This is a genomic window from Deltaproteobacteria bacterium (assembly GCA_016875225.1).
GTDB lineage: Bacteria > Myxococcota_A > UBA9160 > SZUA-336 > SZUA-336 > VGRW01.
Genome location: VGRW01000024.1, coordinates 1 through 42,563, shown reverse-complemented (window position 1 = coordinate 42,563; position 42,563 = coordinate 1). Strand labels below are relative to the sequence as shown.

The 42,563-nt window shown below is 71.5% G+C and carries 43 protein-coding genes; 30 read left to right on the top strand and 13 right to left on the bottom strand.

Annotated features, from left to right (window positions below):
- Positions 1-1,533 (bottom strand): SLC13 family permease (locus tag FJ108_08330; protein ID MBM4335905.1); only part of this gene is annotated, 1,533 nt, incomplete at its 3' end.
- Between the two features lie 96 nt (positions 1,534-1,629).
- Here FJ108_08330 and FJ108_08325 point away from each other — a divergent pair.
- The 14 genes from FJ108_08325 (at position 1,630) to FJ108_08260 (ending at position 14,315) form a co-directional block, all read left to right on the top strand.
- Positions 1,630-2,772, top strand: coding sequence for an ABC transporter substrate-binding protein (locus FJ108_08325; protein MBM4335904.1), 1,143 nt, complete (start codon positions 1,630-1,632; stop codon positions 2,770-2,772).
- A 15-nt stretch (positions 2,773-2,787) separates the two neighbouring features.
- Positions 2,788-3,690, top strand: coding sequence for a branched-chain amino acid ABC transporter permease (locus FJ108_08320; GenBank protein MBM4335903.1), 903 nt, complete (start codon positions 2,788-2,790; stop codon positions 3,688-3,690).
- Between the two features lie 2 nt (positions 3,691-3,692).
- A complete protein-coding gene (locus FJ108_08315) occupies positions 3,693-4,694 on the top strand; it encodes a branched-chain amino acid ABC transporter permease (GenBank protein MBM4335902.1) in 1,002 nt (333 codons plus the stop codon).
- On the top strand, positions 4,691-5,464 hold the full coding sequence (locus tag FJ108_08310) for an ABC transporter ATP-binding protein (protein MBM4335901.1): 774 nt from the start codon (positions 4,691-4,693) through the stop codon (positions 5,462-5,464). The genes FJ108_08315 and FJ108_08310 overlap by 4 nt, the downstream gene beginning before the upstream one ends.
- Positions 5,465-5,472: 8 nt before the next feature.
- Positions 5,473-6,195 (top strand): ABC transporter ATP-binding protein, encoded by a 723-nt coding sequence (locus FJ108_08305; GenBank protein MBM4335900.1) that lies wholly within the window; start codon positions 5,473-5,475, stop codon positions 6,193-6,195.
- Positions 6,192-6,812 carry an HAD-IA family hydrolase gene (locus FJ108_08300; protein MBM4335899.1) on the top strand — a complete coding sequence of 207 codons (621 nt, stop codon included), beginning with the start codon at positions 6,192-6,194 and terminating at the stop codon, positions 6,810-6,812. Before FJ108_08305 ends, FJ108_08300 begins: the two co-directional genes overlap by 4 nt.
- 39 nt (positions 6,813-6,851) lie before the next feature.
- On the top strand, positions 6,852-8,051 hold the full coding sequence (locus FJ108_08295) for an acyl-CoA dehydrogenase (GenBank protein ID MBM4335898.1): 1,200 nt from the start codon (positions 6,852-6,854) through the stop codon (positions 8,049-8,051).
- Positions 8,052-8,055: 4 nt separating this feature from the next.
- Positions 8,056-9,132, top strand: coding sequence for an acyl-CoA dehydrogenase (locus tag FJ108_08290; GenBank protein MBM4335897.1), 1,077 nt, complete (start codon positions 8,056-8,058; stop codon positions 9,130-9,132).
- A 10-nt stretch (positions 9,133-9,142) separates the two neighbouring features.
- The gene (locus FJ108_08285) at positions 9,143-9,964 is read left to right on the top strand and encodes a hypothetical protein (protein ID MBM4335896.1); all 822 of its coding nucleotides are present in this window, start codon (positions 9,143-9,145) and stop codon (positions 9,962-9,964) included.
- 17 nt (positions 9,965-9,981) lie between these two features.
- Positions 9,982-10,419, top strand: a complete 438-nt coding sequence (locus FJ108_08280) for an HIT family protein (GenBank protein ID MBM4335895.1) — start codon at positions 9,982-9,984, stop codon at positions 10,417-10,419.
- A 1,313-nt stretch (positions 10,420-11,732) separates the two neighbouring features.
- Entirely contained in the window at positions 11,733-12,038 is a 306-nt protein-coding gene (locus tag FJ108_08275) for a hypothetical protein (GenBank protein MBM4335894.1), read from the top strand.
- 93 nt (positions 12,039-12,131) lie between these two features.
- On the top strand, positions 12,132-13,109 hold the full coding sequence (locus tag FJ108_08270) for a GlxA family transcriptional regulator (protein MBM4335893.1): 978 nt from the start codon (positions 12,132-12,134) through the stop codon (positions 13,107-13,109).
- 37 nt (positions 13,110-13,146) lie between these two features.
- Positions 13,147-13,737, top strand: coding sequence for a DJ-1/PfpI family protein (locus FJ108_08265; GenBank protein ID MBM4335892.1), 591 nt, complete (start codon positions 13,147-13,149; stop codon positions 13,735-13,737).
- Positions 13,737-14,315: a suppressor of fused domain protein gene (locus FJ108_08260; GenBank protein ID MBM4335891.1), complete on the top strand. Its 579-nt coding sequence runs from the start codon at positions 13,737-13,739 to the stop codon at positions 14,313-14,315. The genes FJ108_08265 and FJ108_08260 overlap by 1 nt, the downstream gene beginning before the upstream one ends.
- 22 nt (positions 14,316-14,337) lie before the next feature.
- On the opposite strand, the gene FJ108_08255 is transcribed toward FJ108_08260, so the two are convergent.
- The gene (locus FJ108_08255) at positions 14,338-15,156 is read right to left on the bottom strand and encodes a hypothetical protein (protein ID MBM4335890.1); all 819 of its coding nucleotides are present in this window, start codon (positions 15,154-15,156) and stop codon (positions 14,338-14,340) included.
- Between the two features lie 37 nt (positions 15,157-15,193).
- Between FJ108_08255 and FJ108_08250 the strand changes: the two genes are divergently transcribed.
- The 3 genes from FJ108_08250 (at position 15,194) to FJ108_08240 (ending at position 17,103) form a co-directional block, all read left to right on the top strand.
- Positions 15,194-16,042 carry a class I SAM-dependent methyltransferase gene (locus FJ108_08250; protein MBM4335889.1) on the top strand — a complete coding sequence of 283 codons (849 nt, stop codon included), beginning with the start codon at positions 15,194-15,196 and terminating at the stop codon, positions 16,040-16,042.
- Positions 16,043-16,105: 63 nt separating this feature from the next.
- A complete protein-coding gene (locus tag FJ108_08245; GenBank protein MBM4335888.1) occupies positions 16,106-16,744 on the top strand; it encodes a YceK/YidQ family lipoprotein in 639 nt (212 codons plus the stop codon).
- Entirely contained in the window at positions 16,741-17,103 is a 363-nt protein-coding gene (locus tag FJ108_08240; GenBank protein ID MBM4335887.1) for a hypothetical protein, read from the top strand. Before FJ108_08245 ends, FJ108_08240 begins: the two co-directional genes overlap by 4 nt.
- Here the strand turns inward: FJ108_08240 and FJ108_08235 are convergent.
- The gene (locus tag FJ108_08235) at positions 17,100-18,203 is read right to left on the bottom strand and encodes an LLM class flavin-dependent oxidoreductase (protein ID MBM4335886.1); all 1,104 of its coding nucleotides are present in this window, start codon (positions 18,201-18,203) and stop codon (positions 17,100-17,102) included. The genes FJ108_08240 and FJ108_08235 overlap by 4 nt on opposite strands.
- A 27-nt stretch (positions 18,204-18,230) precedes the next feature.
- Positions 18,231-19,862: an acyl-CoA synthetase gene (locus FJ108_08230; protein ID MBM4335885.1), complete on the bottom strand. Its 1,632-nt coding sequence runs from the start codon at positions 19,860-19,862 to the stop codon at positions 18,231-18,233.
- Between the two features lie 95 nt (positions 19,863-19,957).
- Here FJ108_08230 and FJ108_08225 point away from each other — a divergent pair, with 95 nt between their 5' ends.
- On the top strand, positions 19,958-21,103 hold the full coding sequence (locus FJ108_08225) for an aldo/keto reductase (protein ID MBM4335884.1): 1,146 nt from the start codon (positions 19,958-19,960) through the stop codon (positions 21,101-21,103).
- A 15-nt stretch (positions 21,104-21,118) separates the two neighbouring features.
- Here FJ108_08225 and FJ108_08220 read toward each other — a convergent pair whose 3' ends face one another.
- Positions 21,119-21,796: an SH3 domain-containing protein gene (locus FJ108_08220; protein MBM4335883.1), complete on the bottom strand. Its 678-nt coding sequence runs from the start codon at positions 21,794-21,796 to the stop codon at positions 21,119-21,121.
- Positions 21,797-21,933: 137 nt separating this feature from the next.
- Between FJ108_08220 and FJ108_08215 the strand changes: the two genes are divergently transcribed.
- The gene (locus FJ108_08215) at positions 21,934-22,455 is read left to right on the top strand and encodes a DUF1993 domain-containing protein (GenBank protein ID MBM4335882.1); all 522 of its coding nucleotides are present in this window, start codon (positions 21,934-21,936) and stop codon (positions 22,453-22,455) included.
- Positions 22,456-22,476: 21 nt separating this feature from the next.
- Here the strand turns inward: FJ108_08215 and FJ108_08210 are convergent, their stop codons facing one another.
- Positions 22,477-23,910, bottom strand: coding sequence for a hypothetical protein (locus tag FJ108_08210; GenBank protein ID MBM4335881.1), 1,434 nt, complete (start codon positions 23,908-23,910; stop codon positions 22,477-22,479).
- Here FJ108_08210 and FJ108_08205 point away from each other — a divergent pair.
- The gene (locus FJ108_08205; GenBank protein MBM4335880.1) at positions 23,909-25,054 is read left to right on the top strand and encodes a hypothetical protein; all 1,146 of its coding nucleotides are present in this window, start codon (positions 23,909-23,911) and stop codon (positions 25,052-25,054) included. The genes FJ108_08210 and FJ108_08205 overlap by 2 nt on opposite strands.
- 108 nt (positions 25,055-25,162) lie before the next feature.
- Here FJ108_08205 and FJ108_08200 read toward each other — a convergent pair whose 3' ends face one another.
- Entirely contained in the window at positions 25,163-26,155 is a 993-nt protein-coding gene (locus FJ108_08200; GenBank protein ID MBM4335879.1) for a galactose mutarotase, read from the bottom strand.
- A gap of 33 nt (positions 26,156-26,188) precedes the next feature.
- Here FJ108_08200 and FJ108_08195 point away from each other — a divergent pair, with 33 nt between their 5' ends.
- The gene (locus tag FJ108_08195) at positions 26,189-27,205 is read left to right on the top strand and encodes an SIS domain-containing protein (protein ID MBM4335878.1); all 1,017 of its coding nucleotides are present in this window, start codon (positions 26,189-26,191) and stop codon (positions 27,203-27,205) included.
- Positions 27,206-27,315: 110 nt separating this feature from the next.
- Positions 27,316-29,862, top strand: coding sequence for a hypothetical protein (locus FJ108_08190; GenBank protein ID MBM4335877.1), 2,547 nt, complete (start codon positions 27,316-27,318; stop codon positions 29,860-29,862).
- Here FJ108_08190 and FJ108_08185 read toward each other — a convergent pair.
- Positions 29,859-30,758: an SMP-30/gluconolactonase/LRE family protein gene (locus FJ108_08185; GenBank protein MBM4335876.1), complete on the bottom strand. Its 900-nt coding sequence runs from the start codon at positions 30,756-30,758 to the stop codon at positions 29,859-29,861. The genes FJ108_08190 and FJ108_08185 overlap by 4 nt on opposite strands.
- Positions 30,759-31,059: 301 nt before the next feature.
- Here FJ108_08185 and FJ108_08180 point away from each other — a divergent pair, with 301 nt between their 5' ends.
- From FJ108_08180 to FJ108_08155, 6 genes are all read left to right on the top strand, one after another.
- The gene (locus FJ108_08180) at positions 31,060-31,545 is read left to right on the top strand and encodes a hypothetical protein (protein MBM4335875.1); all 486 of its coding nucleotides are present in this window, start codon (positions 31,060-31,062) and stop codon (positions 31,543-31,545) included.
- Between the two features lie 44 nt (positions 31,546-31,589).
- The gene (locus FJ108_08175; GenBank protein ID MBM4335874.1) at positions 31,590-32,555 is read left to right on the top strand and encodes an alpha/beta hydrolase; all 966 of its coding nucleotides are present in this window, start codon (positions 31,590-31,592) and stop codon (positions 32,553-32,555) included.
- 1 nt (position 32,556) lies between these two features.
- Entirely contained in the window at positions 32,557-32,964 is a 408-nt protein-coding gene (locus tag FJ108_08170; protein ID MBM4335873.1) for a hypothetical protein, read from the top strand.
- Between the two features lie 77 nt (positions 32,965-33,041).
- Positions 33,042-34,148, top strand: coding sequence for a glycosyltransferase family 4 protein (locus FJ108_08165; protein ID MBM4335872.1), 1,107 nt, complete (start codon positions 33,042-33,044; stop codon positions 34,146-34,148).
- 10 nt (positions 34,149-34,158) lie between these two features.
- Positions 34,159-35,019 (top strand): enoyl-CoA hydratase, encoded by an 861-nt coding sequence (locus FJ108_08160; protein ID MBM4335871.1) that lies wholly within the window; start codon positions 34,159-34,161, stop codon positions 35,017-35,019.
- Positions 35,016-36,122, top strand: coding sequence for a hypothetical protein (locus FJ108_08155; GenBank protein MBM4335870.1), 1,107 nt, complete (start codon positions 35,016-35,018; stop codon positions 36,120-36,122). The genes FJ108_08160 and FJ108_08155 overlap by 4 nt, the downstream gene beginning before the upstream one ends.
- A 10-nt stretch (positions 36,123-36,132) precedes the next feature.
- Here FJ108_08155 and FJ108_08150 read toward each other — a convergent pair whose 3' ends face one another.
- Genes FJ108_08150 through FJ108_08140 form a run of 3 tightly spaced genes read right to left on the bottom strand, consistent with a single transcriptional unit; the run spans position 36,133 to position 37,966 of the window.
- The gene (locus tag FJ108_08150) at positions 36,133-36,741 is read right to left on the bottom strand and encodes a glutathione S-transferase family protein (GenBank protein ID MBM4335869.1); all 609 of its coding nucleotides are present in this window, start codon (positions 36,739-36,741) and stop codon (positions 36,133-36,135) included.
- 26 nt (positions 36,742-36,767) lie between these two features.
- On the bottom strand, positions 36,768-37,592 hold the full coding sequence (fdhD, locus tag FJ108_08145; protein MBM4335868.1) for a formate dehydrogenase accessory sulfurtransferase FdhD: 825 nt from the start codon (positions 37,590-37,592) through the stop codon (positions 36,768-36,770).
- Complete coding sequence (locus FJ108_08140) at positions 37,589-37,966, bottom strand: hypothetical protein (protein MBM4335867.1); 378 nt, start codon at positions 37,964-37,966, stop codon at positions 37,589-37,591. The genes fdhD and FJ108_08140 overlap by 4 nt, the downstream gene beginning before the upstream one ends.
- Here FJ108_08140 and FJ108_08135 point away from each other — a divergent pair.
- Positions 37,941-38,648: an SRPBCC family protein gene (locus FJ108_08135; GenBank protein MBM4335866.1), complete on the top strand. Its 708-nt coding sequence runs from the start codon at positions 37,941-37,943 to the stop codon at positions 38,646-38,648. The two genes, FJ108_08140 and FJ108_08135, sit on opposite strands and share 26 nt — an antisense overlap.
- A gap of 181 nt (positions 38,649-38,829) precedes the next feature.
- Here FJ108_08135 and FJ108_08130 read toward each other — a convergent pair whose 3' ends face one another.
- Positions 38,830-41,187: a hypothetical protein gene (locus tag FJ108_08130; GenBank protein ID MBM4335865.1), complete on the bottom strand. Its 2,358-nt coding sequence runs from the start codon at positions 41,185-41,187 to the stop codon at positions 38,830-38,832.
- 126 nt (positions 41,188-41,313) lie between these two features.
- On the opposite strand from FJ108_08130, the gene FJ108_08125 reads away from it, so the two are divergent.
- The gene (locus FJ108_08125; protein MBM4335864.1) at positions 41,314-42,006 is read left to right on the top strand and encodes a class I SAM-dependent methyltransferase; all 693 of its coding nucleotides are present in this window, start codon (positions 41,314-41,316) and stop codon (positions 42,004-42,006) included.
- Here FJ108_08125 and FJ108_08120 read toward each other — a convergent pair.
- A complete protein-coding gene (locus FJ108_08120) occupies positions 42,003-42,524 on the bottom strand; it encodes a hypothetical protein (GenBank protein MBM4335863.1) in 522 nt (173 codons plus the stop codon). The two genes, FJ108_08125 and FJ108_08120, sit on opposite strands and share 4 nt — an antisense overlap.
- Between the last annotated feature and the right edge of the window lie 39 nt (positions 42,525-42,563).

Below are 42,563 nucleotides of genomic sequence, written 5' to 3'. Positions count from 1 at the left end.
CATCAGCGCCGCGGCCGCGTTGTTGCTGATCACCTCGGTCAGCAGCATCGTCCCGAAGTAGACCAGCGCGAGCGCCCCGAGCGGTCCGACGTCGCCGACGATCCCCGCGAGCTGGCTTGCGATCGCGGCCGCTACGCCCGTCTTCTCCATCGCCGAGCCGATGCCCAGCGCCGCTGCGATCGAGATCAGGATCGACCACTCGATGCTGCGGCGCGCCTGCGCAGCGCTGATGCAGCGGGTGGCGACGAGCGCGCCCGCGGCGAGAAACGCCGCGATCGAGATCGGCAGGACCTCCAGCGTGACGGTCGCGATCAGCGCGGCCAGCACGCCGAGCGCGACCCAGGCGCGGTCGTAGCGCGGGTTCTCGGTGCCCGCGATCTCGCTCACCAGGTAGAAGTCGGGGCTGTTGCCGTGGACGCGCGCGAAGCCGGGCGCGGTCTGCAGCAGAAGCGTGTCGCCCGGCCGAAGCACGATGTCGCCGATCTTCCCCGCCACGCGCTCGCCGTTTCGGTGCACCGCGATCACCGCGGCGTCGTAGACGGTGCGGAAGCCCGCGTCGCGGATGCTGCGCCCGACCAGCGGCGAGGAGTGCGAGACCACCGCCTCCGAGAGCCGCCGCCCGGGATCCGACGGGGCGGGGCGCTCGTCGTCGCTCGCCGGCACCAGGCCGCGGATTCGCGACAGGTCGACGATCGTGTCGACCACGCCCGCGAAGACGAGCCGGTCCGATTCGAAGATCACCTCGTCCGAGGCGACCGGCGTGATCACGCGCCCGGCGCGATCGATCTCGACCAGGAACAGGCCGGGCAGGTGCCGCAGCCCCGCGTCCTCGACGCTGCGATTGGCAAGCGGAGAGCGCAGCTCGACGATCATCGCCACCGTGTACTCGCGACGGGCGTCGCCGAGGTCCTCGGTCGGCTCGCGGCGCGCGGGCAGCAGCCTGGGCGCGACCCAGACCAGGTAGGCCAGCCCGGCGACACAGACGGGAATTCCCACCGGCGCGAGCTCGAAGAAGCCCATCGGCTTCATCCCCGACTGCAGCATCATTCCGGCGACCGTGAGATTGGTGCTGGTGCCGATGATCGTGGTGACACCGCCGAGGATCGTCGCGAAGCTCAGCGGGATCAGGAAGCGGCCCGGCGACATGCGGTTCCGGTGCGCCCAGTCGATCACGACCGGGGTCATCATCGCGACGATCGTGGTGTTGTTCAGGAACGCCGAGACGGTCGCGATCGGGAAGACCATCCGCAGCAGTCCCACGCGCTCGCTCCGCGTGCGGCCGAAGATGCGCCCGAAGCTCGCCTCCAGCGCGCCGGTGGCCCGCAGAGCCGCGGCGAGCACGAGCAGCGCTCCGATCGTGAGCATGGATTCGTTCGCGAAGCCGGCGAACGTCTCGGCGGGAGTGAGCACGCCGGCGGCGGCGAGCGTGATCACGCCTGCCATCAGGATGACGTCGGGGCCGGCGAGCTCGCGCGCCATCGCGGCGATCGCCGCGACCAGGACCGCCACCGTGAGCCAGGCCTCGAATTCCATTCGCGCGCGACGATAGCCCTGTGGAGCTTCCCGCTCAAAGCCCGCCTTGCGCGGCGCTGCCGGGACGTGTACCCCAAGCGGATCTCGGGAGGTAGCATGCGGGGGGTTTGGCGGGCCGGTTCCGTCTGCACGGCGCTTCTTCTCTTCGCGCTCGCGTGTGGCAGCGAGCAGCGGGCGGCCGACGCGATCCTGGTCGGCCACGTCGCGTCGATGACCGGCGACACCGCGACCTTCGGGCGCAGCGCCGACCAGGGCATGCGGCTCGCGATCGAGGAGCTCAACGCGGCGGGCGGCGTGCTCGGTCGCCCCCTCGAGCTGATCACCGAAGACGACCGCTCGATCACGGAAGAGGCGCGCACCGCGGCGCAGAAGCTCCTGCAGCGCGACCGGGTCGTGGCGCTGCTCGGTGAGGTCGCGTCGTCCCGCTCGCTCGCCGCGGCGCCCGAGGCGCAGCGCGCGCGCGTGCCGATGATCTCGCCCGGCTCGACCAACCCGAAGGTGACCGAGGTCGGCGACTACGTGTTCCGGGCCTGCTTCATCGATCCGTTCCAGGGCGCGGTGATGGCGCGGTTCGCGGTCGAGGACCTGCGCGGTCGGCGGCTCGCGATCCTGTTCGACTTCAAGCAGGACTACTCGGTGGGTCTGGCCGAGTTCTTCCGCCAGAAGGCGCGCGAGCTCGGCGCGGAGATCGTGGCCGACGAGCGCTACACCAGCGGCGACATCGACTTCCGGCCGCAGCTGACCACGATCCGCGCCGCGAATCCCGACGCGGTCTTCGTGCCGGGCTACTACACCGAAGTCGGTCTGATCGCGCGCCAGGCGCGCGAGAAGGGCCTGAACGTGCCGCTTCTCGGCGGCGACGGCTGGGATTCCGAGAAGACCGTCGAGATCGGCGGCGCTGCCGTCGACGGCTACTACTTCTCGACCCACTACGCCGCGGACTCGGACAACCCGCGCGTGCAGGAATTCGTGCGCAAGTTCGCGGCGAAGAATGGCGCAACGCCCGACGCGATGGCGGCGCTGGGCTACGACGCGGCCGGGATCCTGGCGGACGCGCTCGGCCGCGCGGGCGGGACCGACGGCGCGAAGCTCCGCGACGCGATCGCCTCGACGTCCGGCTTCGACGGCGTGACCGGCAGGATCTCGATGGACGAGAAGCGCAACGCGCGCAAGGACGCCGTGGTGCTCGAGATCGAGGGCGGAAAGTTCCGCTATCACAAGACGGTGTCGGCCGACTGACGGCCGTCGGGTCCCGTGGAGAACCTGCTCGAGCAGCTGCTGAACGGGATCCAATGGGGCTCGATCTACGCCCTGATCGCGCTCGGCTACACGATGGTGTACGGCGTGCTGAAGCTGATCAACTTCGCCCACGGCGAGGTCTACATGGTCGGCGCGATGGTCGGCTACTACGCCGCGGGTTTCCTCGGCGTGGCGGACGCGCCGTCGATCGGGGCGCTGCTGATCGTGCTGCTCGCCTCGATGGTCGCCTGCGGACTGCTCGGCGCGCTGATCGAGCGGATCGCGTACCGGCCGCTGCGCGGCGCCGGGCGGCTGGCGCCGCTGATCACCGCGATCGGCGTGTCGCTGCTGCTGCAGAACGCGGGGCAGCTGGTCTTCGGCGCGGATCCGAAGTTCTTCCCGCCGCTGATCCGCTCGGAAGCCGCGCTGCGGATCGGCGGGATCGCGGTCTCGAACATCCAGATCGTCGTGCTCGTGACGGCGATCCTGCTGATGGGCGGCCTGCAGTACGTGGTGCGGCGAACGCGCTTCGGACGCGCGATGCGCGCGGTCTCGTACGACGCGCCCGCCGCCGCGCTGATGGGCGTGCCGGTGGACCGCGTGATCCTGGGCACGTTCGTGCTCGGCTCGTGTCTGGCGGCGGCCGCGGGAATCCTGGTCGGGCTTTCGAACCCGAAGATCGATCCGCTGATGGGGCTGATGCCCGGACTGAAGGCGTTCGTCGCGGCGGTGCTGGGCGGGATCGGAAGCATTCCCGGGGCGATGCTCGGCGGGATCCTGCTCGGAGTCATCGAGACACTCGTGACCGGCTATCTCTCGAGCACGTACCGCGACGCGATCGCGTTCGTGATCCTGGTCCTGATCCTGCTCTACCGGCCGACCGGCCTGTTCGGCGCGCCGCAGACCGAGAAGGTCTAGGCGTGCGCGTTCGCTCGCTGGCCGGCGCAGTCGCGGCGCTCGGAGCTCTGGTCCTGATCGACCAGATCGCGCCGCGGCTGCTGAACCCGTACTTCGTCACGATCCTCTCGCGGATCGGAATCGCGGTGATCGCCGCGGTCTCGCTGCAGCTCGTGAACGGATTCACCGGCCAGTTCTCGATCGGGCACGCCGGCTTCATGGCGATCGGCGCGTACGCCTCGGCCGCGCTCTCGGTCTTCGCGGGCGCGGAGGGGCTGGAGCTCGCGGCAACTTTCGTTCCGATCTCCGTCGCGCGGGTCGCGTACTTTCCGCTGGCGCTCGTCTTCGGCGGGCTCGCGGCGGCCGTCGTCGGAATCTTCGTCGCGGTGCCCGCGCTCCGGCTTCGCGGCGACTACCTCGCGATCGCGACGCTCGGCGCGGGCGAGATCATCCGCATCGCGATCCTGAACATCGACGCCGTCGGGGGAGCGCGCGGCTTCTCGCTCGCGTCGTCCGCGCATCCGGCCGTCGACCTGCGCTTCGAGGGGCTGGGCGGCGTGTTCGCGGTCGCGGCGCTCACGGTGCTCGCGATCGCGCGGCTGGTCTACTCGGGTGGGGGGCTCGCGTTCCGGGCGGTGCGCGAGGACGAGACGGCGGCCGAGTCGATCGGGATCGCCACCACGCGCGTGAAGGTCGAGGCGTTCCTGGTCGCGAGCTTCTTCGCCGGCGTGGCCGGCGCGCTCTTCGCGCACAGCGAGGGCTACATCCACACCAACAGCTTCGGCTTCGTGCGCTCGTTCGAGCTGGTGGTCTTCGTGGTGCTCGGCGGCCTCGGCTCGATCTCGGGCGCGATCCTGGCTGCGGCGACGCTCACGGCCGCGCCGGAGCTTCTGCGCGGACTGGGCGACTGGCGCATGGTCCTGTACTCGCTGCTTCTGATCGCGATGATGCTCTCGCGCCCGCAGGGCCTGCTCGGGCAGCGCGAGCTCTGGCCGATCTCGCTCCTCACGCGAGGTTCGAGGTGAGTCTGCTCGAGATCCGCGGACTCAGCGTTCGCTTCGGCGGACTCACCGCTGTCTCGCGGCTGGACCTGCACGTCGACGAGGGGTCGCTCGTCGCGCTGATCGGACCCAACGGCGCCGGAAAAACCACGGCGTTCAACGTGATCACGGGTCTGTACGCCCCGAGCGACGGGAGCGTGCGCTTCGAAGGCCGCGAGATCGGCGGGGCCGCGCCGCACCGGATCTCGGCGCTCGGCATCGCGCGCACGTTCCAGAACATCCGCTTGTTCCGCAGCTTGTCGGCGCTCGACAACGTGCGCGCTGCGTTGCAGGGCTCCCGCCGCCGCGGGGTGAGCGACGTGCTGCGCCTCGGGAGCTGGAGCGCGAGCGAGCGGGCGGCCGAGGCCGAGGCGCGCGGACTTCTCGACGAGCTCGCGCTCGGGGCGTTCGCGGACGCGCGCGCCGACTCGCTGCCGTACGGCGAGCAGCGGCGGCTCGAGATCGCTCGCGCGCTCGCGACGCGCCCGAAGCTGCTGCTGCTCGACGAGCCGGCCGCGGGAATGAACCCGGCCGAGAAGCAGGCGCTGCGCGAGCTGGTCCGGCGTCTGGGCGCGAAGCGGGGGCTCACGATCGTGCTGATCGACCACGACGTCTCGTTCGTGATGAATCTCTCCGACCGCGTGGCGGTGCTCGATCACGGCGAGAAGATCGCCGACGGCGCGCCCGAGGCGGTGCGCCGCGACCCGCTGGTGATCGAAGCCTACCTCGGCCGCGACGGGGAGGACGAGGCGTGAGCGCGGCGCTGCTCGCGGTCGAGTCGCTCGACGTGCGCTACGGCGCGATCCACGCGCTGCGCGGCGTCTCGTTCTCGGTCGCGGCCGGCGAGATCGTCACGCTGATCGGCTCGAACGGCGCCGGAAAGTCCACGCTGCTTCGCGCGGTCTCCGGGCTGGTCCGGCCCAGCGCCGGCCGCGTCCTGCTCGAAGGCGTCGACGTGACCGGCCACCGGCCGGAAGCGATCGTTTCGCTCGGCTGCTCGCACGTGCCCGAGGGCCGGCGCATCTTCGCGAACCTGTCGGTGCTCGAAAACCTGCGCATGGGCGCGTGGCCGCGCCGCGGTGGCGAGGCCGAGGGTCTGGAGCGGGTCTTCGCGCTGTTTCCGCGCCTGCGCGAGCGGCTGACACAGGCCGGTGGCACGCTCTCGGGAGGCGAGCAGCAGATGCTCGCGATCGGACGCGCGCTGATGGCGGAGCCGAAGGTGCTGCTGCTCGACGAGCCTTCGCTCGGGCTCGCGCCGCTGCTCGTGAAGCAGATCTTCTCGATCGTGCGCGAGATCAACGCGCAGGGCACGACGGTGGTGCTCGTGGAGCAGAACGCGCACCAGGCGCTCCGCGTGGCGCACCGCGCCTACGTGCTCGAGACCGGAGCGCTCGCACTCGAGGGCAGCGCCCGCGAGCTCGCAAGCGACCCGCGCGTGCGCGCGGCCTACCTGGGGGACGGGGACGGCAGCCCCGGCCCGGCATGATCCGCGCCGTCCTCTGGGATCTCGATGGCGTCCTGATCGACAGCTACGAGGTCTGGTTTCACCTGTTGAACCAGACCTCGGGGGAGTTCGGCGGGATCCCGATCTCGCGCGAGGTCATGCGCGCCGGCTGGGGGCAGGGAATCGCGGCCGACGTCGAGCGGTTCTTCCCGCACAAGACCGTCGCCGAGACCGAGGCGCACTACCACGCGCACTTCATGGAGCACGCTCGGCACCTGCGCGTGGACCCGGACGCCTTCGCCGTCACGGAGGAGCTGCGGCGGCGCGGATTCGGACAGGCGCTGATCACGAACACGCCCTCGCCGCTCGCGATCGAGATCCTGCGCGCGGCCGGGCTCGCGCTCGACGCCGTCGTAGGCGGAACCGACGTTCCGCGCGCCAAGCCCGCGCCCGACATGGTTCACGAGGCGTGCCGCAGGCTGGGCGTTTCGAGCCGCGAGGCCATCGTCGTCGGTGATTCGCGCTACGACCGCGAGGCGGCGCTCGGCGCGGGCGTGCGCTTCGTCGGGCTGCGCATCGACTGCGACACGCGCATCGAGCGCGTTCGCGAGCTGCTCGAGCTGCCGGAGCTCCGCCCCGTTCGCGCCCCGACACCGTGATAGACTGCGCCTCGCAGTCACAGAGCACGAGGTGTCGAGATGGATCTCTCCTACAGCGCGGAGTACGAGGCGTTCCGCGCCGAGGTCGCGGGTTTCCTGGCGGGGAGCTGGCCGCTGAAGGGCGCGGAGGCGGAGCTCCCCTCCGAGCAGAAGGCGGCGCTGTTTCGCGGCCGCGCGATCGAGGCCGGCTACCTCGCGCGTTCGATTCCCAAGCGGTACGGCGGCTCGCAGCAGGCGCCGGACGTCCTGAAGGCGCAGATCATCCGCGAGGAGTTCTTCCGCGCGCGCGCGCCGGGCGATCTGGCGGGAATCGGGCCGAGCATGCTCGTGCCGACGCTGCTGGAGAAGGGCGCCGAGTGGCAGAAGGAGAAGTTCATCGGCCCGACGATGCGCGGCGAGATCGTCTGGTGCCAGGGCTACAGCGAGCCGGGCTCGGGCAGTGATCTCGCGTCGCTGCAGACCCGCGCCGAGATCGTCGGAAACGAGTGGGTGATCAACGGCCAGAAGATCTGGACCAGCGGCGCGCACGTGGCCGACTACATGTTCTGTCTCTGTCGCACCGAGCGCGACGCGCCCAAGCACGCGGGCATCTCCTACTTGCTGCTCGCGATGAAGCAGCCCGGCATCGAAGTGCGGCCGCTGCGCCAGATGACCGGGGCCTCCGACTTCAACGAGGTCTTCTTCAGCGACGCGCGCACGCCGCTGGACTGGATCGTCGGAAAGCGCGGCGAGGGCTGGATCGTCTCGCGCACCACGCTGAAGCACGAGCGCAACATGATCGGCGACGCGGCCACGACCGTGACCATGTTCCAGGGGCTCGTCTCGCTCGCGAAGCGGTCGCTGCGCGACGGCCGGCCCGCGCTCGACGACCCCGGGATCCGCCAGCGCATCGTCCAGCTCGAGGGCTACGTGCGCTCGCACCAGTACTCCGGCTACCGGCAGCTCACCAAGGCGGCGAAGGCGCAGGATCCCGGCCGCGTCGGACTGATGAACAAGCTGATGTCGACGAACCTCGGCCAGGAGATGGCGAAGATCGCGCTCGACCTGATCGGCGACGACGGCCTGCTCGAGCCGACCGAGCGCAGGCTCGGCGCGCCGCGCGAGAACGGCCAGTGGGTCGGCCAGTTCCTCTGGTCGCTCGGCTCCGCCGTCGCGGGCGGGACCGCCAACATCCAGCGCAACGTGATCGGCGAGCGCGGCCTCGGCCTGCCGCGCGACGCGGCGGCGCAGAGGAGCTAGTCCGATGAACTTCGATCTCTCCGAAGAGCAGGAGATGCTCCAGGCGACCGTCGGCCAGTTCGCCGCCGACCAGTGCCCGCCGACGCGGCGGCGCGCGATCTTCGACGGCCCCGACGGACATGACACCGAGCTGTGGCAGGGGCTGCTGGAGCTCGGGCTCGGCGCGATCGCCGTGCCCGAGGAGTACGGCGGCGCGGGGCTCGAGCTGCTCGACCTCGCGCTGGTCGCCGAGGTGCTCGGCGCGGGCGCGGTTCCCGGCCCGTTCCTGGGCCATTCGCTCGCGGGGCTCGCGATCCTGTACGCGGGAAGCGACGCGCAGAAGAAGACCTGGCTGCCGAAGCTCGCCGCTGGCGATCTGCTGGGAACCGTGGCGTTCGCCGAGGGCGACGGACGCTGGCAGCCGGACGAGTGGACGATGAACTCTGGCGCGACGATCGACGGCAGCAAGGCGCACGTGCCGTTCGGCGAGCACGCGGACCTGTTCGTGGTCGGCACGCGCGGCGGCGGCCTCGCGCTCTGCGAGCGCGGTGCGCGCGGGCTCTCGCTCGAGCCGCTGCGCGGAATCGACCGCACGCGCCGGATCTCGAGCTTGCGTCTTTCCGGCACGCCCTGTGACGTGCTGCCGGGCGGCCCCGCGGCGGCCGGGCGCGTTCGCGACGCGGCGCTCGTGATGCTCGCGGCCGATGCCTTCGGCGGCGCCGCCACGCTGCTCGACCTCTCGGTCGAGTACGCCAAGACGCGCCAGCAGTTCGGCGTCACGATCGGAAGCTTCCAGGCGCTGAAGCACCAGCTCGCCTCGATGGCCGTCGAGGTCGAGCCGGCGCGCGCGCTGTACTGGTACGCGGCGCACGCGTTCGACCGGATTCCCGAGGAGTCCGAGCGCAGCGCGGCGCTCGCGAAGGCGCACCTGACACAGGTCTACACGCAGGTCGCGCGCGACGCGGTCGAGGCGCACGGCGGGATCGGCTTCACCTGGGAGTCCGACGTGCAGATCTACTTCAAGCGCGCGCTCTTCGACCGCGCGTTCCTCGGCACGCCGGTCGTGCACCGGGAGCGCGCGGCCGTGCTGGCCGGCTGGTGAGGAGACAGGGATGAGCGGCGAGCGGCATACACGAATCGACGTCGAGAATGGCATCGCGCAGATCACCCTCGACCGGCCCGCGCGCATGAACGCCTGGACCGCGCAGATGGGCGCGGAGCTGAACGAGCACCTGCTCCGCTGCGACGAGGACGACGCGGTGCGGGTGGTAGTCGTGACCGGCGCCGGCCGCGCGTTCTGCGCGGGTGCGGACCTGGAGCGCGGCGGCGACACGTTCGCCGACGGCGGGGAGCGCGGCGGCGCGGCTCCGGCGCGGACGATCCAGCCCTGGGAGGTGCGCAAGCCGATCATCGCGGCGATCAACGGCGCGGCCGTCGGCGTCGGCATCACGCTGCCGCTGCAGTACGACATCCGGATCGCCGCGAGCGACGCGAAGCTCGGCTTCCTCTTCGTGCGCCGCGGCGTGGTGACGGAGCTCTCGAGCACCTGGATCCTGCCGCGGCTGGTCGGCATCGCGCGGGCGGCCGACCTGCTGCTCTCGGGGCGGATCGTGCTCGGCGAGGAGGCCGCTCGGCTCGGGCTCGTGAACGAGGCGGTTCCGGCGGAGCGCGTGCTGCCGCGCGCGCTCGAGATCGCGCGCGAGATCGCCGAGAACACGGCGCCCGTCTCGGTCGCACTCACCAAGCAGATGATCTGGGAGCATCTGGGCGGCCCGCCGCCGGCGCGTGTCGCGCGGCGCGAGGGCAAGGCTCTCTGGGCGCTGGGGCGGATGGCGGACGCGAAGGAGGGCGTGACGAGCTTCCTAGAGAAGCGCAAGCCGCGCTTCACGCTCTCGCCGACGAAGGACGCTCCGCCGCTCGATCCGCTCGATTGAGCCCGGAGCGCGACCGGATGCCGAGGAGCGCGGGCTGCATCTTCTGCAAGATCGTGCGCGGCGAGGCCGGTGCGCACCGCGTCTACGAGGACGCGCACACGATCGTCTTCATGGACATCTTCCCGGTCACCGACGGGCACGCGCTGGTGGTCACGAAGGACCACTTCGAGAACCTCTACGAGGTCGATGAGCCCACGCTCGGTGCGGTCGCGCGGGCGTCCCTTCGCGTCGCCGCGGCGATTCGCGCGGAGCTCGCGCCCGACGGGCTGATGGTCTTCCAGCTGAACGGCGAGGCCGCGGGACAGACGGTCTTCCACTACCACATGCACCTGATGCCGCGGACCCGCGGAGAGCCGCTGCAGCTCCACACGCGCGTGCCGGGCGATCCGGCACGACTCGCCGCGACCGCCGCGCGGCTGTCGGCCGCGCTGGAGCGGCTGGGGCTCGTGGATTGAGCTTGCGCGCGGGCACGCTCGCGCTGCAGCTCCTGCTCGCGATCGCCGCGGCCGCACGCGCCGGCGAGCTGCCGGATGCGTACGCGGGAATGAGTCTCGCCGCCGGCGACAGCCACCAGCACGCGGCAACGCTCTGGATGATCGAGCGACTCCAGCGCGAGCCGCCGGTGCCCGGGTTCCCGGGCGGCCTGCACGAGAACGGCTCGAGCGCCGACGCCTACGACGCGCTGCGCGAGGCCGGCTACGAGTGGGGCAGCCTCTCGCACCACGACACGAACCATCCCGGAGCGATCGCGAACGTCTGCCTGGAGACGGCGAGCGAGAAGTACCGCTGGTGGTCGATGAACGTCACGCCCGCGGGCTTCCCCGACGCGATGGCCGCGGAGGGAGCGGTGCTGGACCCCCGCGCGAACGAGGCGCTCGCGCTCTCGCGGCTCGCGACGTCCAGGACCGTGGAGGGGCCGGGCGGATTCCTCGCGCTCACGGGCCGCGAGTTCACCAACTACGCGTTCACACCGAAGGGTGTCGGACCTCGCGAGGGCGGACACAAGATCGTGATCCTGCCCGCCGAGACGCTCGGGCTCTGCGCGGAGGACGGGCGGCTCCGCGGCGACGAGTACTGCGCCGACGAGTTCCGGCTCTACCGCTGGCTCGCGACCTCGAGCCTGCCGCAGGGCGTACTGATCCAGGCGCACCCCGGCGCGGCCGACGCGATGGACCTGCGGCCTCTGCACCCGCGCAACGCTCCCGGCGGCTTCTCGGACGCGTTCGTGCAGGGCGTCGAGGTCAGCTCCGGCAAGCGCGACCCGGAGTGGGAGCCGAGCTACCAGCGCGCGCTGCGCCTGGGATACCGCGTGTTCCCGGCCTTCGGCTCCGACAGTCACGACGCGAAGGGCCCGCGCAGCGCCGCGTCGCTGCGCAACGGCGCGACGGTCTGCTGGGTGCGGGCGCGAACGCGCGAGGCGCTGATCGACGCGATGCACGCGCGCCGCTGCTACTACTCGGGCTCTGGGAAGCCCGCGCTCCGCTTCGAGATGCGCGCGGGCAAGCGGAGCGCGTGGCTGCCGATGGGAGCCAGGCTCGATGCGCCGGACGGCCGGGTCGACGTCCACCTGCTGGCGCTGAACGATCCGCGCAACGCGAACGGGGATCCGCGCCTGACCCGGCGCTTCGACGTCGTCGAGCTCGTCGACGCGAGCGACCGTGTGCTCGCGTCCGCACCGTGCACGCGCAGTATCGACGGGCGCGACCTGTGCCGGCTCGAGCTCGACGCGCTCGCGATCTCGGACGGCGCGATCTACCCGCGCATCCGCATGAAGGACCCGAACCCGGCGGGCTGCCGCTCGAAGCAGACGGCGCGCTCGGGAAACTGCGAGAAGCTCGTGATCGGAAGCGCCATCTACGTGAACTGGGCCCGGTTCCTCGAGTCGACACCGTACCGTGTCTGCCGATTCGGGGCGCGCGACGTGCCCTGCGGCACTCCGGGCTGCCTGCCTTCGGAGCTCGACCGGGACCAGGACGGCCATCCCGACGGCTGCGACGTCTGCCCCTTCCTCGCCAATCCCGACCAGGCCGATTCCGACAAGGACGGTTTCGGCGACGCCTGCCCCCGGCCCTAGACGCGGCCTCCCGCGCGCACCCTGCCGCACCTGGCAGGAATCGTGGGGTCTTTGTCATTGCGGCCAGAGCGGATCGCGGCCACCCTGCCTGCGATGCGCGTCGTCATGCTCGTCCATCCCGGGGTACAGGTGCTCGACGTCACCGGCCCGCTCGAGGTGTTCGCGAACGCGAACCGCCGGCTCGACGAGCTCGGCGACCGGCGCGCGAAGCGCTACGAGATCGAGATCGCCGCGCGCGAGCCGGGCCGGCTGCTCTCCACGTCCGGAATCGAGCTGATCGCGGGCCGCGGGCTGCGCGAGCTGCGCGCACCGATCGACACGCTGATGGTCGCGGGCGGCAGCGGAACCGCGCAGGCGCTGCGCGACCGAGAGCTGATCGGGTTCCTGCGCCGTCGCGCGCCGGGCGCGCGACGCGTCGCGTCGGTGTGCACGGGGGCGTTCCTGCTCGCCGAGGCGGGGCTTCTCGACGGTCGGCGCGCGACCACGCACTGGGCGAGCTGCGCGCGGCTGGCGTCGCTCTATCCGAAGGTCCGGGTCGAGAGCGATCCGATCTTCGTGCGCGACGGCAAGGTCTGGAGCTCGGCGGGCGTCTGCGCGGGAATGGATCTCGCGCTCGCGCTGGTCGAGCAGGACCACGGCCGCGAGCTCGCGCTCACGGTCGCGCGCTGGCTGGTGCTCTTCCTCAAGCGACCCGGCGGGCAGTCGCAGTTCAGCGCCGAGCTCGAGGCCCAGGCCACCGAGCACGACGCGATCCGCGCGCTGCAGAGCTGGGCACGCGAGCACCTGAGCGGTGGGCTGGGCGTAGGCGAGCTCGCCCGGCGCGCGGCGATGAGCCCGCGAAACTTCGCGCGCGTCTTCGCGCGCGAGGTCGGCGAAACGCCCGCGCGCTGGGTCGAGCGAGCGCGGGTCGAGGCCGCGCGGCGGCTGCTCGAGGAGTCCGACGCGGGCGTGGACGAGGTGGCGCGTCGCTGCGGCTTCGGCAGCGCCGAGAGCCTGCGCCGCTCGTTCCTGCGCCGCGTTCGCGTCTCGCCGGCCGCGTACCGGGCGCGCTTCCGCTCGGCCGCGGCCTGAGCCCGGACCCGATCACGAACCCACCAGGAGAACGACGATGGCCATCACGACCGGAATTCTGATCTTCGACGACGCGGAGGAGCTCGACTTCGTCGGACCGTGGGAGGTGTTCGGGATGGTTCGCCACATCGTGCCGGAGGACCGCGTGGTCACGATCGCGCGCTCTCACGAGCCGATCCGCGCCGCGAAGGGAATGCGGGTCCTCCCGGACCACTCGTTCGCCGACGCGCCCGCGCTCGACGTGCTGCTCGTGCCGGGCGGGATCGGCACGCGCCGCGAGGTCGAGGACGCGGCGCTGATCGACTGGCTGCGCAAGACCGGCGCGCGGTGCCGCTGGGTGACCAGCGTGTGCACGGGCTCGCTGCTCCTGCACGAAGCGGGCTTCGCGAAGGGCCGGCGCGTGACCACGCACTGGGGCTTCGTCGCGACGCTTCGCGAGCGCGGCGCGGAGGTGCTCGAGAACGTGCGCTACGTGCGCGACGGGAATCTCGTCACGGCCGCGGGCGTGTCGGCCGGCATCGACATGGCGCTCTGGCTGGTCGGGCAGATCCACGGCGTCGCGGTCGCGCGGCAGGTGCAGCGCGCGATGGAGTACGATCCCGCGCCTCCCTACACGGCCGAGGTCTGATGAGCGGGCAATCCCTGATCGATGCGGTTCGCGCGCACGCGTCGCGGGTGTTCCCGGGGCGCGCGCTCGAGACGCTTGGCTGGGACGAGGGCGGGGTGGTGCGGAACCTGGCCGATTTCGCGGTGGTGCGCGTCGCGCCGGCCGCGGGCGGGGCGTCGGATCTTTGGATCCATCTCTCGGCGGGGGCATCGGCCGCGCCGATGGAGGACGGCTACGGGCTCGAGTTCGTGCTGCTCACGCGCGCGCCCGAGAAGCTCGCGACGAAGCTGCTTGCGATGGTCGCGAACCTGCACGCCGACGATCGCTACCCGCTCTCGCTCGGGCAGGCGCTCGAGATCGGCCACGGCTGGCTGCCCGGCGCGAGCGCCGACCACCTGCTCGTCGCGCTGCCGACGCTCTTCGATCCCGAGCTCGAGTGGCTCTCCGACGCCTCGCGAAACGTGCGCTTCATCTGGCTCGTGCCGATCACGCGCGCCGAGGCGGAGTTCGCGCGCAAGCACGGGCACGAGGCGCTGCAGGAGAAGCTCGGCGCCGCGCGCGCGGACGTGGCGGCGCTCGTGCGGGAGTCGGTGGTCTAGATCTGGAGCGCGCGGGCCTTCGTCAGGGCCGGTGATGCACCGAGAAGCGCAGCTCGAGGTCGCTCGCGCCGGAGCGGTTGCGCAGCACCTCGAGGCGGCTGGCGATCCCTTCGAAGAGGCCTGCGTCGAAGAGCGCGCGCTCGCGCGTGGTCGAGACGCCGAGCGTCGCGAACGACCCCGCGGCGCGCTGCGTGCCGAGCAGGAGCGCGGTGGCGCGGGATTCGCGAAGCGCGCGCAGGAGCCGCGTCCAGACCGATGCGCCGAGCTGCGCGAGCTCGCGCGGCCGCGCGCCTTCGAGGTCGAGCACCACGAGCGCGAAGCCCGTCTTGACCAGGAGCTCGGCCGCGCGCAGCGCCGCCTGCAGATCGGGGGGCCGCAGCCAGAGCACGTCCTCGAGCCGCACCTTCGCGCGCAAGAGGAAGCGGGGGTCGAGCGCGTTGGGCAGGTCGACCCAGCCGACCAGCTCGCCGCGCGAGGTGGCGCCCGCCGCCATGCGATAGGCGAGCGCGGTCTTGCCAGACGAGCGCGCGCCCGCGAGCTCGATCAGCCGCCCCTCGCTCGCGGGGCCGGACGCGCGCGAATGGGGGCGGAGGAGGGCGTCCGGGGAGAACGCCTCCTCCGCCCCGGGGTTGTCCGGTCTTTCGATCGCCGTGCGGTGGGTTCTCGGAACCGCCGGCGGGGCTTCGGCTGGGGGACACGAAGCGCCCACGCGAACCCGATCGCCGAGGCCTGCCTCGAGCAGAAGCTCGCGGAGCTGGTCGATTCGGGGAGTCGCGGTCTCCGGTTCCGAGCGCACGAGCGGATTTTCGCTCTTTTTTCGTACTTCGGTCAAGTGGGTCAAAACCCACTAGAATCCGGCTCTTACCGGGGAGGAACGCATGCAGCCGACGGGACCGAACGCGGAGCAGATCGAGTACTGGAACCTGCAGGCGGGACCGAAGTGGGTCGCCGAGAGCGCGCGAATGGACGCCATGCTCGCGCCGATCGGCCTGGCCGCGATGGAGCGCGCGCGGCCCGCGAGCGGCGAGCGCGTTCTCGACGTCGGCTGCGGCGCGGGACGCACCACGCTCGAGCTCGCCGCGCGCGTCGGCGCGAAGGGCAGCGTGCTCGGCGTGGACATCTCGGCGCCGATGCTGGGGCTGGCGCGCGAGCGCGCGCGCGCGGAGAAGGTCGCGAACGCGGAATTCGAGAACGCCGACGCGCAGACCTACGCGTTCACACCTGAAAGTGTAGACCTGATCTTCTCGCGCTTCGGCGTGATGTTCTTCGCCGAGCCCGACGCGGCGTTCGCGAACCTGCGGCGCGCGCTCCGGCCCGGCGGCCGGCTCGCGTTCGCCTGCTGGCAGGCGCTGGGGCAGAACCCGTGGATGCGCGAATCGATCGCCGCGATCGCCAAGCACGTGCCGATGCCCCCGCCGGCCGCGCCGGACGCGCCCGGGCCATTCGCCTTCGCCGACGCGGCGCGCGTGCGCGGAATCCTCGAGCGCGCGGGCTTTCGCGGCGTGGCGCACGAGGCGCTGCTCGGCGAGATCTCGCTGGGCCGCACGGTCGACGAGGCGCTCGCGTTCGCGACCGAGATCGGCCCCGCGGGAAGCGCGCTGCGCGGGGCGACCGATGCCCAGCGCGACGCGGCGCTCGCCTCGATGCGCGCGGCGCTCGAAGCCAACGCAAAGGCCGACGGCATCCGGATGGCCTACGCCGCCTGGATCGTCACCGCGGAGCGCTAGCCGGTGGTCTCGCCGCGTCCGCTCGCCGGCCTGCTCGCGCTGCTTCTCGCCGCGCCGGGCTGCATGTCGCTCGACACTCAGCTCGGCCGCGGGTACGAGGGCCCGTACGTGTACAGCGGCGTGCGCAAGGACCTCGGGATCATGGGCCCGGCGTTCCTGCACCTGTCGTTCGGCTGGGTGGTGCTCACGGCGGTCGACCTGCCGTTCTCGCTGGTGGCCGACACGCTGCTCCTGCCCGTCTCGATCCGCCGCGACGGGGAGCGCGCGAAGTCGATCGAGGCGCGGACGCAGGTCGAGACCGACCGCCCGGCGCTGGTTCACGCCAAAGCGGGCGAGTCGCCGTCCGACACCGCACGGCGTCTGTTCGAGCACTGTCGCGACCTGCTGCGCCGCCAGGACGATCAGCTCACCGACTGCTACGGCGTGGACGCGTCGGTCACCCTCGCCGGCGATCGGGGCCTGCGCGGATCGGAGTACAAGCTCGTGGTCCGAGAGGCGATCGCGCGCGAGCAGGTCGAGGGCATCTCGGTCGATTGGCGCGAGCCCGTCTTCGAGACCGAGGGCGAGCGCGTTCGCGTGCGCGCCACGCGGCGGAGCTCGCAGGACGCGGGCTCGAGCGCGATCGAGCTCGTGCTCGGCGCCGGACCGGACGGCGGCTGGCGGATCGTCGAGGAGAAGAGCGCGGGCTGGCCCGAGAAGTGACCCCGCTCGACGAGATCGCGCGCCTGCTCGCCAAATACGGCCACACGCCGCAGGCGCTCGCGGTCCGCTCGCTCGCGGCGCGCGAGGAGATGCGCGTCGAGCTCGAGGCGTTCTGGGCCGACGTCGCGGGCACGGACCTCTTCGGACCGACCGACTCGGTGGCGGCGCTCGCGCTCGGCGGCGAGAGCGCGACGCCCTCGCCCGAGCTCGAGCGCGACCGCGCGCGGCTTCGCCACGCGCTCTGGCTGGTCGCCGACGACCTGTCGCTTCGCGGTGTAGCCTCGCCGGATTCGGAGTCCTGGCGGCTCGCGCTTCGCGCGCAGCTCCAGAAGCCGCAAGGCGCAGACCGCAGCGGCTAGCGGCGCCGGCTCCGCGTTCGCCTCACAGGCTTCCGCAGACCCAGCGGCCCGAGCAGCTTCGCCCAGTCGGCGAGCGCGCTCTCCTGGCCCTCGACGAGCTGGATCGTGAGCTGCGCGTAGCCGGCGTCGCGGAGCTCCTCGACCCGCCCGCGCAGTGCGTCGGGCCGCCCGGTGAACGTGAAGGCCTCGATCAGCTCCCGGGTGAGGAACGGCCGCTCCTCGGGGCGCACGAACATCAGGTGGCCGCGGTGCACCGCGAGCCAGCGCGCGTCGGCGGGCTCGTACTTCTGGTACATCTCGGCGTAGCGACCGACCGCGTCGGAGAGGAACGGCGGCAGCGCGCCCATGACCTCGCCGAGCGTGCTGCGTTCGACCAGGTCGTGGAACAGAACCGCGGCGAGCGGTCCCGCCTGCGCGAGCGCCCGCTTGCTGGTCGGGCGCTCGCCCGGCGCGAGCACGCATCCGAGCGTGAACAGGTTCGCGTAGAGCGATTCGCTTCGGCCCGCGGACTTCCAGCTCGCCTGCATTCCCGCAAGCGCCCCCAGCGCCGGCGCCTGCGCGCCGCTGAAGAACGCCCAGCCCGCGCCGAGCTTCGCGACCAGCGCGCGCGCGTTCGGGCCGAACGCGGAGAGGTGCAGCGGAATTTCCGCGCCCAGGTGGATCAGGCCGAGCTCGGGATTCAAGAAGCGGATCTTCTTCTTCTCGCCCTCGAGCAGCGCTTCGACCGTCTCGCCGCGAAGCAGGCCGCGCACCTCGGCGATGTAGCGCTCCATCTCGGCGAGCTTGATCGCGTCCTGCCCCATCGTGCGCCGGCCGGTGAAGCCGGTGCCCACACCGAAGTCGATCCGCCCTGGCGCGAGCTTCGCAAGCGTCGCCAGGCCGTTCGCCGCCACCGGCGAGATCCGGTTGGACGGGATCAGCACGCCCGTCCCGAGCCGGATGCGCTTCGTCTCGCGCGCCGCGAGCGCCATGCACACGAAGACGTCCGGGTTCAGCAGCTGCGTGTCGTAGAACCAGGCGTACTTGAAGCCGAGCGCCTCGGCGCGCTTCGCCGCGCGCCAGCTCTCGGTCGTCGATGCCAGGGCGATCCCGAAGTCCATCCGATCGACCCTCCTGCAGCCCGGCGGCTAGCCGGTCGCCTGCTGCTTCGCCCAGCGGTAGTCGGCCTTGCCCGACGGCGAGCGCACGATCTCGTCGCGGAAGATGAACGCCTTGGGCAGCTTGTAGCGCGCGAGGTGCTTCGCGCACTCCTCGAGCAGCTCCTTCTCGCTGGCGGGCTTGCCCTCGCGAAGCCGCACGATCGCGACCACCTCGTTGCCCCAGCGCTCGCTCGGCCGCCCGCAGACCACCGCGTCGAAGACCGCGGGGTGCGACTTCAGCGCGTGCTCGACCTCTTCGGCGAAGATCTTCTCGCCGCCGGAGTTGATCGTGACCGAGTCGCGGCCGAGAAGCTCCAGGATTCCGTCGGCGCGAAGCCGCGCGCGATCCCCGGGCACCGAGTAGCGCACGCCCGCGATCGCGGGGAAGGTGCGCTCGGTCTTGGCGCGGTCGCCGAGGTAGCCCAGCGGCACGCGGCCGGTCTGCCCGAACCAGCCCAGCCCCTCGTGGCCCGGCTCGAGGATCCGCGACAGATCCTCGGAGAGGACGCAGGCGCCGTGGCCGAGGTTGAACGTGCCGGTGGTCGCGCCGGTCGCCTCGGTGCTGACGTTCTGTGCCTGCGAGCCGGTCTCCGACGAGCCGATCGCGTCGATGATCATCACCTTGGGGAGCAGCTCGAGCAGCTCCTTCTTCAGCGTCGCGTTCAGCGCCGCGCCGCCGGAGACCAGCGCGAACAAGCTCGACAGATCGTAGCTCTGCACGCGGAGCTGATCGATCAGCGGGCGCGCGAACGCGTCGCCGACGATCAGCATCACGTTGATCTTCTCGCGCTCGACCATGCCGAGCACGTCGTGCGGGTCGAAGCGATCGGTCACGTCCTGGAACATCACCGTGCTTCCGGAGTGGAAGCCGTTGAACGAAGCCCAGTGCGCGGCGCCGTGCATCAGCGGCGGCGTGGGCAGGGACTTCGCACCGCCCGCCTTCACGCGCTCGGCGATCTCCGCCAGCGACTGCGGCTCTGCGCCGCCGGGTCCGCGCCCGCCGAGCGCGCCGACGAAGATGTCGGCCTGCCGCCAGAGCACGCCCTTCGGCATGCCCGTGGTTCCGCCCGTGTACAGGATGTACAGATCGTCGGGCGAGGGCTCGACGGGCGCGCGCGCGGGCGAGCTGCTCGCGAGCGCGGCCTCGTACTCGACCGCGCCGGGAAGAAGCGCGTGGCGGGAATCGTCCTCGACCTGCAGGAGCACTTCGAGGTCGGGGAGCTGCGGGCGGATCTTCGCGAGCGTCGGCGCGAAGGCGGCGTGGTACACGATCGCGCGCGCCTTCGAGTCGCGGAGCAGGTAGACCAGCTCCTCCTCGACGTAGCGGTAGTTCACGTTGAAGGGAGCCGTGCGTGCCTTGTACGCGCCGAGCATGCCCTCGATGTACTCGGGACAGTTGTACAGGTAGAGCGCGACGTGGTCCTGCCCGGATTCCCAGCCGGCGAGCTCCGAGCGCTCGCGCTTTGCGCCCAGACCGCGACCGTGCAGGTAGTTCGCCAGCCGACGCGTGCGCTCCGCGACCTGCGCGTACGTCAGCCGGCGCCCGCGCCAGACCATCATCTCGCGGTCGGGAATCGCGGCGGCGATCGCCTCGTTGATCTCGGCCAGATTGAACTCCACGGCAGCTTCTCCTCGTCGCGACGGCGCATCGTGCCCGAAATGCCCGCGCGCTGTCATCCGTGCGACCGGGCCGTGCGCGGGGTAGATTGCGCGCGATGCCCGAGTCCGAGCTCCACCCGGGCCGCGCCACGCCCGAGGGCACGCGGCGCTTCGCCTCGCGCTTCCCCGGCCTGCCCGGGAACTTCCGCAAGCCCGATCGTCTCACGCTCTCCTCGCTCGGACTGGGCACGAAGCCCGGCGCGCCCGGCGGCGTCGACGATCTGCTCTACCGCTCGGCGCTGCCGCGGCTGCTCGAGGGCGGCGTGAACGTCTTCGACACCTCCATCTCGTACCGCCAGATGACCAGCGAACGGGCGCTCGGCCGCGCGCTGCGCCGGGCGTTTGCCGAGAAGATCGCGGCGCGCGAGGAGGTCTTCGTGATCTCGAAGTGCGGCTATCTCTCGGTGGACGCGGAGAGCGTGATCGAGGGCCGGCGCTACCTGATCACGACCTACGTCGACACGGGGATCGTCGACCCGAACGACGTCGTGAACGGCGTGCACGTGCTGCGCCCGGCCTTCGTCGCGGACCAGATCGAGCGCAGCCGGCGCAACCTGGGCCTCGAGACGATCGACCTGTATCTGCTCGAGGATCCCGAGCTCGAGCTCGCGGCGCGCGGACCGACGCTGTTCAAGGACCAGCTCGCGCGGCTCTTCGAGGCGCTCGAATCCGCGGTCGCGCGCGGCGCGATCGCCGCGTACGGGCTCTCGACCTGGCACGGGCTGCTGCTCCCGTACTGGGAGCGAGGCCACCTCTCGATCCTCGACGTGTTCCAGACCGCGATCGACGTGGGCGGGCCCGACCACCACCTGCGCGGGATCGCGCTTCCCTACAACGTGGCGCTCGGCGAGGCGAAGGGGCTCGAGTCGCAGTTCGGCCCGGATTCGCACGCGGCCTCGCTCTTCGACACGCTTCGCGACACGGGCACCGCCGTCTTCGGCGCGCAGCCGCTGGTGCAGGGGCGCGCGACGCGCGGGCTGCCGCCGTTCTTCCGCCAGGCGTTTCCCGGGCTCTCGAGCGACGCACAGCGGTGTCTGCAGTTCGCGCGCAGCACGCCGGGCCTCACCACTGCGCTCTGCGCCATGCGCGGGCCCGAGCACGTCGACGAGAACCTGGCGCTGCTCGCGCACTCGCCCGCCGAGCCCGCGCTGATCGAAGCGCTCTTCGCCGCCGCGCGAAGGCGCGACGGGGCGACGCGCTAGCCGCGCTCGCGTTTGCTACGGCAGGCCGTCCTCGCTCGGGTCGTAGTCGACGCGGATCACCTTCGTGCCGCCCGAGTAGCGGCTGCGGCTGAAGACCACGATGCCGACGCCCTTGTAGCGGTAGTCCAGGCGCGAGGTGTCGGAGCCGTAGTAGTAGGGGATCCACGCCTTGCCGGTCATGTAGTTCTGCTGGCTCGTCGGCGCGCCGAGGATCTCGATCACCTGAGCCTCGCTCATCCCGTTGGTGACCTTGGCGAGCTTGCTGCCGGGAGGCGCGGGCTTCGCGGGAGCCTTCGCGCTCTTCTCCGCCTTCGCTGGCGCGCTCGGGGCCGGCGCCGGCGCGGCTGCGGCCGGCGCAGCTGCGGGCGGTGCGGCTGCGGGCGCCTCGACCGCGCGAACGTACTGGGAAGCGACGTACCCCTTCGCTCCTGCGTCGGTCTCGACGTAGAGCCAGCCGCCCGACGCCGCTTGCGGCGCGTTTGCGCGCTCACCGCGCTTCAGCGCGCCGACCACGGCGCCGGTCGGGCTCGCCGTCGCGCGGATGTTCAGCGTCGACGCCGTCACCTCGACGACCGGCGTGCTCGGCTGCGCCGCGGCCGCCGTCGGCTGAGCCTGCTCCGCCTTCTTCCCCGCGCAGCCCGCCAGCACGGCACCCGAAAATGCGAGCACGAGAACGATCCGAGAACGTGTCATTCCGATCCCCCAGTGGCGGACACGATAGAGGCTTCGAGCGCGGCTTTCCTCAACCTTCGCGTGGACGGCCAGCCCGACTGGCGCTCGCAGGCCCGGATGATCGACACTGCTCCGAACCCACAAGCGGAGATCGGACCATGGCCATCCCCCTGTACGACGTAAGCGTCGCTTCGTTCCTGCAAGTGCTCGGCGGCGTCGCGGGCTTCCTCGGCAAAGGGCTCGCGCACTGCCAGGCGAACCACATCGACCTGAAGGAGCTCGTCGAGACGCGGCTCCATCCGGACATGCTGCCGTTCCGCTTCCAGGTCCTCTCGGTGGTGCACCACTCGAAGGGCGCCATCGAGGGAGTGCAGGCCGGCGTGTTCAAGCCGCCGTCGGGTCCGATGAACCAGGACTACTCCGAGCTGCAGAAGCTCGTCGCCGACGCGCGCGACGCGCTGCAGAAGCTCTCGCGCGAGGCGGTCGACGCGTTGCAGGGCAAGGACGTCACGTTCCAGATGGGCGACTTCAAGATGCCCTTCACGGCGGAGGGCTTCCTGATGTCGTTCTCGATTCCGAACCTGCACTTCCACGCCACCACGGCCTACGACATCCTGCGCATGAAGGGCGTGCCGCTCGGCAAGCGCGACTACATGGGCGCGCTGCGGCTCAAGACCTGATCCGGGCGCGAGCCCGCGCTTTCAGTAGCAGCCGCTCCCGCCCGACGCGGTGAGCGTCCAGTTCCCGCAGCCGTAGCCGTTGTTGAAGCGGATCTCGACACTGACGCTCACGGTCTGGTCGACCAGGTCGCCGGGGCCCGGCGGTGTGCAGCTCTCGGCGTTGACGAAGCGCACCTTGTCGGCGATGCCCATCCCGTTCGTGCTGGCGCAGCTCGCCGAGGCGGTCCAGAAGCTGCCGGTCCAGCGCTGGCAGGTCACCCCCGCGGGGACAGTCAGATAGAGGTTGTAGTTCACGTCTGCAGGGGCGACGAGCTCGATCAGGCCCGCGACCGGAGCACAGCCTGAGTCGTCCTCGCGGAAAGCCGCGGTGAAACAGGTCTCACCGCGATCGCTCTGGCTGGCGAATGCCGAGCAGCCGGGGCCGTCTCCCGCGACGCTGCCGAGAGCCGAGCTGGTGCAGCAGGCGGCGCTGCCACAGGAGTTGAGCGAGATCTCGCAGCCGTCGCCGAGCTCGGCGTTGCAGTTCGCCCAACCGCCGTGGCAGTACGAGATCCCGCAGGTCCCGCCGGCGCAGGTCTCGGCCGCGTGCGGAATCGGGCCGCAGTGGACGCCGCAGGCGCCGCAGTGCGAGGGCGTCTCGAGCGAGGTGTCGCAGCCGTCCTCGGGGTGGCCGTCGCAGTCACCCCAGAGCCCCGTGCAGACCGGCGCGCACTCGCTCGCGAGGCAGCTCGTCGTGCCGTGAGCGTTCGTGCAGCCGAAGCCGCAGGCGCCGCAGTTCGCGACGTCGGTCTCCAGGTCGGCGCAGACGTCGGCGCAGCAGCCGTTCGAGAGGCACTGGTCGTTCTGCACGCAGGCCTGGCCGGCGTTCTTCGCGCAGAGCTCTTCGGCCAGGTCGCAGGCGATTCCGGCCGGGCAGTCCGCGCTCGCGGTGCAGGCGCCCGAGGCCAGGCAGGTGGCGACGGGCGGCGCGGCCGGGGTGGCGAGCGCCGCGCGCAGGCTCGCGACGTCGCCCGCGTCGCAGGCCGCCGGACCGGGGCCGCGGCATTTCCCGGGCGCCGCGAGATCGGGGAGCAGGCTCGCGGCCGCGCGCGCGTACAGGACCGAGTCGAGCACGTTCCCGCGCCCGTCGTCGCTCGCGTCGTGACACTGACATGCGTCGCCGATGCCGTCGGGCAGGTCCGGATCGCCCACGCGGCCGACATCGAGCTGTGTCGGGTTCGCGAGCCAGGGGCAGTTGTCGTCGCAGCCAGCGATGCACTCCGGCGGCGCGCCTGCCGGGCACGAGCAGGGCAGGTCGCCGACCGTCCCGGAGGCGCTTCCATCGTCGCAGATCCCGTCGCCGTCCCCGTCGCCGCCGAGCAGATCGCAGGGACCGCCGTGTGCCGTTCCCGCTCCGAGCCACAGCGCGAGCAGGACGAGAATCCGCCGGCGCCCCGGTGATAGGATCGCCGCCATGGATCTGAACTATACGCCCGAGGAAGAGGCCTTTCGAAGCAAAGTTCGCACCTGGCTGGAGAAGAACGCGCCCGCGCAGAAGGGCCCGCTCTCGCTCGAGGACGGCAAGGCCTGGCAGCGAAAGCTGCACGCCGGCGGCTTCCTCGGCGCGGCCTGGCCGAAGGAGTACGGCGGCGCGGGGCTCTCCGACATGGAGCAGGCGATCCTGTCCGAGGAGCTCACGCGCGCGAAGGCGCCGGGCGTGCCCGGGCAGATGGGCATCTGGTGGGTCGGGCCGGCGATCATGAAGTTCGGCACCGAAGCGCAGAAGCAGAAGTTCGTCGCGCGAATCCTGTCGGGCGAGGACATCTGGGCCACCGGCTACTCCGAGCCGGGCGCGGGCTCCGACATGTTCAACACGCAGACGCGCGCGGTCCGCGACGGCGACCACTACGTGGTGAACGGACAGAAGATCTGGACCACGATCGCGCACCTCTCGAACTGGTACTTCTGCCTGGTGCGCGTGCCGGGAATGGGCGACTCGAAGTACGACGGTCTGACGGTGCTGCTGATGGAGATGAACGCGCCGGGCATGGAAGTGAAGCCGATCGTGCAGATCACCGGCGATTCGGAGTTCAACGAGGTGTTCATGACCGACGCGCGCGTGCCGGTGGCGAACCGGCTCGGCGCGGAGGGCGAGGGTTGGAAGATCATCTCGGGCGCGCTCGTGAACGAGCGAAACGGAATCGCCGGCGGCATGCGCCAGGACGAGACGCTTCAGCGCCTGATCGCGGCCGCGAAGCGGCGCGGCAAGAGCGCGGACCCGCGCACCCGCCAGGAGATCGCGGAGCTCGCGACCGCGTGCGCGATCTCGAAGTACTCCGGCTACCGCGGCATGACCGACGGGCTGAACGGCCGCCTGAATCCGCACCTGTCCGCGGCGATGAAGCTCGCCGGGACGTCCCTCGCGCAGCGGATGTCGACCGCGCACCTCGCGCTGCTCGGCGCCTACGGTCAGCTCTACGAGAGCCACGGCCAGGCGACGGACGCGCGCGCGGTGGCGATGCGCTGGCTCGGCGATCGCGCTCAGACGATCGCGGGCGGCACCAGCGAGATCCAGAAGAACATCGTCGCGGAGCGGATTCTCGGTCTGCCCCGATCCTGACTTTTCGACTTCGCTCGGCTCCGCCTCGCTGCGCGCGGCGACGGAGTCGCCGCTTGCGCGCCGGACGCGAAGGCGGCTTCGCGTCCGGCCTCGTTCGACTTCGCTCGGCTATGCCTCCGTCACACGGTAGATCGTCGTGTGCGCGTACTCTGCGCCGGGGTCGAGCCGCGCCGACGGGAACGAAGGGTGGTTGGGCGCGTCCGGGTAGGCTTGCGTCTCGAGGCAGAGGCCGTGGTGGCGCCGGTAGACGGCGCCCCCGTGGCCGATCAGGGTCCCGTCGAGGAAGTTCCCGGTGTAGAGCTGCACACCGGGCTGTGTCGTCTCGACCTCGAGCGCGCGGCCGCTCGACGGATCGCGGAGCCGCGCGACCCGGCGCAGGCCCGAGCCGCGAAGCGCGAAGCAATGGTCGTAGCCCCCGCGCAGCGCGAGCCGCTCCGCCGCAGCGATCTGCGCGCCGATCCGCGTGGGACGGGTGAAGTCGAACGGCGTTCCGCGCACGCCGCGGAGCTCGCCGGTCGGAATGCCCGCTGCGTCCACGGGCAGGTACGCGTCCGCGTCCAGCCAGAGCTCGTGGTCCAGGATCGGGCTCGCGCCGCCGTCGCGCAGGTTCCAGTACGCGTGGCTGGCAAGGCTCACGATCGTCGCGCGGTCGCAGCGCGCGCGGAGCTCGATGCGCAGCGCATCGTCGTCGTCGAGCGTGTAGCTCGCCTCGGCCTCGAGCCGCCCCGGGTAGCCCTGGTCGCCGTCGGGGCTCGCGATGCGGAAGCGCAGCGCGTCGCCGTCGCTCTCGCCGGACCAGAGCCGGTGCGACATGCCGTCGGGTCCGCCGTGCAGGTGGTGCGCGCCGTCGTTGGGTGCGAGCGCGTGCTCGCGACCGTCGAGATCGAAACGCCCTCGGGCGATGCGATTCGCGAAGCGCCCGGCGATCACGCCCAGGTAGGGATGCGCCGCGTCGTAGCGCGCGGGGGCGTCGAAGCCCAGCACGACGTCTGCGCCGGCGACGCGAAATCGCGTCAGCGCGGCGCCGCGCGCGCTGAAGCTCGCCTCGCTGCCGCGGCGGTTGCGCAGCGTGAGCACCGGCTCGCCTTCCCTCGCCTGCATCGCCGGGAATGGTAGCCTCGGCTCGGGGGACAGATGAGCGAATCGGAGCTCGCGCGCGAGATCTTCGCGCAGCCGGATCGGCTCGAGCACTTCCGGGTGGCCGAGGGCGCGAAGCTGCGTGTGCTCGGCGCGGAGCTCGCCGCGCGGCAGCCCGCGGGCGTGATGATCGCAGCGCGCGGCAGCTCCGACCACGCGGCGGTGTACGCGAAGTACCTGCTCGGCGCGCGCGCGCGGATCCCCGTCGCGCTGGCGGCGCCGTCGCTGTTCACCATCTACGAGCGCGCGCCTCGGCTCGCGGGCTGGCTCGCGATCGCGATCTCGCAGTCCGGCGCCTCGCCCGACGTCGTGCGCGTGATCGAGGTCGCCCGCGCGCAGGGCGCGCCCACGCTCGCGATCACCGACCGCGTCGACTCGCCGCTCGCCGCGGCCGCCGAGCACGTCGTGCCGCTCCACCTGGGCGGCGAGCGCTCGGTGGCGGCGACGGGATCGTTCACGACCACGCTCTACGCGCTCGCACATCTGGTCGCGGGAATGCGCGGCGAGGACGAGCCGTCGCTCGCGCTCGTGCCGGAGCTCGCATCGCGCTCGCTCGCGATCCAGCCAGAAGTGCGCGATCTCGCGAATGCGCTCGCGTCGCACGCGTCCTGCGCGCTGATCGGGCGCGGCTACGGCTTTCCGGTCGCCCTGGAATGGGCGCTCAAGCTGAAGGAGCTCTCCGGCGTCTTCGCCGAGCCCTTCTCGGCCGCCGACTATCGCCACGGCCCGATCGCGCTCGCCTCGTCCGGCGCGCCGGTCTTCACGATCGAGCTCGCCGGTCCCGCGCGCGGCGACGTGCGCAGGCTCGGCCTCGACCTGGTCGAGCGCGGCGCGCGGCTCGTGCGCATCTCCGACGAGATCGGTGCGGATCTGCGGCTTCCCCTCGCGGACGAGTGGCTCGCCCCGATCCCCGCCGCAGTTGCCGGTCAGCTGCTCGCGTTCTGGCTTGCGCGCGCCCGCGGCCGCGACCCTGACCGCCCGGCAGGAATCTCGAAGGTGACGCGCACCCTGTAGCGATTTCCAATCGCGAGTCGATCGTGGGACTCTGTGCGGAGAGCGTCGGCGTCACCTGAATCCGACGCCCTGCGACTCATCATGCGACTCATCATGCGGAGAATGGGCCCATGCGTTCCTCGACAGTGATACGGCCGCGTCTGCTCGCAGTGGCCGGCGCAATCGCGCTTGCGCTGAGCGTCGCCGCAAGCGCGATTGCGGACGGGCCCGTGGTCGGCTGGGGCTCGGGCGCGCCGCCGGCCGTCAGCGCGTCTGCACTCTCGGCAGGGTACGCGCATTCCTGCGCAATCGAGAGCGGCAGCGGCGCCGTGGTCTGCTGGGGCTACAACGCGCTGGGATCGACGGTGCCTCCGGCCTCCGTGAACGGCGCTTCCGGCACCGCCGCCGCGATCGCCGCCGGACTGAACTACGCCTGCGCGGTCCAGTCCGGCACGGGCGCGGTCGTCTGCTGGGGATCCAACACCTACGGGCGTGCGACCCCTCCGCCGTCGGTGAACGGCAGTAGCGGCGCAGCGACGGCGATCGCCGCGGGCTGGCGGCACGCCTGCGCGATCCAGAGCGGCACCGATGCAGTCGTCTGCTGGGGCGACAACGCGCTCGGCCAGGCGACGCCGCCGGCTTCCGTCGACGGCAGCTCGGGAAGCGCATCGGCGATCGCGACGGGAACGGAGCACAGCTGCGCGATCCAGAGCGGAACCGGAGCGGTCGTCTGCTGGGGAGACGATTCCGGCGGAGAAGCGACGCCTCCGGCCTCCGTCGACGGCAGCTCCGGCAGCGCCACGGCGATCGCCGCGGGCGGGTCGCACAGCTGCGCGATCCAGAGCGGAACCGAGGCCGTCGTGTGCTGGGGGTCGGACGGCTACGGGCAGTCGACGCCGCCATCCTCCGTGAACGGAACCTCGGGGACAGCCACCGCCATCGCGGCGGGCACGTCGCACAGCTGCGCGATCCGGAGCGGAGTGCCCGCGGCCGTCGTCTGTTGGGGAAGCGACGGATCCGAGCAGGCGATGCCTCCGTCCTCCGTCGACGGCAGCTCCGGCGGAGCAGCGGGAATCGCCGCCGGCGCCATCGACAGCTGCGCGATCCAGAGCGGAACCGGTGCCGTGGTGTGTTGGGGCGGCGTCTACTTCGGGCAGTCGACGCCGCCGGACCCGGTGAACGGGGTGTCCGGCAACGCGGCCGCCGTCTCGGCGGGCGGCCTGCACGGCTGTGCGATCCAGAGCGGAAGCCTTGCGGCCGTCTGCTGGGGGCGCAACGACTACGGTCAGACGGTGGTGCCGCCTTCCGTGAACGGCAGCTCGGGAACCGCGTCGGCGATCGCGGCGGGCGAGTTCCACGAGTGCGCGATCCAGACCGAGACCGACGCCGTCGTGTGTTGGGGCGACAACGCATTCGGAAAGTCGACGCCGCCGGCGTCGGTGAACGGCAGCTCCGGGGGCGCGCTCGGGATCGCCGCCGGACTGCACCACAGCTGCGCGGTCCAGAGCGGCACCGGCGCGGTCGTGTGCTGGGGCGACGGCGGGCTCGGGCAGGCGACGCCGCCGGCCTCGGTGAACGGCAGCTCGGGCAGCGCGATCCGGGTCGCGGCGGGGCTGCAGCACGCTTGCGCGATCCAGAGCGGAACCGGAGCGGTCGTGTGCTGGGGAGCCAACGGCTCCGGGCAATCGACGCCGCCCGACTCGGTGAACGGCGTCGCGGGAAGCGCCAGCGCCGTCGCCGCCGGCGGATCGCGAAGCTGCGCGATCCAGAGCGGGACCGACGCGGTCATCTGCTGGGGCTCGAACAGCTCCGGAGCAGCGACACCGCCGGCCTCTGTGAACGGCACGTCCGGCACCGCTTCCGCGCTCGCGTTGGGCAGCGCGCAGAGCTGCGCAATCCAGAGCGGGAGCGCGGCCGTCGTTTGCTGGGGCGGGAACTTCTACGGCCAGGCAACGCCGCCGGCCTCGGTTGACGGAACCACCGGAGGCGCCACCGCGATCGCAGCGGGCGGGAGCCACAGCCTGGCGATCCGCGCACTCGCGCCCGAGCCCGACGCCGACGGTGACGGCGTCCCCGACGCGAGCGACAACTGCCCGGCGCTCGCGAACGCGGACCAGGCGGACGGCGACGGGGATCTGGTCGGAGATGCGTGCGACAACTGCGCGGCCGTCGCGAACGCCGACCAGGCCGACGTGGACGGTGACCTCGACGGCGACGCCTGCGACAACTGCCCGGCGCTCGCGAACGCGGACCAGGCGGACGGCGACGGGGATCTGGTCGGCGACGCCTGCGACAACTGCACGGCCGCTCCGAATCCGCGCGAGGCCGCGGACTTCCTCGTGACAAACCCGTGGGCGACGCTCACGGGCGGCCAGCGGGACGACGACCACGACGGCTACGGAAATCGCTGCGACGCGGATTTCACGGCAACCGGCGCGCTGGTCGGCACGGCCGACCTGACCCAGTACCGCGCCAGCAGCGGCAAGAGCCGCGCGCAGGACGTCTGCGGGACGAGCGGCTCGGATCCGTGCGCGAGATACGACCTCGACCAGTCGGGCGCGCTGATCAACTCGGCCGATCTGGTGGTGTACCGGGGGCTTGCCGGAAAGGTCGCCGGCCCGAAGTGCCCGTCCTGCCCGCTCGAGTGCACCGCCGGCACCGCGGGGAGCTGCGACTAGAACGCGAGCCTCAGCCCCGCTGTCTTCCAGGGCACGGCGACGAGCCGCCCCGTGGCCGAGAGCGTGATGAACGCGGTGCGCAGATCCGGGCCGCCGAAGCAGATGTTGGTGGTGAGCGGGTCGGGCATCGGCACGTGCTCGGTCCGCGACCCGTCCGGCGAGATGATCGTGATGCCGCCATTCACGATCGTCGCCACGCAGACGTTTCCCTCCGCGTCGACGGCGAGCGAGTCGAGCAGCTGCATCCCCGGCAGGCCGACCAGCAGGTGCCCGCCGTTCGGCGACGCGTGCGGGCGGATCTGGCCGGGCGCGGAGAGGTCCCACCAGAAGACCCGGCCGGTGTGCGTCTCGGCGACGTAGACACGCGAGCCGTCCGGGGAGAGCCCGACGCCGTTCGGTGAGTCGAGCGGGTAGACGACCTCGCGGATGCTCGAGCCGTCGGGCCGCGCGTAGTAGAGCCCGCCGCGGTCGCGATCGCGCTCGCGCGTCTTGCCGTGGTCGGTGAACCAGAAGCCGCCGGTCGCGTCGAAGACCAGGTCGTTCGGCCCGCGCAGCGCATGCGCTCCGCACTTCGTGTAGAGCGTCTCGACGGCGCCGCTCTTCGCGTCGACGCGCTGGATCGAGCCGCCGGCGTAGTCCTTCGGCTGGTTTCCCGGCAGCAGGAACGGACCCGCCTCGTGCCACTCGAAGCCGCCGTTGTTGCACAGGTAGATCTTCCCGTCGGGTCCGATTGCCGCGCCGTTCGGGCCGCCTCCGGTCTTGGCCACGATCGTCCTGGCCCCGTCGGACGCGACTCGCGTAAGCGTCCCCCGCTTGATCTCGACCAGCAGGACGCTGCCGTCCTCGAGCGAGATCGGCCCCTCGGGGAAGAGCAATCCGGATGCGATCTCGCGCAGCTCGCCCATGGTCGACCTCCGCGCCGATTCTAGACGCGACACGCAGCTCGCGCGCAAAAGGATCCGTGCGGGTCCGCCGAAGAAAGCCGAGACAGCGCCGCGAGGATGAGGCATGCTACGCGGCGTGGGGTGCTCGGCTACGGCCGCCCCGCTCGTCGGAGTCCGAATCGAATCCCGGCCTCCGAACCGGTAGCGACTCTGGAGCGCCCGAGATCGGGCCGAGATGCCTCGCAACCGGATCCGACCTGCACCTTCGTCCGGCCCGGCTCGGTCGAGGGACGCCCATGAGGAGCGCACAGGCGTGAGTGATCAGGAGAAGACCCCGGCGGGCCACGTCGCCGCCCAGAGGCCCGAGCGCAAGCGCGGCGGAAACGGCGCCGGCTCTGGCGGCCACGGACGCGATGCCCGAAGCCAGCGCGCTCACAACTCGGCGGCGCGCTATCGCCGCAAGGTCGAAGAGCGGCTGTTCGGGAAGAAGGCCGACCGCGGCCGACTCCGCCTCGAAGAGCGGCTGCGAGACGCGGACGGGGCCGAGAACCTGCTCCGCACCTTCCGCGAGTACTCCAAGTGCTACGGCATGCCCAGCGACGTCGGGCTCTTGGTGCGGCTGCTCGATCTGGAGCCCGCGCGAGACATCCTCCAGGTGACCGACGAGATCGACCGAGTCGCCGAGTCCCTGTCGGCCGAGCAGAAATCGCTGCTGCGCAGCCGGCTGCGAAACCTCGAGATGGCGACGTCGCACGACTCGGTGGCGGACGCGGTCTCCCGGCTGCTCGAACGGCTCTGATCCCTGGTGAAGCCAATCCTCATGTCGATCTCCTCGCTGGCCCCATGAGAGGCGAAATCAAGGCGAAAGTCAACCCGGCGGCCGCGAAGCCGGCATCGGTCCGGCTGCGCAGCCACCGGATCGAGGTCGCGGCGCTCGACTACGGCGAGCCGACACCCGGAGCCCCGTCGATGCTGCTGATCCACGGCATGCGCGACCTGGCCTGGAGCCTCGACTCGGTCGCGCAGCACTTCCGCGATCGCTTCCGGGTCGTATCGCTCGATCTGCGCGGCCACGGCGACAGCGACCACGTCGGCTACTACGCGCTCGCGCACTTCATCCTCGACCTGCGCGCGGCGGTGCGCGGGCTCGGGCTCGACCGGCCGGTGCTGATCGGACACAGCTTCGGCGGCGAGGTCTCCGCGCAGTACGCGGGCCTGTTTCCCGAGGTGCTCGGCGCGCTGGTGCTGATCGAGGGCCTCGGCCCGCCGCCGTGGGAAGGCGAGGGCAGTCGCGAAGCCGGCGTGTATTGGGCGCGATCGATGGTCGAACGACTCGACCAGATCGATCCCGAGGGCCGGCGGCTCGAAAACGTGGACGAGGCCACGCGGCGCATCCTCGCCAGCCACCCCGGACTCGAGCCGGGGCGCGCGCGCTTCCTCGCCGAGCAGGGCGTGCGCCCGCACCCGGCGGGCGGACTGCGCTGGAAGTGGGACCCGTACCTGGTCACGAGCTGGGGAAGCTTCAACTTCGGCCAGATGGAGCAGATGTGGTCGCGAATCCGCGTGCCGACGCTCGCGGTGAACGGTGCTCGCTCGGGCGAGTTCTGGCGGCGCGATCTCGGCCGCTCCAAGCGCGGCGGCGAGGGCGAGGCGTACCTGGCCCCGGACGAGCTGCAGCGCCGGCTCGCCTGCTTTCCCGACGTCGAGTGCGTGGAGATCCCGGGCGCGGGGCACATGGTCCACTTCGACGCGCCGGACCTGCTGAACGCGGCGATCGACGCATTTCTGCGTCGGCGCACGGGGTCGTAAGGTGAAGTTCGGCGCGCGGCCCTGGTGGATGAACGGGCTCTTCGCGTTCTGTCTCTTCATGAGCTTCGTCTACATGCCGTTCGACTTCTTCTGGAAGCCGGTCGCCGACGACCAGGAGGTCTGGTTCGGCGTTCTGCTCACGGGCTGGGCGGCGAAGGCCACCGAGCCGCTGCACTGGGCGATCTACGCCGCCGGCTCCTGGGGCTTCTGGAAGATGCGCCCGTGGATGCACCCGTGGGCCGCGCTGTACACGCTGCAGATCGCGATCGGGATGCTCGTCTGGGCGTCGCTGGATCCGCGGGCGGAGGGCCAGCGACTGCTCTTCGGCGTGCCGCCGTTTCTCGCCTTCGCGGCGCTGGCCTGGCTGATCTTTCGCGCGCGCGCGCACTTCGGCGCGCGAGCCGGCTAGAATACGCGGCGCTTCGAGGAGTCTTGACGCGATAGGCGAAGCAAGCGATCGGTGCCCTTGGGGGTTGGGGGCTCGACGTGGCGCGCGACGGGGCTGGGGCTGCGGTTCTGAACCTTCTGTTTCTGATCGACGGTGCGCGAATCGAGGTGGGCGAGGCGCAGGTTCTCCGCCTTGCCAGCGCCTTGCGCTCGCGCGGGCACGGCGTGGTGATCGGGGCGTCCGGACGCTCGGCCGTCGACGAGATCGCGTCGCGGGGCCACACGGCGGTGCGCGTTCCCGGATGGCCGAATCTGCCCGGAGCCGTTGCGGCCATCGCGCGCGCCTGCCGCGAGCACTCGATCGATCTGATCGACGCGCACTCGCCGCAGCTGCTTCTGCCCGCCGCCATCGCGCGCGGGCTGCGCCGGACCCGCTCCGCGCTCGTCGCGACGCTGGATCGGGTTCCGAGCCGGAAGGGCACGGGCTTCGAGCGCTTCGTGCTCGAGCGTCTGCCGGACCAGGTGCTGTTCACGTCGCTCGCCGATCGTGACCAGCTCGCCGAGCTCTGGGGGCGCGCGATCGGTCAGGTGGTCCACTACGGCATCGAGCTGCCGCGACCGGGCGCGACCGAGCCGATCGACCTCGAGGCGAAGCTCGGCGTGCCGCGCGACGCGCGCGTGATCGGCGTGGTCGGGACGCTCGCGCCGGAGAAGGCCGTCGGTGACGCGATCGCCGCGCTCGTGCGCCTGCCCGAGGACGTCTGCCTGTGCATCGTCGGCGACGGGCCCGAGGAGAACGCGCTTCGCGCCGAGGTGCACCGCCGGAGCCTGGAGCGGCGCGTGTTCTTCGCGGGGCCGAGCGCAGAGCCCGATCGCTTCCTGGTCAGCTTCTGCGCGCTGGTGCTGCCGTCGCGGCACGAGCGGCTTCCCGCGGGCCTGCTCCGCGCGGGTGCACTCTCGATCCCGGTGGTCGCAGCCGACGTCGGCGGCGTTCGCGAGGTCGTCGTGCCGCGCGAGACCGGCGTGCTCTACCCGACCGGAGACGTGGACGGACTCGTGCGCGCGATTCGCGGAATGCTGGAAGATCCGTCGCGCGCAGCCGCGCTGGGCTGCGCCGCGCGCCAGCGGATCGCGTCCGTCTTCGGCCTCGAGCGCTGGGCCGCGGAGACCGAGGCGCTCTTCGAACACGTCGCACGGCGGGATTAGGAGGCATCGCATGGACTATCAGGAGATCCTCTATTCGGTCGAGGACCACGTCCTCACCCTCACGCTGAACCGGCCGCAGAAGCTGAACGCATTCACCGGCCGCATGATGTTCGAGGTGCTCGACGCGATCGACCGCGCCGATGCCGACGACGACGTGCGCGCGATCATCGTGACCGGCGCGGGCCGGGCGTTCTGCGCGGGCGCGGATCTGTCGGCCGGCTCCGGCACCTTCGACGCACGCGATCGCTCGGCCGACGTCGGGATCGAGGGACGGCGCGACGGCGGGGGGCGCGTGACGCTTCGCCTCTACGACTGCAAGAAGCCGCTGATCGCGGCGATCAACGGCCCGGCCGTCGGAGTGGGCGTGACGATGACGCTGCCGATGGACATCCGGATCGCGTCCACCGACGCGCGCTTCGGCTTCGTCTTCGCGCGCCGCGGCATCTGCCTCGAGGCGGCCTCGAGCTGGTTCCTGCCGCGCGTGGTCGGAGTCTCGCGGGCGCTCGAGTGGGCCTACACCGGGCGCGTGTTTCCGGCCAGCGAGGCGCACGAAGCGGGTCTGGTGCGAAGTCTGCACGCGCCCGAGGCGCTGCTCCCGGCGGCGCGCGAGCTCGCGCGCGAGATCGCCGAGAACACCTCGGCGATCTCGGTGGCCGTCTCGCGCCAGCTGGTCTGGAAGATGCTTGGCGCGGATCATCCGATGGAGGCACACAAGATCGACTCGCGGGCGATCCACGCGCTCGGCCAGAGCGCCGACGCGCACGAGGGCGTTGCGTCGTTCCTCGCCAAGCGCAAGCCGGAGTTCCGCCAGCGGCCGAGCTCCGACATGCCCGCGTTCTACCCCTGGTGGCGAGAGCGGAAGTTCGAGTGAGTCTGCGGCGGCTCGGCTTCGCGGCCCTGCTGCTCGCGCTGCTCGGCGCACTCACGTCTGCGCTCTTCGAGATCGGCGTGCGGGTCTTCGCTCCGCAGGTGCTCGCACAGGACGTGCCGGATCTCTGGCAGCAAGACGAGGCGATCGGCTGGAAGCACGCCGCGGACGCGCGGGTGCTCGCGAACACCGGCGACCGCGACGTCGAGATCTGCACCGACGCCGCGGGGGATCGCGTCTCCTGCTCCGAAGGGGCCCGGTCCGACTGCGCCCGGCGGATCCTGGTGATGGGCGACTCGTACGTCGAGGCGCTCGCGGTGCCGTTCGAGGCGACCGTCTGGCGGCGGCTCGAGTCCGACACCGGAGCGTGTACGAACGTGGCCGGCGTCTCGGGCTGGGGCCCGAGTCAGTATCTCGCGGCCGTGCGCGCGCGCCTCGCCGAACCCGGCGCGCGCTTCGACCTGGTGATCCTCTCGCTCTACCTGGGCAACGACCTCACCGACGACGCGGAAAAACTGCCGCCCGCGAAGGACGTGCAGCGCCGGCCGTTCCGGCTCCTGCCCGCGGGCCTCTCCCTGGACGCGCTGGTCGACTGGTTCTACCCGTGCAACGCCTGGCTCGAGTCGCGCTCGCACGCGTACGTGGCGCTGCGCTTCGCGATCCGAAGGCTGCGCGACCCGGGCGACGTCGGCCTGTACGGAGCGCCCCGTGCGCTGCGAGCGTCGCAGCTGACCCGGCCGTACCTGGACGAGACCGCGCGCGGCGTCGGGCTCGTTGCCGAGGCGGCGCGCGCGCACGGCGCGCGGCTGCTGGTGGTCGTGATTCCCGTGCGCAGCCAGGTGCTCGATCCGAGCGCCGAGCGCCTGCTGCGCGCGCTGCCCGCGCTCGCGGGCGACGTGGACATGGATCTCGCCACGCGCGAGCTCGTTCCGAGGCTCGAGGCGCTGGCCGGCGTGGACCGGGTCGTCGATCTCCTGCCGATCCTGCGCGCGAGCCCGGAACCCGCCGACTGGGGCGAGCGCGACGGGCACTTCTCGCCGCGCGGACACCAGAAGTGGTTCGAGTCGATTCGCGGGCCGGTTCGCGAGCTGCTCCGCGCGGACTGACCGGCGGCTCTCAGGCCTTCGCCGACGGGCGCGCGGAGACCTCGCCGTACCAGCGCGTCAGGTTCTTCTGCTCGGGCAGGATGCGGATTTCCGAGACGCGACCGAAGTCGATCGCGACCAGCGCGGTGATGTCGGCGATCGTGTAGCGCTCGCCAGCGACGAAGCGCGACTTCGCCAGGACGCCGTCGAGCCAGGCCAGCTGCTTCGCAGCTGCTTCCTTGCACACCGCGCCGTACTCGGGCACCTGCGGAATCCGGCCCTTGAAGAAGGGATGCGTGTTGCGGAAGCAGCCCGCGGTGTTCGAGAGCAGCCCGAGCTCCATCCGGCGCTGCCACATCTCGACGACGGCCTTGTCCCGCGCGTCGGTGCCGAGCAGCGGAGGCTGCGGGTGGGTGAGCTCGAAGTAGAGACAGATCGCGACCGACTCGGAGAGGAACGTGCCGTCGTCGAGCTCGAGCACGGGAACTCCGCCGAGCGGATTCCTGGCCAGGAACTCGGGCGAGCGGTTCTCGGCCTTGCCGATGTCGACCTGCACGGTCGGAACCGTGATGCCCTTCTCGGCCAGGAAGATCCGCACGCGGCGCGGGTTGGGCGCCATCGAGCTGTCGTAGAGCTTCATCGGATTCTCCTCGCTGTGGGCGGCCATCATACCCGAGCGCGATCCGGATTCGCGATTCTCTCCGCACCCGCGTAGACGTTGAGGCTCGCGCCGCGAAGGAACGCGACCAGCGTCATGCCGCTCGCCCGCGCCAGCTCGACGGCGAGGCTCGACGGGCCCGAGATCGCCGCGAGCACGGGGATGCCCGCGACCAGCGCCTTCTGCGCGATCTCGAAGCCGAGTCGCCCGCTCACCAGAAGAATCGTCTGTGAGAGCGGCAACCGGCTCTCGAGCGCGGCCCAGCCGACGACCTTGTCCACCGCGTTGTGCCGGCCGATGTCCTCGCGCGCGCAGAGCAGCGCACCGGTCGAATCGAAGAGCGCGGCGGCGTGCAGTGCGCCGGTCTCGTCGAAGAGGCGTTGCTCGGCGCGCAGGCGGTCGGGCAGGGCTTCGAGCACGCCGAGCCCCACGCGCATGCCGTCGGGGCGCAGAGCCGGCGCGAGCCTTCGCGCTTCGTCGAGCGTCGCCTTGCCGCAGATCCCGCACGACGACGACGCGATGAAGTGTCGGACTTCGGGCGCGCGAACGCCCGCTGCGCCGGGCTCGGTGCGGATCTCGATCGTGTTGCGGGTCTCGTCGCAGTGCGCGATCGCGCATACCGCGCCGAAATCGCCGACGATCCCCTCGGTGACCACGAACCCGGCCGCGAGCTCGACGTCGTGCCCCGGCGTGCGCATCGCGACGGCGAGCGCCCCTCCGTCGAGCCGCAGCTCGAGCGGCTCCTCGACCGCGATCGTCTCGTGGCGGGTCCCGAGCTCGCCGTCGCGAAGTCCGACGATCTCGACGCGCTTGCTTCCCGGAGCCGGTCTCACCGCGGCAGCGTAGCCGATCCGGAGCCTGCGCCGAGCTCCTGAGCAAGCGGTCCGAGTACGCGAATCCGCTCGTCGCGCTGCCACAGGTCGACCCGTTCAGCCGCGCCGCGCGCGCCCGAAGCGCGAAGCAGCAGCAGCGCCGGACCCGCGAGCGCGTCCTCTAGCGCGAGCCGCAGCGATCCGAGCCCCGTGAGCAGCGTGTCGAGCCGGCCCGCGCCGGGGGCGTTCGCCAGGTACGCGGCGTCGGGCTCCGGCAGGCGCTCCACGTCCTCGGCGCGAAGCCCTTCGAGAAGACCGGTCGAGCCCTGCGAGAGCGCCAGCGCGACGCGCCGGACGCAGCGACTCGGGATGGCCCGCAGCACCGGCTCGGTCACGCGGTTCGCGTCGACGAGCGCGATCGCGTCGCCCGCGAGCCCGACGAGCGAAGCCGACGCCAGGCCCGCCGCCCCGATCAGATCGCCCGCGACGCGAAATGGTGTAGAGACGAGCGCTTCGGCCGCACCGGCGTGGTCGGGCCCCGCCTGCGCCGAGCGGACCGGCAGCAGAAGCAGCGCGGCGGATGCCACGAGCCGAAGCGCTCGGTTCAGAGTCGTCCCCCTTCCGTCGCGCTCTCGATACCGCACGCTAAGATGGCCGTCCATGCAGATCGAAGTCTCGGAGCTCGTGCCGGCCGCGCCGGAGGAGGTCTTCGCGCGGTACACCGACCACCAGGGTTGGGTGGACTGGGCGGGGGTGAAGGAAGTCGTCCTGCGACAGCAGGGTCATCCCGCACCGAACGGGCTGGGCGCGATCCGCGTGATCCGACAGTCCGGCATGGCGATCGAGGAAGAGATCACGGGCTTCGATCCGCCCAAGCGCATGGCCTATCGCCTGGTCGCCGGCGCGCCGATTCGCGACCACTCGGGAGAGGTTCGCTTCGACCGCGAGGGCGCGGGGACGCGCGTGACCTGGAAGGTCGACTTCAGGCCGCTCGTTCCGGGCACCGGCGGGCTGATTCGCCGTGCGCTCGAGCGGGGCCTGCGCGACACGCTGGCGAGGCTTGCCAAGACGTTCTGAGCCTGCCACCGCCCCCGACCACACGAGACGGCGCTCAAGCTCGGAGCGAAGCTGCCGATCAGTGACACGTAATTGCGGCTCGCTTTCCCGCAATCGAAGTTCAGGGGAGGGCGGAGGCGCGGGCGATAGGAACTTGGGGGGGATCCGTCGCCGGTGCCTCCCCTCTTCCTCTCTTCGCCGATCAGCTGCGCGCGAGCGCGATCAGGCGCTCGAGATCGGCGACCAGCTCGTCCAGGCGCTCCGGCGAGCCCGCGCGCCAGCGCTCGCCGTCTTTCTCTGCTGCGCCCAGGTTCTCGAGCAGCTTGAGCGCGTTGCCGAAGTTCATGTTCGAGAGCAGCTCGGGGGACTGCACGCGGTCCTGCAGGAGCAACTGCCGGCCGAGCTCGTGACAGCGGCGCAGCACGACCGAGCGCGCCGTCGGCTCTCCGGAAGAGCGCAGCGTTCGCAAGGTCTCCGCCACGACCCAATAGCTCTCGATGAAGTCGAGCAGGATTCTCGGGCAGCCGGCGAGAATCGGAGTCAGTCCCGCGGCGGACTCGCGCGCGAGCCGCTGTTGCTCGCGCTCGAACTCGCGCGCGAACGATTCGCGGTCGGAGAAGAAGAACTCGAACTTCAGCAGCTCGCGAAGTCGCAGCGCCCAGCCGCGTGCGTCGCGCCGGCCTGCGGCGTCGGCGGCCGCCGCGCGCATGGCGAGCTCGGCGATCGCGCGGCCGAGCAGGAAATGGATCACCGTGTTCCGGTAGTAGGAGGCGGCGTGCCGGCCCTTCTCGGTCACGTAGTAGACCGGCTCCACGCCCCCGGCGTAGCGCTCGATCACGCCGGTTCCGGCGAGCGCGTCGGTGGCGCAGCGCAGCGCCGACTCCGCGCCCGCTGAGACTTCCTGGGTCACGTCGATGCCGCGCTCGTGCGCGTAGTCCACCAGACGCGCGGCCTGCGCTCTGAACTCCGCCTCGCCGAGCGCACGCTTGCCCGCGCCGAGCAGGATCGAGCAGGCGAGCGACACCGGCGTGATCGGCGTGACGGCGTTGATCTGGTTCGAGATCCGGAACGCGAGCTTCTCGACCACGAGTCGGTCGTCGCCGCTGCGGTCGAGGTACTCGCGCAGCGAGATCGGCTCGGCGAAGCGCAGATGGATCCGCCCGAGCTTGCGCGCCCGCGCGGCGCGGATCTGGCGCAGCAGGAACACGAAGCTCTCGGCCTCTTTCTCGTCGCCGAGGTTCTGGCGCACGTACTCCGCGAGCTCGAGGATCTGGTCGTAGGCGATCGAGGTCGGGATGAAGAGCACCTCGCTTATGTCGTTGCGGCGCGCCCCGTCGACGATGTAGTTCAGGATCCCGTAGCGGGGCGGCAGCAGCTTTCCCGAACGCGAGCGTCCGCCCTCGATGAAGAACTCCTGGTGGAAGCGGCGCTGGACCAGGGTGCTGATGAAGCCGCGCAGCGATTCCTTGTAGATCGGGTCGTCCTGGAACGACCGGCGCAGGAAGTACGCGCCGGTTCCGGGCAGGATCCGGCTCATCGGGAAGAACGACATGTTTATCCCGGCCGCGGTATGCGGGGGCGGAAACCCCGACGAGAACAGGAGCGAGTAGAGCGCCATGTGATCGCAGTTGGACTTGTGCGACGGGATGAAGACGAGCGGAGCGCGCCGCCCGAGCGCGCGGAGCTTCTCGAGCTCGCCCGGGTCGATGTCGATGTGGGGATCGAATGCGAGCCCGTAGACCCAGCGCGCGAAGCGGTGGAAGATCTCCATCGAGAACAGGTTGTGACTGGTCGCGAGCTCGCGAAGGGCGCGGTCCCCGCGCAGGAGAGACTCATCGCGAGTCAGTCCCTGAGTGGCTCCCGCGGCCGCGATCTGGTCCTGAAAGCTCGAGTCACCGAGGATCTGCTCCGCGAGCAGCCTGGGAACCTTGTAGCGATCGCCGAAGACCTGCCGCTGCGCGAGGGAGAGCGCCTTCACGCCCTGGACGCGCACGAAGGTGGAGAGCGCGAGCTTGTCGCCCTGCGCGCGGGATTCCGCCTCGAGCGCCGTGCGCGTTCCCGGCGCGCCGATCACCACGCGCGCGTAGCCGCGGCGGAGCAGGCGCAGCCAGCGCGTCCAGCCGGGCGGGTCGTAGGGGTTGCCGAAGGGCAGGTTCCAGAGCGACGGCGGTCGCTCCACCGGCCCCCAGAGCAGCTCCGCCGGCACCAGATCGACCTCGACGCCCGCTTGCTGCGCGAACGCCAGAAGCCGGGCCAGCCGGTCGGGGCCCGAGCGCGGGGGCGAGAGGGGCACGAGCATCGGCTCGCCTGCGAGGAATGCGGCGCGCAGCGTCTCGTCGGCGAGCTTGGCGCGCGTCGACGGCACCCAGCGCGGAACCGGCAGGCCCGCGCGCGACAGGCTCGCCAGCAGGATTCGCAGATCGAGACGGGTCTCGATCGGCGCCAGGTAGATTCGCGGTCGCGAGTCCTTCGGCAGATCGATTGCGCCGGGAAGGATCAGCGGCACGGCCAGGCCGCGAGGAGCGCGCGGCGCGGCTCGGAGTGGCAGGGAACCGGTCACCTCGCCACCATACCGCGAAGCGCTTCGGCCGCACAGCACGGCGTGTGACTGGGGCCGCGCCGTTCGGGTGTTGCCGCACCGCGTCGTCGCGGAGAGAATCCGGGCTGCGAGACGGTCGCGGAGACGATGTCGATGAGAGCTCCCTGGCAGACCTTGCGCGGGTACGCCGAACGGTTGTTCAGGCGCGCCTGCCCGGCGCAGGATCCCGGCGAGCTGATTCGCGAGCTGCTCGGGGATCTGCGGCCCGAGCCGCGGCAGCGACTCGTCTTCGTCGAGGCCGGTTGTGGCCCCGCGACGCTCGTGCTGGCCGAGGTCGCGCGGCGCACCGGCGCTCGCGTCTACGCGTGCGATCTCGATCCGAGGAAGTTCGACGAGCTCCGCGAGCGCGCGGGCGACCCACTCGACGAAGTGACCTTTCTCGCCGGCGACAGTCTCCATGGCCTGGCGCAGATCGCGGCGCGGCACGAGCGGGTGGACTTCGCGCTCTTCGACTCCGTGCCCTCCGCGACGCACACGCTGCGCGAGTTCCTGCTGCTCGAGCCGCGCTTCGGGCCGGGCTCCCGCGTTCTGATCGACGACGCAGCGCTTCCGGGTGCCCGGCTGCTGCTCGGTCCGCGACGCAAGGGCCGGCTCGTCGTTCCGTACCTGCTCGCGTCTCCATTCTGGAGCGTCAGCGCGCATCCTCGCACCGGCGGTTCGATGGTTTCGGCCGTCCTCGACGCGATCGGCGCCAGGTCGGACGCGAGCTACGAGGATCCCGGCTGGGTCGATCTCTGGCGAGCGGCCCGCGAGCGGAAGCTCCGGCCGGTTCCGGTCTAGGGGCTTGCTGCCGGACCGGTCTCTTCGGCAGGCGCGCGTGCGAGGCGCCAGATCACGAGCTGCTCCTCTCGCCCGGCGCTGCTCTTGTACGGCGTTCCGCGAAAGACCTCGAGCTCGCGTCGCAGCACGAGTTCGCCGTCGGGGCCGCCACGCAGACCGCAAGGATAGGGCTGCGTGTAGGTCTCGTAGTCGCCGACCCGGACGCCATGGGGCACGGCGTGCTGCGCGATGTACTCGACGCCGTGGCCGAGCACGAAGGCTTCCATGCGTCCGCTGCAGACGGCTTCGGCGAACTCGAAGCTGTTCGTCAGCCCGTCCAGGTTCATCACCCGGCGCTGGGCGAAGTAGCTGAAGATCCCGCTGTCCTTCATGCCGATCACCGCGTCCGGCGGGAGATTCGCGGCGACCCACTCGCCCCCTTCGCGCGCACCGATCGTGAACGTGTGCCCGAGTCGCGAGATCGAGTATGCGAGCGCGAGGACCTGCAGAGCCGCGAGCCCGACCATACCGGCGGCCACGATCGCGCGCGGAAGCCTCCTCTCGACGGCGCGCGCCCC

What these genes read in the sequence shown, in the direction of transcription:
- FJ108_08325 (MBM4335904.1), top strand. Translation starts at nt 1,630, where the DNA reads ATGCGGGGGGTTTGGCGGGCCGGTTCCGTCTGCACGGCGCTTCTTCTC.
- FJ108_08300 (MBM4335899.1), top strand. Translation starts at nt 6,192, where the DNA reads ATGATCCGCGCCGTCCTCTGGGATCTCGATGGCGTCCTGATCGACAGC.
- FJ108_08295 (MBM4335898.1), top strand. Translation starts at nt 6,852, where the DNA reads ATGGATCTCTCCTACAGCGCGGAGTACGAGGCGTTCCGCGCCGAGGTC.
- FJ108_08290 (MBM4335897.1), top strand. Translation starts at nt 8,056, where the DNA reads ATGAACTTCGATCTCTCCGAAGAGCAGGAGATGCTCCAGGCGACCGTC.
- FJ108_08285 (MBM4335896.1), top strand. Translation starts at nt 9,143, where the DNA reads ATGAGCGGCGAGCGGCATACACGAATCGACGTCGAGAATGGCATCGCG.
- FJ108_08280 (MBM4335895.1), top strand. Translation starts at nt 9,982, where the DNA reads ATGCCGAGGAGCGCGGGCTGCATCTTCTGCAAGATCGTGCGCGGCGAG.
- FJ108_08275 (MBM4335894.1), top strand. Translation starts at nt 11,733, where the DNA reads ATGAAGGACCCGAACCCGGCGGGCTGCCGCTCGAAGCAGACGGCGCGC.
- FJ108_08270 (MBM4335893.1), top strand. Translation starts at nt 12,132, where the DNA reads ATGCGCGTCGTCATGCTCGTCCATCCCGGGGTACAGGTGCTCGACGTC.
- FJ108_08265 (MBM4335892.1), top strand. Translation starts at nt 13,147, where the DNA reads ATGGCCATCACGACCGGAATTCTGATCTTCGACGACGCGGAGGAGCTC.
- FJ108_08260 (MBM4335891.1), top strand. Translation starts at nt 13,737, where the DNA reads ATGAGCGGGCAATCCCTGATCGATGCGGTTCGCGCGCACGCGTCGCGG.
- FJ108_08250 (MBM4335889.1), top strand. Translation starts at nt 15,194, where the DNA reads ATGCAGCCGACGGGACCGAACGCGGAGCAGATCGAGTACTGGAACCTG.
- FJ108_08245 (MBM4335888.1), top strand. Translation starts at nt 16,106, where the DNA reads ATGTCGCTCGACACTCAGCTCGGCCGCGGGTACGAGGGCCCGTACGTG.
- FJ108_08235 (MBM4335886.1), bottom strand. Translation starts at nt 18,203, where the DNA reads ATGGACTTCGGGATCGCCCTGGCATCGACGACCGAGAGCTGGCGCGCG.
- FJ108_08225 (MBM4335884.1), top strand. Translation starts at nt 19,958, where the DNA reads ATGCCCGAGTCCGAGCTCCACCCGGGCCGCGCCACGCCCGAGGGCACG.
- FJ108_08220 (MBM4335883.1), bottom strand. Translation starts at nt 21,796, where the DNA reads ATGACACGTTCTCGGATCGTTCTCGTGCTCGCATTTTCGGGTGCCGTG.
- FJ108_08215 (MBM4335882.1), top strand. Translation starts at nt 21,934, where the DNA reads ATGGCCATCCCCCTGTACGACGTAAGCGTCGCTTCGTTCCTGCAAGTG.
- FJ108_08205 (MBM4335880.1), top strand. Translation starts at nt 23,909, where the DNA reads ATGGATCTGAACTATACGCCCGAGGAAGAGGCCTTTCGAAGCAAAGTT.
- FJ108_08210 (MBM4335881.1), bottom strand. Translation starts at nt 23,910, where the DNA reads ATGGCGGCGATCCTATCACCGGGGCGCCGGCGGATTCTCGTCCTGCTC.
- FJ108_08200 (MBM4335879.1), bottom strand. Translation starts at nt 26,155, where the DNA reads ATGCAGGCGAGGGAAGGCGAGCCGGTGCTCACGCTGCGCAACCGCCGC.
- FJ108_08195 (MBM4335878.1), top strand. Translation starts at nt 26,189, where the DNA reads ATGAGCGAATCGGAGCTCGCGCGCGAGATCTTCGCGCAGCCGGATCGG.
- FJ108_08190 (MBM4335877.1), top strand. Translation starts at nt 27,316, where the DNA reads ATGCGTTCCTCGACAGTGATACGGCCGCGTCTGCTCGCAGTGGCCGGC.
- FJ108_08175 (MBM4335874.1), top strand. Translation starts at nt 31,590, where the DNA reads ATGAGAGGCGAAATCAAGGCGAAAGTCAACCCGGCGGCCGCGAAGCCG.
- FJ108_08160 (MBM4335871.1), top strand. Translation starts at nt 34,159, where the DNA reads ATGGACTATCAGGAGATCCTCTATTCGGTCGAGGACCACGTCCTCACC.
- FJ108_08150 (MBM4335869.1), bottom strand. Translation starts at nt 36,741, where the DNA reads ATGAAGCTCTACGACAGCTCGATGGCGCCCAACCCGCGCCGCGTGCGG.
- FJ108_08135 (MBM4335866.1), top strand. Translation starts at nt 37,941, where the DNA reads ATGGCCCGCAGCACCGGCTCGGTCACGCGGTTCGCGTCGACGAGCGCG.
- FJ108_08125 (MBM4335864.1), top strand. Translation starts at nt 41,314, where the DNA reads ATGTCGATGAGAGCTCCCTGGCAGACCTTGCGCGGGTACGCCGAACGG.